The sequence below is a fragment of the Candidatus Pelagibacter sp. HIMB1505 genome, from assembly GCF_052047915.1.
In the GTDB taxonomy this organism is placed as follows: domain Bacteria; phylum Pseudomonadota; class Alphaproteobacteria; order Pelagibacterales; family Pelagibacteraceae; genus Pelagibacter; species Pelagibacter communis_A.
In genome coordinates, this window is sequence record NZ_JBNAIR010000001.1 from 112,132 (window position 1) to 169,802 (window position 57,671).

51 protein-coding genes, 3 tRNA genes and 1 pseudogene (2 of these 55 only partly in view) are annotated in these 57,671 nt (G+C 28.8%); 20 read left to right on the forward strand and 35 right to left on the reverse strand.

The window, feature by feature from the left end:
- Nucleotides 1-411, forward strand: partial view of an SET domain-containing protein gene (locus ACTTAU_RS00575; RefSeq protein WP_438304562.1) — the 3' portion only. Its footprint begins 81 nt before the window's first position; the window shows 411 of its 492 coding nt (coding positions 82-492); the start codon falls outside the window, past its left edge; the stop codon is at nt 409-411.
- On the opposite strand, the gene truA is transcribed toward ACTTAU_RS00575, so the two are convergent.
- The 5 genes from truA to ACTTAU_RS00600 are packed head-to-tail and all read right to left on the reverse strand — an operon-like array spanning nt 391 to nt 4,530.
- Nucleotides 391-1,131 carry a tRNA pseudouridine(38-40) synthase TruA gene (gene truA, locus ACTTAU_RS00580; RefSeq protein ID WP_438304565.1) on the reverse strand — a complete coding sequence of 247 codons (741 nt, stop codon included), beginning with the start codon at nt 1,129-1,131 and terminating at the stop codon, nt 391-393. The genes ACTTAU_RS00575 and truA overlap by 21 nt on opposite strands.
- The gene (gene fmt / locus ACTTAU_RS00585; protein WP_438304566.1) at nt 1,124-2,056 is read right to left on the reverse strand and encodes a methionyl-tRNA formyltransferase; all 933 of its coding nucleotides are present in this window, start codon (nt 2,054-2,056) and stop codon (nt 1,124-1,126) included. The genes truA and fmt overlap by 8 nt, the downstream gene beginning before the upstream one ends.
- 3 nt (nt 2,057-2,059) lie before the next feature.
- On the reverse strand, nt 2,060-2,578 hold the full coding sequence (gene def / locus ACTTAU_RS00590) for a peptide deformylase (RefSeq protein WP_438304567.1): 519 nt from the start codon (nt 2,576-2,578) through the stop codon (nt 2,060-2,062).
- Between the two features lie 25 nt (nt 2,579-2,603).
- Entirely contained in the window at nt 2,604-4,376 is a 1,773-nt protein-coding gene (locus ACTTAU_RS00595) for a hypothetical protein (protein WP_438304569.1), read from the reverse strand.
- Nucleotides 4,351-4,530 (reverse strand): hypothetical protein, encoded by a 180-nt coding sequence (locus tag ACTTAU_RS00600; RefSeq protein WP_438304570.1) that lies wholly within the window; start codon nt 4,528-4,530, stop codon nt 4,351-4,353. Before ACTTAU_RS00600 ends, ACTTAU_RS00595 begins: the two co-directional genes overlap by 26 nt.
- 57 nt (nt 4,531-4,587) lie before the next feature.
- Here ACTTAU_RS00600 and ACTTAU_RS00605 point away from each other — a divergent pair, with 57 nt between their 5' ends.
- Both ACTTAU_RS00605 and aroB read left to right on the forward strand, forming a co-directional pair.
- On the forward strand, nt 4,588-5,100 hold the full coding sequence (locus ACTTAU_RS00605) for a shikimate kinase (RefSeq protein ID WP_438304572.1): 513 nt from the start codon (nt 4,588-4,590) through the stop codon (nt 5,098-5,100).
- Entirely contained in the window at nt 5,087-6,193 is a 1,107-nt protein-coding gene (aroB, locus tag ACTTAU_RS00610; protein ID WP_438304574.1) for a 3-dehydroquinate synthase, read from the forward strand. The genes ACTTAU_RS00605 and aroB overlap by 14 nt, the downstream gene beginning before the upstream one ends.
- Here the strand turns inward: aroB and ACTTAU_RS00615 are convergent.
- Nucleotides 6,182-6,442, reverse strand: a complete 261-nt coding sequence (locus tag ACTTAU_RS00615; protein ID WP_438304576.1) for a BolA/IbaG family iron-sulfur metabolism protein — start codon at nt 6,440-6,442, stop codon at nt 6,182-6,184. The genes aroB and ACTTAU_RS00615 overlap by 12 nt on opposite strands.
- A gap of 19 nt (nt 6,443-6,461) precedes the next feature.
- Here ACTTAU_RS00615 and ACTTAU_RS00620 point away from each other — a divergent pair, with 19 nt between their 5' ends.
- The 3 genes from ACTTAU_RS00620 to ACTTAU_RS00630 are packed head-to-tail and all read left to right on the forward strand — an operon-like array spanning nt 6,462 to nt 9,755.
- Entirely contained in the window at nt 6,462-6,989 is a 528-nt protein-coding gene (locus ACTTAU_RS00620) for a J domain-containing protein (RefSeq protein ID WP_438304578.1), read from the forward strand.
- Nucleotides 6,979-7,953: a cobaltochelatase subunit CobS gene (gene cobS, locus ACTTAU_RS00625; protein ID WP_085114821.1), complete on the forward strand. Its 975-nt coding sequence runs from the start codon at nt 6,979-6,981 to the stop codon at nt 7,951-7,953. Before ACTTAU_RS00620 ends, cobS begins: the two co-directional genes overlap by 11 nt.
- A complete protein-coding gene (locus tag ACTTAU_RS00630; protein WP_438304581.1) occupies nt 7,953-9,755 on the forward strand; it encodes a cobaltochelatase CobT-related protein in 1,803 nt (600 codons plus the stop codon). The genes cobS and ACTTAU_RS00630 overlap by 1 nt, the downstream gene beginning before the upstream one ends.
- On the opposite strand, the gene ACTTAU_RS00635 is transcribed toward ACTTAU_RS00630, so the two are convergent.
- The 4 genes from ACTTAU_RS00635 to ACTTAU_RS00650 are packed head-to-tail and all read right to left on the reverse strand — an operon-like array spanning nt 9,752 to nt 14,822.
- On the reverse strand, nt 9,752-11,032 hold the full coding sequence (locus ACTTAU_RS00635; protein ID WP_438304582.1) for an ActS/PrrB/RegB family redox-sensitive histidine kinase: 1,281 nt from the start codon (nt 11,030-11,032) through the stop codon (nt 9,752-9,754). The genes ACTTAU_RS00630 and ACTTAU_RS00635 overlap by 4 nt on opposite strands.
- A 1-nt stretch (nt 11,033) precedes the next feature.
- Entirely contained in the window at nt 11,034-13,088 is a 2,055-nt protein-coding gene (locus ACTTAU_RS00640; RefSeq protein ID WP_438304583.1) for a DNA gyrase subunit B, read from the reverse strand.
- 55 nt (nt 13,089-13,143) lie between these two features.
- On the reverse strand, nt 13,144-14,040 hold the full coding sequence (locus tag ACTTAU_RS00645; protein ID WP_438304586.1) for a Gfo/Idh/MocA family oxidoreductase: 897 nt from the start codon (nt 14,038-14,040) through the stop codon (nt 13,144-13,146).
- Nucleotides 14,025-14,822: a glycosyl transferase family 17 gene (locus tag ACTTAU_RS00650; protein WP_438304588.1), complete on the reverse strand. Its 798-nt coding sequence runs from the start codon at nt 14,820-14,822 to the stop codon at nt 14,025-14,027. The genes ACTTAU_RS00645 and ACTTAU_RS00650 overlap by 16 nt, the downstream gene beginning before the upstream one ends.
- A gap of 34 nt (nt 14,823-14,856) precedes the next feature.
- Here ACTTAU_RS00650 and ACTTAU_RS00655 point away from each other — a divergent pair, with 34 nt between their 5' ends.
- Entirely contained in the window at nt 14,857-15,939 is a 1,083-nt protein-coding gene (locus ACTTAU_RS00655; RefSeq protein ID WP_438304590.1) for an FAD-dependent oxidoreductase, read from the forward strand.
- On the opposite strand, the gene ACTTAU_RS00660 is transcribed toward ACTTAU_RS00655, so the two are convergent.
- The 11 genes from ACTTAU_RS00660 to ACTTAU_RS00710 form a co-directional block, all read right to left on the reverse strand.
- Nucleotides 15,940-16,029 (reverse strand) — tRNA-Ser (locus tag ACTTAU_RS00660).
- A 4-nt stretch (nt 16,030-16,033) separates the two neighbouring features.
- A complete protein-coding gene (locus ACTTAU_RS00665) occupies nt 16,034-16,753 on the reverse strand; it encodes a sugar nucleotide-binding protein (RefSeq protein ID WP_438304593.1) in 720 nt (239 codons plus the stop codon).
- 2 nt (nt 16,754-16,755) lie between these two features.
- A complete protein-coding gene (gene rfbC / locus ACTTAU_RS00670) occupies nt 16,756-17,271 on the reverse strand; it encodes a dTDP-4-dehydrorhamnose 3,5-epimerase (protein WP_438304595.1) in 516 nt (171 codons plus the stop codon).
- A gap of 4 nt (nt 17,272-17,275) precedes the next feature.
- Nucleotides 17,276-19,084 carry a translation elongation factor 4 gene (gene lepA, locus ACTTAU_RS00675; RefSeq protein WP_438306238.1) on the reverse strand — a complete coding sequence of 603 codons (1,809 nt, stop codon included), beginning with the start codon at nt 19,082-19,084 and terminating at the stop codon, nt 17,276-17,278.
- A 4-nt stretch (nt 19,085-19,088) separates the two neighbouring features.
- Nucleotides 19,089-21,497: a phenylalanine--tRNA ligase subunit beta gene (gene pheT / locus ACTTAU_RS00680; RefSeq protein ID WP_438304597.1), complete on the reverse strand. Its 2,409-nt coding sequence runs from the start codon at nt 21,495-21,497 to the stop codon at nt 19,089-19,091.
- A complete protein-coding gene (gene pheS / locus ACTTAU_RS00685; protein WP_438304598.1) occupies nt 21,494-22,561 on the reverse strand; it encodes a phenylalanine--tRNA ligase subunit alpha in 1,068 nt (355 codons plus the stop codon). The genes pheT and pheS overlap by 4 nt, the downstream gene beginning before the upstream one ends.
- 40 nt (nt 22,562-22,601) lie before the next feature.
- Complete coding sequence (gene rplT / locus ACTTAU_RS00690; protein WP_085114831.1) at nt 22,602-22,958, reverse strand: 50S ribosomal protein L20; 357 nt, start codon at nt 22,956-22,958, stop codon at nt 22,602-22,604.
- A 1-nt stretch (nt 22,959) separates the two neighbouring features.
- Nucleotides 22,960-23,166, reverse strand: coding sequence for a 50S ribosomal protein L35 (gene rpmI, locus ACTTAU_RS00695; protein ID WP_438304599.1), 207 nt, complete (start codon nt 23,164-23,166; stop codon nt 22,960-22,962).
- A gap of 53 nt (nt 23,167-23,219) precedes the next feature.
- Complete coding sequence (infC, locus tag ACTTAU_RS00700) at nt 23,220-23,765, reverse strand: translation initiation factor IF-3 (protein ID WP_157101749.1); 546 nt, start codon at nt 23,763-23,765, stop codon at nt 23,220-23,222.
- Nucleotides 23,766-25,682, reverse strand: coding sequence for a threonine--tRNA ligase (gene thrS / locus ACTTAU_RS00705; protein ID WP_438304602.1), 1,917 nt, complete (start codon nt 25,680-25,682; stop codon nt 23,766-23,768).
- Entirely contained in the window at nt 25,683-26,837 is a 1,155-nt protein-coding gene (locus ACTTAU_RS00710; protein ID WP_438304605.1) for a glycosyltransferase family 4 protein, read from the reverse strand.
- A 42-nt stretch (nt 26,838-26,879) separates the two neighbouring features.
- Here ACTTAU_RS00710 and ACTTAU_RS00715 point away from each other — a divergent pair, with 42 nt between their 5' ends.
- Nucleotides 26,880-27,623, forward strand: coding sequence for an alpha/beta hydrolase (locus ACTTAU_RS00715; RefSeq protein ID WP_438304606.1), 744 nt, complete (start codon nt 26,880-26,882; stop codon nt 27,621-27,623).
- On the opposite strand, the gene gltB is transcribed toward ACTTAU_RS00715, so the two are convergent.
- Both gltB and ACTTAU_RS00725 read right to left on the reverse strand, forming a co-directional pair.
- Entirely contained in the window at nt 27,620-32,125 is a 4,506-nt protein-coding gene (gene gltB, locus ACTTAU_RS00720; RefSeq protein ID WP_438304607.1) for a glutamate synthase large subunit, read from the reverse strand. The two genes, ACTTAU_RS00715 and gltB, sit on opposite strands and share 4 nt — an antisense overlap.
- Nucleotides 32,125-33,564 (reverse strand): NAD(P)-dependent oxidoreductase, encoded by a 1,440-nt coding sequence (locus tag ACTTAU_RS00725; protein WP_438304609.1) that lies wholly within the window; start codon nt 33,562-33,564, stop codon nt 32,125-32,127. Before ACTTAU_RS00725 ends, gltB begins: the two co-directional genes overlap by 1 nt.
- Before the next feature lie 131 nt (nt 33,565-33,695).
- On the opposite strand from ACTTAU_RS00725, the gene ACTTAU_RS00730 reads away from it, so the two are divergent.
- Nucleotides 33,696-34,511 carry an undecaprenyl-diphosphate phosphatase gene (locus ACTTAU_RS00730; protein WP_438304610.1) on the forward strand — a complete coding sequence of 272 codons (816 nt, stop codon included), beginning with the start codon at nt 33,696-33,698 and terminating at the stop codon, nt 34,509-34,511.
- On the opposite strand, the gene ACTTAU_RS00735 is transcribed toward ACTTAU_RS00730, so the two are convergent.
- The 4 genes from ACTTAU_RS00735 to ACTTAU_RS00750 form a co-directional block, all read right to left on the reverse strand.
- Nucleotides 34,508-35,389: a DMT family transporter gene (locus tag ACTTAU_RS00735; RefSeq protein ID WP_440632899.1), complete on the reverse strand. Its 882-nt coding sequence runs from the start codon at nt 35,387-35,389 to the stop codon at nt 34,508-34,510. The genes ACTTAU_RS00730 and ACTTAU_RS00735 overlap by 4 nt on opposite strands.
- Before the next feature lie 14 nt (nt 35,390-35,403).
- Complete coding sequence (locus ACTTAU_RS00740) at nt 35,404-36,693, reverse strand: 2-oxo acid dehydrogenase subunit E2 (protein ID WP_438304612.1); 1,290 nt, start codon at nt 36,691-36,693, stop codon at nt 35,404-35,406.
- Nucleotides 36,694-36,700: 7 nt separating this feature from the next.
- Entirely contained in the window at nt 36,701-39,739 is a 3,039-nt protein-coding gene (gene aceE / locus ACTTAU_RS00745; protein WP_438304613.1) for a pyruvate dehydrogenase (acetyl-transferring), homodimeric type, read from the reverse strand.
- 211 nt (nt 39,740-39,950) lie between these two features.
- Nucleotides 39,951-41,126 (reverse strand): acetyl-CoA C-acetyltransferase, encoded by a 1,176-nt coding sequence (locus tag ACTTAU_RS00750; RefSeq protein WP_438304614.1) that lies wholly within the window; start codon nt 41,124-41,126, stop codon nt 39,951-39,953.
- A 74-nt stretch (nt 41,127-41,200) separates the two neighbouring features.
- Here ACTTAU_RS00750 and ACTTAU_RS00755 point away from each other — a divergent pair.
- Both ACTTAU_RS00755 and ACTTAU_RS00760 read left to right on the forward strand, forming a co-directional pair.
- Nucleotides 41,201-41,277, forward strand: a tRNA-Arg gene (locus tag ACTTAU_RS00755).
- Between the two features lie 113 nt (nt 41,278-41,390).
- Nucleotides 41,391-41,816 (forward strand): PaaI family thioesterase, encoded by a 426-nt coding sequence (locus tag ACTTAU_RS00760; RefSeq protein WP_438304616.1) that lies wholly within the window; start codon nt 41,391-41,393, stop codon nt 41,814-41,816.
- On the opposite strand, the gene ACTTAU_RS00765 is transcribed toward ACTTAU_RS00760, so the two are convergent.
- Genes ACTTAU_RS00765 through ACTTAU_RS00775 form a run of 3 tightly spaced genes read right to left on the reverse strand, consistent with a single transcriptional unit; the run spans nt 41,813 to nt 46,899 of the window.
- Nucleotides 41,813-43,822, reverse strand: coding sequence for a TRAP transporter permease (locus ACTTAU_RS00765; protein ID WP_438304617.1), 2,010 nt, complete (start codon nt 43,820-43,822; stop codon nt 41,813-41,815). The genes ACTTAU_RS00760 and ACTTAU_RS00765 overlap by 4 nt on opposite strands.
- A 48-nt stretch (nt 43,823-43,870) precedes the next feature.
- Nucleotides 43,871-44,878, reverse strand: a complete 1,008-nt coding sequence (locus tag ACTTAU_RS00770; RefSeq protein ID WP_438304618.1) for a TAXI family TRAP transporter solute-binding subunit — start codon at nt 44,876-44,878, stop codon at nt 43,871-43,873.
- Between the two features lie 59 nt (nt 44,879-44,937).
- A complete protein-coding gene (locus ACTTAU_RS00775; RefSeq protein ID WP_438304619.1) occupies nt 44,938-46,899 on the reverse strand; it encodes an acetoacetate--CoA ligase in 1,962 nt (653 codons plus the stop codon).
- A gap of 174 nt (nt 46,900-47,073) precedes the next feature.
- On the opposite strand from ACTTAU_RS00775, the gene ACTTAU_RS00780 reads away from it, so the two are divergent.
- Genes ACTTAU_RS00780 through ACTTAU_RS00795 form a run of 4 tightly spaced genes read left to right on the forward strand, consistent with a single transcriptional unit; the run spans nt 47,074 to nt 51,149 of the window.
- Nucleotides 47,074-49,554 (forward strand): helicase-related protein, encoded by a 2,481-nt coding sequence (locus tag ACTTAU_RS00780; protein WP_438304620.1) that lies wholly within the window; start codon nt 47,074-47,076, stop codon nt 49,552-49,554.
- 2 nt (nt 49,555-49,556) lie between these two features.
- A complete protein-coding gene (locus ACTTAU_RS00785) occupies nt 49,557-49,970 on the forward strand; it encodes a TerB family tellurite resistance protein (protein WP_438304621.1) in 414 nt (137 codons plus the stop codon).
- The gene (gene fdxA, locus ACTTAU_RS00790; protein ID WP_085114846.1) at nt 49,970-50,296 is read left to right on the forward strand and encodes a ferredoxin FdxA; all 327 of its coding nucleotides are present in this window, start codon (nt 49,970-49,972) and stop codon (nt 50,294-50,296) included. The genes ACTTAU_RS00785 and fdxA overlap by 1 nt, the downstream gene beginning before the upstream one ends.
- Nucleotides 50,238-51,149 (forward strand): CarD family transcriptional regulator, encoded by a 912-nt coding sequence (locus ACTTAU_RS00795; RefSeq protein WP_438304622.1) that lies wholly within the window; start codon nt 50,238-50,240, stop codon nt 51,147-51,149. Before fdxA ends, ACTTAU_RS00795 begins: the two co-directional genes overlap by 59 nt.
- A gap of 362 nt (nt 51,150-51,511) precedes the next feature.
- Here ACTTAU_RS00795 and ACTTAU_RS00800 read toward each other — a convergent pair.
- A pseudogene (locus ACTTAU_RS00800) lies at nt 51,512-53,205 on the reverse strand (AMP-dependent synthetase/ligase).
- A 6-nt stretch (nt 53,206-53,211) separates the two neighbouring features.
- Nucleotides 53,212-53,296, reverse strand: a tRNA-Leu gene (locus ACTTAU_RS00805).
- Nucleotides 53,297-53,355: 59 nt separating this feature from the next.
- On the opposite strand from ACTTAU_RS00805, the gene ACTTAU_RS00810 reads away from it, so the two are divergent.
- The 3 genes from ACTTAU_RS00810 to ACTTAU_RS00820 are packed head-to-tail and all read left to right on the forward strand — an operon-like array spanning nt 53,356 to nt 54,956.
- A complete protein-coding gene (locus ACTTAU_RS00810) occupies nt 53,356-53,961 on the forward strand; it encodes a YqaA family protein (RefSeq protein WP_438304623.1) in 606 nt (201 codons plus the stop codon).
- On the forward strand, nt 53,954-54,445 hold the full coding sequence (locus ACTTAU_RS00815; protein WP_438304624.1) for a disulfide bond formation protein B: 492 nt from the start codon (nt 53,954-53,956) through the stop codon (nt 54,443-54,445). Before ACTTAU_RS00810 ends, ACTTAU_RS00815 begins: the two co-directional genes overlap by 8 nt.
- The gene (locus ACTTAU_RS00820; RefSeq protein WP_438304625.1) at nt 54,429-54,956 is read left to right on the forward strand and encodes a demethoxyubiquinone hydroxylase family protein; all 528 of its coding nucleotides are present in this window, start codon (nt 54,429-54,431) and stop codon (nt 54,954-54,956) included. Before ACTTAU_RS00815 ends, ACTTAU_RS00820 begins: the two co-directional genes overlap by 17 nt.
- 6 nt (nt 54,957-54,962) lie before the next feature.
- Here the strand turns inward: ACTTAU_RS00820 and ACTTAU_RS00825 are convergent, their stop codons facing one another.
- Both ACTTAU_RS00825 and ACTTAU_RS00830 read right to left on the reverse strand, forming a co-directional pair.
- Nucleotides 54,963-55,532 (reverse strand): HNH endonuclease, encoded by a 570-nt coding sequence (locus ACTTAU_RS00825; protein ID WP_438304627.1) that lies wholly within the window; start codon nt 55,530-55,532, stop codon nt 54,963-54,965.
- Between the two features lie 48 nt (nt 55,533-55,580).
- Nucleotides 55,581-56,231 (reverse strand): alpha/beta hydrolase, encoded by a 651-nt coding sequence (locus ACTTAU_RS00830; protein WP_438304628.1) that lies wholly within the window; start codon nt 56,229-56,231, stop codon nt 55,581-55,583.
- Nucleotides 56,232-56,281: 50 nt separating this feature from the next.
- Here ACTTAU_RS00830 and ACTTAU_RS00835 point away from each other — a divergent pair, with 50 nt between their 5' ends.
- The gene (locus ACTTAU_RS00835; RefSeq protein ID WP_085114854.1) at nt 56,282-56,485 is read left to right on the forward strand and encodes a twin transmembrane helix small protein; all 204 of its coding nucleotides are present in this window, start codon (nt 56,282-56,284) and stop codon (nt 56,483-56,485) included.
- Here ACTTAU_RS00835 and ACTTAU_RS00840 read toward each other — a convergent pair.
- The gene (locus tag ACTTAU_RS00840; RefSeq protein WP_438304630.1) at nt 56,482-56,991 is read right to left on the reverse strand and encodes a TlpA family protein disulfide reductase; all 510 of its coding nucleotides are present in this window, start codon (nt 56,989-56,991) and stop codon (nt 56,482-56,484) included. The two genes, ACTTAU_RS00835 and ACTTAU_RS00840, sit on opposite strands and share 4 nt — an antisense overlap.
- 24 nt (nt 56,992-57,015) lie before the next feature.
- Here ACTTAU_RS00840 and argH point away from each other — a divergent pair, with 24 nt between their 5' ends.
- Nucleotides 57,016-57,671 carry the 5' end (the start) of an argininosuccinate lyase gene (gene argH / locus ACTTAU_RS00845; protein ID WP_438304632.1) on the forward strand. The gene runs 736 nt beyond the window's last position, so 656 of the gene's 1,392 nt are visible here — the first part of the coding sequence; the start codon lies at nt 57,016-57,018; the stop codon falls past the right edge of the window.

Below are 57,671 nucleotides of genomic sequence, written 5' to 3' on the forward strand. Positions count from 1 at the left end.
ACAAAAATTATCGATTATGTTGGAAAGTTAATCACCAAAAAAGAAACAGAAGAGTCAGATAAATATGACAATAGTAAACCAATTTATCTTTTTACGATAAATAAAAAATATGATTTAGATGGAGATTTTCCATGGAACACTGCAGGATTAATCAATCACTCTTGTGATAATAATTGTGATTATGATGGCAAGGGTCTCAAAATTTGGGTTAAAGCAATTAGAGATATTAAAAAGGGTGAAGAATTTACGTGTGATTATGGATTTGGTTTTGATGAAAATTACAAACAATTTCCATGCAAGTGTAAATCTAAAAATTGTTGTGGTTATATTGTAAGAGCTGAATCTAGATGGAGAATTAATAAAAAGTTTGCAATGAGTAATAAAAAAAATCTAATAAAAAACTCTAGATAAAAAAAGGCCTTTAGCAGGTGCTGGTGGCGCACAATTTTCTCTTTTCTTTAATTTTATAATTCTATCAAATTTTTTAAGACTCCATTTCTCTTCGCCCAAATACTTCAAACAACCAACCATTGATCTTACTTGTTGTTGTAAAAAAGATTGGGATCTAAACTCAATAGATATTTTATCATTTTGATTTTTTATTTTTATAGACTTCATTGTTCGTATTGGACTTTTTGCATTACAACTTGAAGCTCTAAAAGTCGAAAAATCTTTAGTTCCTATTAATTTTTTTGCTCCATTTCTCATTTCTTTAAGATTAAGTTTTTTCATTATATGCCAGCCTCTATCATGATAAAGCACAGGAGGGCTAATCCTATTGTAAATAACGTATTCATAAACTCTTTCCTTTGCAGAATATCTAGCGTGAAATTTTTTATTTTTTTTTTTTACATTTAAAACTGAGATCATTTTATTTTTTAAAAAATGATTAATAGATTTCAAAAATTTATCCTTATCTAAAATTAAATTTTTACACTCAAAATGAGCAGATTGAGAAATAGCATGGACACCAGCATCTGTTCTCCCTGAGCCAATAACTGTAACTTTTTCCTTAAGAAGTTTTGAAATCTTATCTTGAAGAACACCTTGAATTGTTTGACCTTTTTTTTGTATTTGCCAGCCCCTATAATTAGTGCCGACATATTCAATTAAGATTTGATATTTATACATTTAATAAACTAGCACCCTTTTTGATTTGAGAGCCAAGAATGAATTCTTCTATCTTTTGAGGTTTTTTTCCTTGTCTTTGTATTTCTAAAATTTTTAGAGAATGATTATCACCGCACGCAACTTCTAAATCATGTGTCAAAACTTCACCTGCATTACCCTGATTTTTGTCTATTTCAGCTTTTAAAATTTTATATCTCTCATTTTTATAAATAAAAAATGCACCTGGAATTGGAAATAGACCATTAACTTTACCAAAAATTTTTTTTGCATCCTCCTTCCAATTTATAAGTCCTTCAGATTTATCTATTTTAGCTGCATAGGTCACTAATTCATGATTCTGTTCAATAAATTTGGCTTTTCCATTCAAAATATTATTAATTTCAATTATTATTTTTTCTGATGCTAATAAAGATAACTTTTTTGAAACCTCAAAGGCATTATCACTTGGATTTAATTCAATTTTATAAATTGCACAGACAGGACCAGAGTCTAACTTTTCTTTTATCTTCATAATACTTATTCCTGTTTCTTTATCTAAGTTCATTATAGCTCGTTGAATAGGTGCAGCACCACGCCATTTTGGAAGGATAGACCCATGTATATTGATAAAACCTAATTTACATATTTCTAAAAATTCCTTTGGAATTATTTGGCCGTATGCCACCACAATCACAATATCTGGATTAATTTTTTTTATAAATTCTAATTCTTCATAATTTTTTTTTAAACTAACTGGAGTTCTACAATTAATACCTAGACTATCTGCTAATTGATTGATGGGTGACTTATTTAGTTTTTGTCCTCTTTGTGATTTTTGTGGCGGTTGAGTATAGACAGCCTCAATTGAAAAATTGTTTTCATAAATTGATTTTAAAATAGGGACTGAAAATTCAGGTGTCCCCATAAACACAATTTTTTTTTGCATTAATTAAATAACTATCTGATTGGACTTTAGCTTTGATAGTTTTTTTATAATCATTGATTTTTTTAACTTAGATAAATAATCTATGAACAAAACACCTTCTAAATGATCCATCTCATGCTGAATACATGTAGCTAATAATCCACTTGCATGTAAAGTTTGTCTTTCTCCATTATAGTCCAAATAGTCCACATCACATTGACTTGGTCGATCAATTTCAGCAAATTGATTTGGAACTGATAAACAGCCCTCTTCATAAGTAGCTTTTTCTGGATCTTTATTTCTAATTACAGGATTAACGAAATATCTTGGTTCTTTTTTTTCAAGATCTTTACTTATGTCCATTACAATTATTCTTTTTGGAATTCCAATTTGAATAGCCGCAAGTCCTATACCATTTGCTGCATACATAGTATCAAGCATGTCATCCATTAATTTTTGCTCGTCTTTAGTAACTTTATCAACAGGTTTTGAGACTTGTCTTAGTAGTTTATTAGGTTCTGTTAATATAGGTTTAACGGCCATAATGAATGTATTCTAATTAATTTTTTTAGACTTTTAAAGGTAGAACTTTTAATAAAATTTTATTTCTAATGTAATCAATATCAAGCTGATTTAATGCACTAATTATAAAATACAAAGTATCTTCATCTAAATCTGTAAGATTATCTTGTCCAATTACTTCTATAATTCTTAATACAGTTGATCCAATTTCGTTATTATTAATCATAACCTGAATATCAGTGGGCATTTCAGATTCATTTATTTCGTAAAGGTCTTCATATTTTTTAGAAATTTCAATCCCATCTGACTTAATAGATTCGATCAACATTATATCTTTTTTAGATAAAACATATTTCTTATTTTTTTTGATTTTTTTTAAAAAATTATCGAGATCTTTTTCAATTTTAGATTTTGCAAAATCACCATTAAAATAATTAACTAGTCTTGATTGATGTAAAATATCTTTATTAAACTTAATATCTTTTAATTCAACACTGTCTTCTTGAATATTATCAAAGTAAAATGTCGTAAAATTAGATGGCACATCATCAGGTTCAATTGTCTCTAAAGTTTGTTTAAGCTCAATATCAAATGCATTTGAATATTCATCTTTAATAAATAAATCTTTCAAAAGTTTGAGAAATTCTAATTTTTTTTCAGTATCAGATTCGATTAAAGATCTTTGATAAATTAAAGCTCTCGCTTCTATATTTGATAGTGACTTATAAGACTCAGAGGCATTTAGTAATTGGTTAATATTAAATTGAAACCTTTTATATAAAGCAAATAAGTCTTTCTCAGAATAATTTTTATCATGTGTTGCTTTTTCAATTAAAGAAATTTTTTCTTCTTCAACAATATCGACTTCTTCAATATCAAATAATAAATTTGAAGCTGATAAATATTTCCAAATTTGAGGATCTGTATTTTTTTTTGGTTCAAAAACAAAATCTGGATTAGTTCTATGAGCTAGGTGAAAATCTAATATGGAAGTTTCAGAAATTGATGGATCTGGGTCTTGAGTGTAACCAAATAAATAATTAAGTTTTTTTTCAAAATATTCATCATTGAAACCTAGTTCTTTTTTTAAGTCTAAAATTAACTGTGCCTCCTCAGACCTACCGGCATTTATTAAGCAATATAAATTAAATTTTGAAAGATATTCATCATTTATGACTTCTGAATTTTTTAAAAATAATTCACAAGCTTTTTCAATATTTGCCTCTGATAAATATTGATCTACTAAATATCTACTTAAATCAGGATGTAAGTTTAAAATTTGGTTTTTTACTAAATATTCCTCAATTAACTCCCTATCCTTGTTCTTAATCAGCCAATTAGATCTGATATTTAGAAATTCTTCATTAGTAATATTAATTTCAGGATTATAAGAATTAGTTAATAACACTATATTTAACAAATCTGATGCATCTTTAGAAAGTTGCATTTTATTTATATTTGTAAAAAGATACTTTAATTGGTCACCGTTAGAATTAGACCACATATTAATTTGAAGGTCATAATCTTCTGGATCATAAAGGCCAATTATCTTTATTTCTTGAGAATTTAAATCTGAACTTACTTGAACAGTTTCAATTTCTTTTTCTGATTGGAGATCAAAAATACTTGGTTGAGAAATTGCAGTATTATTAGTTTCTAAATTGTTTTGATTATTACTTATTGAACTTTCCTCAATTTCATTTTCATCAATGTTCCATATGTCAATAGGCTTATCTTCTGCATTAGCATTAAATGTACTTAAAAAAATTAATAATAGAATTGATAAATATTTGTTATTTAACAATTTTAAAATTTTCATTAGGAATAATTTTTTCTATTTCTTTTTTTGGAGCTGGAAAATCTATTTTACTTAGCAAGAAAATTGCCCCAATGAATAAAATTAAAACTAAACCTAGTTTTACAATTAAACCTGTAGCACTCTTGCCTGAACTTGTATTTCTAGTAAATTGCATATAACGTTGGTTAAAATCAAATTAAGACATAATTGTGTTTTTTCAATACAGAAACTTATGAATTCAAAAGAAAATTTAGTTTTTTTAGGCATGATGGGTTCAGGAAAATCATCAATTGGTTCATTAGTATCAAAAAAACTAAATTTAGAATTTATTGATATAGATATTCATATTGAAAAAAAATTAGATTTAAAAATTTCTGAAATATTTGAAAAAAAAGGTGAAAAATATTTCAGACAAATTGAAGAGGTGGAAACTTTAAGAGTTCTTAAAAATAAACAAACTGTAATTTCTCTTGGTGGTGGTGCATTTCTAAATAATAAAATTAAAAAAGAGGTTTTAGAAAATCATATTTCTTTTTGGTTAAATTGGGATGTGAAAACATTGATCAATAGAATTAAAGATAGCAAAAAAAGACCTATTGCACATAAATCATCTAAAAAAGAAATTGAGGAGTTAATTCAAAAACGATCTATTATTTATTCAAAAGCAATGTATAAAATTGATTGTGAGAACCTCACAAAGAATGAAATTGTAAAAAAAATAACTAAAATCTATGAAGCCAATTAAATTAAATGTAAAAACAAATTCAGACAATTATCCAATTATAATTGGTTCTAATTTAATCAAAAATATAGGCTCACATCTAAGTAAAAATTCTATTATTTTTAATCAATGCCTTTTAGTTATCGATAAGAATGTTCCAAAAAAATTGATCAATAAAATTTCACAAGGTTTAAAAAAGAAAAAAATATTCAAGTTCAATTTTAATGCCAATGAAAAAAATAAAAATATTAAAATTGTAAATGAAATTTTGAAAATTTTACTTAACAAAAACTTTTCAAGACAAGATTGTTTGATAACAGTTGGTGGTGGTATTACAGGTGATGTCGGTGGTTTTGCTGCCAGTTTGTATAAAAGAGGTTTAAATTTTATTAATATTCCAACAACATTGTTATCTCAAGTTGACTCGTCTATTGGTGGTAAAACAGGGGTGAATACAAAAGAAGGAAAAAATCTTATTGGAAGTTTTTATCAACCAAAAATGGTTATTAGTGACACTGAATTTTTAAAGTCTCTTCCAAAAAGAGAAATCATTTGTGGTTACGGAGAAATTTTTAAACATTCATTAATACTAAATAAGAATTTTTTTAAATATCTTAATATAAATTGGTCAAAGGTTTTGGATTTAAAAAGTCCTTTTATTGAAAAAGCTATTTATGAAAGTTGCAAAATAAAAAAAACAATTGTTGAAAAAGATGAAAAAGAAAAAAATATTAGAAAAGTTTTGAATTTTGGTCACACTTTTGCTCATGCTTTTGAAGCCTCTCTTGGGTATTCAAAAAAACTTAATCACGGCGAGGCTGTAATTCTTGGAATTGTAACAGCCCTCCAATTCAGTCTAAATGTAAAATTAATAAAACTTAATCAGTGTAAATTTATAATAAACCATATTGTAAAAGCAGGATTACCCTCAAACATTAAAGATTACTTTTCAAAAAAAGATTTAAAAAAAATTTTAAAGTTCATGACGAAAGATAAAAAAAATTCTTCAAAAAAAATAAATTTAATATTATTAAAAAAAATAGGATCATCTGTAATTAATAATGAATACACCAATATTAAAATTCATGATTTTTTAAAAATAAAATTAATTAATTGATATTTGTAAAGAGTGAATATAGTCTTTCATTTCTTGATCTAAAGCTTTGTAAATTTTTTTATTACTCTCAATTTTATTTAAAACTTTTAATTCTTCTGACTCAATTTTAAGTTTTAAATGAAACTTTCCTTCTTGATGACCTGAGTGATTTTTATGTAAGAAAGATTTATCTTCCACTTCAATTTTTTCAATTTTAATTTCATTGATTAGTTTTTTTTTTACGATTGCAATTAGTTCATTTATATTCATAAATATTGTTTACTATACCATGAAAAACATATGTGACTGGAATAATTGTAATGAAACTGGTGAATATAAAGCGCCGGTTGAAAAAGATAATAGCAAAAAATATCGTTTACTTTGCTTAGAGCATGTAAAAGAATTTAATAAAAATTGGAATTATTTTTCGGGTATGAATGATGATCAGGTAATTGATTTTTTAAAATCTGATATGATCTGGCATAAGCCAACTCAAAGCTTCAGCTCATCTGATAATTTTTTTAAAGTTTTGTGGAATAACACTCTGAGAGATGAACTAGACAAAGATAAATTTAAAGGTGAGTTTAATCATATGAGTAAATTTAAATTTGATCACAAAGATATTAAAGCTTTTGGGATTTTAGGAGTATCAGTTGGTTTAAAATGGCAAAAAATTCAGGAAAAATTTAAAATCCTTGTCAAAAAATTTCATCCCGATATAAATGCTGGGAACAAAAAATACGAGGAAAAACTTAAACAAATAACCTTAGCTTATACTCAGCTAAAAAATACTTATAGAGAAAAAATTGACACCTAATCTTAATTCAAAACCTGATATCAAAATTTCTGTTAAACAAACATTTGGCATCGACTCTGATATGGAAATAGAAGCTTTTTCTAAAAAAAGTGAATACGTGCCTGAAATTGATAAAACTTATAAATTTGATAGAGACACAACACTTGCAATAATATCTGGGTTTGCATTCAACAAAAGAGTTTTGGTCCAAGGCTATCATGGAACTGGAAAATCAACTCACATAGAACAAATAGCTGCTAGATTAAATTGGCCATGTGTCAGGGTTAATTTAGATAGTCATGTTAGTCGTATTGACCTTATTGGAAAAGATGCAATTGTTTTAAAAGACGGCAAACAAGTAACTCAATTCAACGAAGGTATTTTACCTTGGTCAATTCAAAATCCGGTTGCACTAGTGTTTGATGAATATGATGCAGGAAGACCAGATGTAATGTTTGTAATTCAGAGGGTTTTGGAGGCTGAGGGAAATTTTACACTTCTAGACAAAAATAAAGTTATTAAACAAAATAAATATTTTAGACTTTTTGCAACCTCAAACACTGTTGGTTTGGGTGACACAACTGGACTTTATCATGGGACACAGCAAATTAACCAAGGACAAATGGATAGATGGAATATTGTTACAACTCTTAACTACCTAAGCTTAGAAAGAGAGATGGAAATTATATTAGGTAAAAATAAAAATTTAGATAATCCGAAAGGTAAAGAAAAAATTGCAAATATGATAAAAGTTGCAGCCCTGACAAGAAAAGGGTTCATAGCTGGAGACATATCAACTGTAATGAGTCCAAGAACAGTTCTACATTGGGCTGATAATGCTGAAATCTTCAAAGACACAGGATATGCATTTAGAGTAACTTTTTTAAATAAGTGTGATGAAATGGAAAAAAATACCATCGCCGAATATTATCAAAGATGTTTTGGAGAAGATTTACCTGAGTCTTTGCTTAATATTCAAATTTAATGAGTAGTAAAGAAACAAATCTCAAAGAAAAATTAAGACAGGCTTTAGCATCCACTATCAGAGTTATTTCTGATGATTTAGAAATAAAACAAAAAAATAAAGACAATAAAAGTTCGAATAAATTTGATTTTTTCGAATTAGATAATCTTAATAGTAAAATAGACTTTATAAAAGCAAGAGCTGAGGCAGATTCCTCTGCTTTAAAAAGAAAATTTTCTAACGATGAAATCTATAAGAAAAATCTTCCAAATAACTCAAATTGTAAATCTTTATATGCAATTGCAGAAAAAATTAGATATGAAACTTTAGGTGGCAAAATGCTTAAAGGTATTGAAAAAAACCTCAAAGACAATTACAGCCAAATGATCAGTCTAAAAAGAAAAGATCAGCTCAAAACAAAAGAAGATGTCCCTGTAACTGAAGCTTTCGAACTTTATATGCTAAAAAATTTTTATGATATAAAATTAAATTCTCTTTCATCTAAAATGTTAAATTTTTGGGAACAAGATTTTGATCAATCTATAAGCAAACATATCAATTTTTTGAAAGATAACTTTGAAGATCAGAATGCATATTGCTCTAAATTTTCTAAATTATTACAGGATATGGATATATTTCAAACAGAGGATAATGAAGAAACAAAAGAAAATAATCAGGATGAAGGTCAGGATAATCCATCAAATGACGATCAAGAGAGTGAATCTGAAGATCAAAAAGATGAAAATAAAGAACAAGAAACTGAAGCCAGCTTGGATTCTGACTATGATATTGACGAATACAAATTAGATGAACAGTTAGTTGATACAGACTCTGATAAACAAAGTTCAGAGCAAGTCATCCAAAAAAAGAATATCAATGATTTAAATCTAGAATATAGAATCTACACGACAAAATTTGATGAGATTATTAAAGCAGAAAACTTAGAAAATGCAGATGAAGCTAATAAGCTTAGAAAAACTTTAGATCAACAACTGATTGGTTTTCAAGATGTAGTAACAAAACTTGCAAATAAATTACAAAGACAATTATTAGCAAAACAAAATAGAGCTTGGGAATTTGATTTGGAGGAGGGTTTGTTGGATAGTTCAAAACTTCCAAGAATTATTATGGATCCCTATAATTCTTTATCTTTTAAAAAAGAAAAAGATCTGGACTTTAAAGATACTATTGTAACTTTATTGATTGATAACTCTGGTTCTATGAGAGGAAGACCAATCACTATTGCAGCTATATGTGCAGACATTTTATCTAGAACTTTAGAAAGATGTTCTGTCAAAGTTGAAATTTTAGGTTTTACAACAAAAAATTGGAAAGGTGGTCAGAGTAGAGAATATTGGAATAAACAAGATAAACCAAAAACTCCTGGAAGACTAAACGATTTAAGACATATTGTTTACAAAGGTGCTGATACCCATTGGAGGCAAGCAAAAAATAATCTTGGATTAATGCTTAAAGAGGGTTTGCTTAAAGAAAATATAGATGGAGAGGCCATTAATTGGGCCTTATCTAGATTAAAAAAAAGAAAAGAAGAAAGAAAGATTTTGATGGTTATCTCAGATGGTGCTCCTGTTGATGATTCAACTCTATCAGTAAATTCAGGAGATTTTTTAGAAAAACATCTTAAAAAAATGGTAAAATTTATTGAAGATAAAACTGAGATAGAAGTTTTAGCGATAGGAATAGGTCATGATGTTTCGAGATATTATAATCGAGCAATTAAGATAACAGATGTGAATGAGTTAGGTGATGTTATGATTTCTCAATTAAGCTCATTATTTGATAGTAAAAAAAAGCTCCATTAAATATTAAATAAATCTTTATTAATCCATTTAATCACAACTTCAGCACCACTTCGAGTTTTAGAATTTCTACAATTAACATTTGCAAAATTTTTTTCTAAAAGAGTTTTTCCAATAAAAATACCTAGCCCAAGACCAGCTCTTGATTTCTGATCAGTGTTAAAAGTTTTTAAATATGGTTCACCAATTTTTGGCAATATATCACTTGGATAACCTGGTCCATCATCCTCAACTGTAATTTCAGTGAACTCACTATCACTTTTTAAAGTTATAAAAATATTTTTTTTTGCAAATTTATTGGCATTCCCTATAAAGTTTCTTAAACCATATATGATTTCAATAGACTTTATAATTTTTTGGTGATTTGAATTTTGATCAAAATTAAATACAAAATTTTTGTCACTTATATTCTCAAATGAAGTTATGATTTCATCTAAATAATCTTTTATTGTTAAATCTTCATCAATAAAATCATCTTCATCGTTGGTATTTAAGCTTAATCTTTTTAAAATTTCATTACATCGATCAACTTGACTGGTCAGTAGTTCAATATCTTTTTCTATATCTTTTTGATCTTCAAATTGTTTCTTTAATTCTTGTGCAACTAATTTAATTGTAGATAAGGGAGTTCCAAGAGAATGGGCTGCAGCAGCTGCCTGCCCACCCAAAGACAAAAGCTCATGCTCTTTTGCCATTACTTCATCCATTCTACTCAAAGCTTCTTTTCTTAATCGGGTTTGATCTTCAAAAGCCAAGGCAAAATAATTCATAAAAATTAATGCAGAGATAAGTGCCAAGGGAATAGAATAATAAACGTAATTATTAATTGAAGTAGTTAAATTTAAAGGACTTGGAAGTGGTTGATAAAAAAAAGTTAATGATAAAATACATATAGAGGTGATTATCACAATAAATATATTAATTCTAAAGCCTAAGTTAAAAGATGAAAAAATACTTGGTATTATCAAAAAAATTATAAAAGGATTAGCTACACCGCCTGTTAAATACAAAAGAAATGTTAACTGTAATATATCTATAATTAAAAATATAAATGCTGATCTTTCTGAAAGCTGAGTTTTTTTGTAAATATATATTAGGAATAAATTGCTTAATACTCCTACTAAAACAATAAAATTTGCTAATAAAAAATTAAACTCAAATCCTAAGAAAGTATAGACAATAAAAATTGCTAAAAGCTGTCCAAAAAAACCAATCCATCTTAACGTTATATAAGTAGATTTTTTTAGAGAAAAATATTTTGAAGTTTCAAAAAACTTCATCTTATATATCTAGATTTTGTACATTTATAGAGTTTGAAATTATAAAATCTTTTCTTAAAGCAACATCATTACCCATAAGTGTATGAATTAAGCTTTGATCCTTTTTTGAGTCTTTAGAATATTGGACTTGAAGTAAGTTCCTTGTCTCTGGATCAAGTGTGGTGCTCCAAAGCTCTTCTGGGTTCATCTCACCTAAGCCTTTAAATCTTTGAATATTCATTTTGGATTTCTCTTCATCAACTCGAGCAATAAATTCTTTTGATCCCTGTTTAAACTTTTTTAGGTCTTTATTATTGTTAATTATATACTCCTCCAATTCCTTTTCATCCTTGATGTATATTCCTTTAGAACCTTTGTTAATTTTAAACAAAGGAGGTTGTGCCAGATATACATGACCATACTCAATTAACTTGTTGAATGGCTTGTTATTAAAAAAAGTAAGCAATAAGGCTCTAATGTGTGATCCATCAACATCAGCATCTGTCATAATTATAATTTTACCATATCTTAAATCTTTAAGATCAATTTCTTCAGCTTTTGGATCAAGTCCTAATGCATTTATTAAAGTAACAATTTCATTAGATGAAATCATTTTTGATAGAGCTTTAGTTTTTTGATCTGAGTTATCTCTATTGCCATTTTTTTTTAATTGAATATCTTCAACATACGTATTCAATATTTTTCCTCTCAAAGGTAAAACTGCCTGATTAGATCTATTTCTCCCTTGCTTGGCAGAGCCTCCAGCTGAGTCCCCCTCAACTATAAATAATTCTGTTCCCTCCTGTTTTCCAATCTGACAATCAGCTAATTTACCAGGTAAACCGCTTAATTCTAAAGCGCCTTTTCTTCTAACATTTTCTCGAGCTTTTCTTGCAACATCTCTCGCCATGGCAGCTTGAATAATTTTTGCAAGTATAATTTTTGCAACTGAAGGATTCTGATCAAACCATATAGATAATTTTTCATTCACGATTGTTTCAACAATCATTCTTACTTCTGATGAAACTAATTTATCTTTAGTTTGTGATGAAAATTTTGGATCAGGAATTTTGGTTGATAAAACACAAGTTAGCCCCTCTTTTATATCATCGCCAGAAATGGCTAGTTTATTTTTTTTTAATAAATTATGTTCATTTGCATATTTATTAATTATTCTAGTCAAAGCACTTCTAAATCCTAAAACATGTGTGCCTCCATCTTTTTGAAAAATATTATTAGTATAAGGAAGAACGTCCTCTGAGTAACCACCATTCCATTTCAATGAACACTCTATTTCGATGTTATCTTTTTTACCTTCAATATAAATAGGTCTTTTAAATAAATCGTTACCATTTTTATTTTGCAGTTTTTCTCTTTTTTCATCTAAAAATTCTACAAACTCTAAAACTCCTCCATCAAATTTAAACTCTGTAACTTTCTCTTTTTTTAAACTTGCATCCGTAAAAATAATCTTAATCCCTTTATTTAAGAAAGCTAATTCTCTCATTCTTTTGATAAGAATATTTGCACTAAATTTAACAGATGAAAAAATCTCTTTAGATGGCAAGAAAGTTATTTGTGTTCCTGACTCTTTTGACTTACCAATTTCTTTAAGTGGTTTTTTTGCTTCACCATCTTTAAATTCTATATAATATTTTTTACCATCTCTATGAATTTCTAATTCTAGTTTCTCAGATAAAGCATTTACTACTGATACACCAACACCATGTAAGCCACCTGAAACTTTATAAGAGTCATGATCAAATTTTCCACCAGCATGAAGTTGAGTCATAATTACCTCAGCTGCAGATTTTTTTTCTCCTTTATGCATATCAACTGGTATACCTCTACCGTCATCTCTAACAGTTATCGTTCCATCATTATTAATTTTTACAAAAATATTTTTACAATAACCCGCTAAAGCCTCATCAATAGAATTATCTACAACTTCATAAACCATATGATGTAAACCAGTACCATCATCGGTATCGCCAATATACATACCTGGTCTTTTTCTAACTGCTTCAAGACCTTTTAAAACTTTAATCGAGTCTGCTTGATAATTATTTTTATTCATTTATGTAAGAATTAAGTATTTTAATTATATCAGTTTTTTTTTTAAAAAAAAATTTTTAAAACCTGATTTTACTATTAATTGCCTCAATTTTTAGAGCTAATGGAAGGTCAGAAATAAATCTTTTTGTAGATACAGTTTTATATAATCTTGTCAAAATATTTTCCATTGGTGTTATTTTGCTGTTTATTTTAATTTTTTTTCTTTTTAGATTGATAAAATTATTACTTGCATTGTAACCATCATAATTAATAAATCCATTTCTGCCATAAACAACTAATTGCCTCTGTTTTTTTTTTAAAGTATTCCAAATTGTTACTTCACAATTAATTTGCTCATCAAAATTTAATTTTATATGGCTAAATTGAAAAATTTTACTACTTTTTTTCTTAACACTATTTACGACACTCTTTATTTTGAATTTTTTAATATTGTTAAGCAAAGTGATAACTAATGACAATGGATGAGGTATCCAATCGTTAAAAGGGCTTTTATCTTTACTGTAATTATTGTTATATTTTCCAAAATGACATTTGATGAAATTAATTTGACCAATAAGTCTCTTTTTTTTAAGAATTAATTCAAAATTTTTATTATGTAAATCTGAGTGATTTACAATTACTGAAGATTTTTTTTTTTGAGCAAGTTTTAAGAGTTTTTTAATGTTATTGAAATTTGTTGAAGCAGGTTTTTCTAAGATAATTGGTATCTTATTTTCAATAAATATCTTAGATAGCCTGTAATGTGTGTTAACTGGAGTGCAAATTATTGCTGCTTGAATGTTATTTTTTTTTATTTCTTTTAATGAAAATTTTTTATTTGTTTTATCAAAATTTTTTATTTGTTTTCTAAAAATAACTTTTAATTCAAATCTATTATCTTCTAAGATATTTTTATAATATTTTTTTCCAAATTTTCCAAAGCCTACAAGTGCTAAATTTATTTTAGTATCCAATTTTTATATTTTTCTATATTTTTGATTAAATATTCTGGGAAATTATCATCTATTTTTCTTTTATTAAACTTGAAGCCTCTATTAAACAAGTCTTCCCCATTTTCAATTTTTTTTATAATTGTTGATTTATCTTTGTATTCATCTTTGTCAAATTCTGTATGTTGAAATGAACTAATTTTTTTTATGATACCATCAACATCATATAAAAATGAAAAATGCCAGCCACCATCTTTTATAATCTTAATATTTCTTGGTTTGTCAAATCTCCACCAAGGGTATTGTTTAATTTTTTTTTCCCTTAATTTGTTTGGTGTCTTTAAATATTTTTTTCTAGTTATTTTACTTCCATACCATTCAGACTGTGTCTCATTAATTAAATTTAATTTGTAATAAAAAAAATTCTGTTCAAATACACCTTCACTATATTTATCATCAATAAAGAGATGAATTTTGTTAGGATTTGGAATTTCATCCACATCTGAAATGATTATAATTGTATCATCATCATATTTTTTTATTTCATTTAGGGAATAATTTCTTTGATACTCTAACATGGACCATGGATTTTCTAAATTTGGAAATTTGGTTACGGGCAGATATATAATTTTATCTTTAAATTCGCTGAATTTATTTATATCAAAATTCAATTCTCTTTTGTTTCCTCGGTGATCAAATGCTCCCTCTGTAATTATGAATTTTGTAACATGCTTGTTGAGAATGTTGAGCCTTAAATCTAAAACAATGTCTTCATCAAAATAAGTTACGCAATCCAAAATATTCATATACAAATATTCTTTAAATGATTACTAAGTCAAAATGAATAAAAAAATTGCAATTATTGGCGGTGGTTTATTTGGAGTCACTTCTTACATAAAACTTAAAAATAAGGGTTATGACTGTGTACTTTTTGAAAAAAAAAAGGACATTTTGCTTGGTGCATCAACGAATAACTTAAATCGTATTCATTTTGGATATCACTATCCACGCGACGATCAAACAGCTCAACAATCATATAAAGGGTATAAAAAATTTTATAAATTTTTTAAAAAATCTGTAGTAAAAAATTTTGAGAATTATTATGCTATAGCCAAAGAAAGTAAAATAGATTTTCAAACTTATCTAAAATTTTGTAAAAAAAATTCATTAAAATATAAAAATGTTAATCTTAAAAAATTTAAGATTAGATTTAAGAATATCACTGGATGTATAAGGGTCAAAGAACCAATATATGATTGGAACTTGATAACAAAAGAAGTAAAAGAAAAAATTTTGAAATTGAGTGCCAATAAGATAAAAAAAAATGAAACAGTAAAAAAAATTATCAAAAAAAATAAATATTTTTTAATTACAAACAAACAAAAATACGTTTTTGATGTCATAGTAGATGCTAGTTATGATCAATCCAATAGATTAATAAAAAAAATTTTTATTCCTAAAAAAAGAAAGTATCAGTTAGTTGCTGTATTTGAGTTTTACTTAAAAAATTTTGAAAAAATGGGACTAGCAATAATGGATGGTAATTTTTTTTCTTTTTTACCTAAAGGAAATGGAAACAAGCACTTAATATATCATGTTAAACATTCTATAATTAAACAACAAATTTCCAAATATATGCCAGACCGATGGATAAAGTTTAGTAAAAAATCTAAAGAAATATTAGAAATCAAAAAAAAAATTGAATTAGATTTAAATAAATATTGTACAAATTTAAAAATTAAATTTTCAAAAAATGTTTTTATAAACCCTAGAGTTATAGAAAAAGGTGTGGAGAAAACTGATAGAAGAATTTCAACAATTAATGAAATTAATAAAAGTTACTTTCAAATATTTTCTGCAAAAATTGATCATTCAATTGATATTGCAGATAACATCGTAAAGAGAGTCTCAAAAAAATTCTAATGGCGGAGAGAATGGGATTCGAACCCATGAAAGAGTTTCCCCTTTACACGCTTTCCAAGCGTGCGCCTTCAACCACTCGGCCACCTCTCCATAATTATTTTTTTTTTATAATTTTTTTCAGTTTAGAAATATTTAGTGATGAATTTATCGGGATTTTAGAATTACTATTTTTTCTCAAATAAATTTTTTTAACTGACTTTTTATCATTTTTAACAAAATCATAAATAAATCTTTTTTTTCCTCCTACATTTAAAATGCCTTTTTCATTTAATAAACTCTCTAAAATTTCAGCTACTTTTTCATGATACAAAAAACTTGTTTTTACATTTGCATAAGCTGCGTCATGAACGAAAGGCTTTTCAGTCATGCATAATCGAAGTATTAATGAATTTTTATACATTTGAACTGAAGCTTCCCCGCCTAACTTAGACCAAGCATAATTATTAACTGGTAACAAAGGGTCTGTTTCTTTGTAATTACCTTTGGTGCCTGGATAAACATAATGTGTTGAAAAATAAATTAACTTAATATTTTTTTCCTCACAAGCTTTTGTGACATTGGCGGTTCCAATGATATTTAAATCGATACTTCTTTTTATATCATCTTCATGAATCTTCATTGGCCTGGACAGCCCAGCCAAATGAATTAATATCTTTGGTTTTAACTTTGAAAGATAACTTCTTATTTTTTTATAATCTAAAATATTAAATTCGTTTTTATTGGGGAATAATAATGTATGTCCAATTTTATGTTTTTTTAAAACTGATGCAAATCTACTTGTTCCACCAGTTATAACAATTCTATTTTTTTTCATTTTTATTTAAAAAAATCAATTGAGTAACCTTTTTTATCTTTATCTGAAATAATTGGATTTTTACTCGGCCATTTAATACCCAATTTTTTATCATTCCATTTCAAAGTCATTTCACTATTTTTATCTCTATATTGTGAACATTTGTAATTAACCGTGCATGTTTCAGATAAACACAAAAATCCATGGGCAAAACCTTCTGGCACAAACAAAGAAAAATCTGACTCCTCTGATATTTCTATTGAAAAATACTTTCCAAATGTTTTAGATTTTTTTCTTAAATCTACTACAACATCTAATATTTTGCCATTTGTAACCGTTATATATTTTGCCTGAGGTTTTTTTGTTTGAATATGTAATCCCCTTAAAACATTTTTTTTTGAAACAGACATAATATCAAAAACAAGTTTATACTTTAATAATTTTTGATTGTATGTTTCTTTTAAAAAACCTCTTTTATCCTTATAGATGTTAGTCTTAATCAAAACTAAGTCTTGAAATTTTGTTTTTATTATTTTCATAACCTTATGCTTCTTTTTTAATTTTTAAAACTCCAATAAATGCTTCTTGTGGGATTTCCACTTTTCCAAATTGTTTAGATCGGGCTTTACCTTTTTTTTGTTTTTCTAAAAGTTTTCTTTTTCTATCTGTTGCACCTCCACCGTGAATTTTTGTTAAAACATCTTTTTTAAATCCCTTGATCGTTTCTCTTGCTATAATTTTTCCACCTATTGCGGCTTGAACTGGTATCATAAAATTGTGTCTTGGAATTAAATCTTTTAATTTTTCACAAACTTCTCTACCAGTTCTTTGTGCAAAATCTTTATGGATCATCATTGCCAATGCATCAACAGGTTCTCCATTAACCAAAATACCTAGTTTAACTAAATCGCCTTCTCTATAATCCGCAATTTCATAATCAAAACTTGCATATCCACTAGTCATTGATTTTATTTTATCATTAAAATCAAAAACAATTTCATTTAGGGGCAATTCATAACTCAGAACAGCTCTATTCCCTGAATAAGTTAAGTTAGTTTGGATGCCTCTTTTATCCTGACAAAGTTTGATTATTGATCCTAAATATTGATCTGGTGTTATAATCGTTGCTTTAATCCAAGGCTCCTCAATAGTTTTTATCAATGTTGAGTCTGGTAAACTTGAAGGATTTTGTAAATTTATTGTTTTACCGCTATTTAGGTTTACTTTATAAACAACCCCTGGTGTTGTAGTTAATAAATTAACATCAAATTCTCTTTCGAGTCTTTCAGTTATAATTTCAAGGTGCAGTAATCCTAGAAACCCACATCTAAATCCAAGACCTAAAGCTGATGATGACTCTGCCTCAAAAGAAAAGCTTGCATCATTTAACTTTAATTTAGCTAAGCCATCTTTTAATTTTTGATACTCAGAGCTATCTACTGGAAATAGTCCACAAAATACAACTGGTTTACTTGGTTTAAAACCTGGTAAAGCCTGAACTTTAGGTTTAGTTGCATCACAAATTGTGTCACCAACTTTTGTTTCTGACAAAATTTTAATCCCAGTGGTTATAAAACCAATTTCACCTGAATTTAATTCATCCATATCTTTAGGTTTGGGGGTAAAAACTCCTACTTTTTCAACAATATAATCTTGGTTTGTTGAGAGCATTTTTATTTTCATATTCTTAGTTAATTTTCCATTTATAACTCTTACTAAAATTACAACTCCAAGATAAGTGTCATACCAGCTATCAACTAACAAACATTTTAGATCATCTGAAATATTTCCTTTGGGGGCTGGTAATAAAGAAATAATTTTTTCTAATATATCATCAATTCCTTCACCTGTTTTTCCTGAACAAGGAACTGCATTTTCGGTTTCAATTCCAATTACATCTTCAATTTGTTTTTTTGTTCGGTCTATGTCTGAAGCTGGTAAATCAGTTTTATTTAAAACTGGTATAATTTCATGATTAATATCTAAAGCTTGATAAACATTAGCCAATGTTTGAGCTTCGACACCTTGAGTGCTATCTACAATTAAAATAGATCCTTCACATGCATATAAAGATCGAGACACTTCATAACTAAAATCAACATGACCAGGCGTATCAATTATATTTAAAATATAATTTTTACCGTCTTTTGATTTGTAATTTAACTTTACAGTTTGTGCCTTAATCGTAATACCACGCTCACGCTCAATATCCATTGAGTCTAAAACTTGAGCTTTCATTTCTCTTTCTGTCAATCCGCCACATTTATGTATTATTCGATCTGCTATAGTTGATTTTCCGTGATCAATATGAGCAATGATTGCAAAATTTCTAATATGATCAATTGTGCCCATTGTTCTATGATCTAATTTTAGCACCAGTTTTTTTTTCTACTACTTCAATTAAGGTCTTATTTAATATGTCTAAATCTTGCTCTTTAAGCGTCTTTTCATTTGATTGAATTGTAACATTTAAAGCAATGGATTTTTTATCAGCAGGTACATTTTCTCCTTGATAAACATCAAAAATCTTAACATCTTTAATTAAATTTTTATCTACATTATAGATCACATCAAATAAGTCTTGAGAGATAAAATTTTTATCAACTATAAATGCAAAATCTCTCTCAGATTTTTGATAATCTGACACTTCAAATTTAGATTTTTGATCTTTTAAACTTTTTTTAGTAATTTTTAAATTATCCATAAAAATTTCAAAACCAATCAAAGCTTCAGTTTTGATATCTAATTTTTTCAAAATACTTGGGTGCAACTCACCAAAATAAGCTACCAGATCTTCTTTACCTTTGTTCAAAAAAACTCTTCCTGATTTTCCAGGATGAAAATAATTCGGTGTGATGTTATCAATAAAAAGCTTATTTGGATTAAAACCAGTTTCTTCCAAAGTTTGAATCACTACTTGTTTTGCATCAAAAACATCAACATTTCTTTCATCTTGAAGCCAAGATAATCTTGATTTTTTACCTGAGTTTAAGCCTCCAATTACTGTTTCTTGTTGACCTGGCTCAGATCCAAAAAAAACAGGACCTATTTCAAATAAAGAAATATCTTTAAAGCCACGATCAAGATTTTTTCTTAAGTAAAAAATTAAATTTGAAAAAATTGAGTTTCTTAAAACATTTAAATCTGAACTTATTGGGTTAACAATTTTTATTGATTTTTTTTGTTCTTTAAACAAATCGTTAATTTTAGAGTCAGTAAAAGACCAAGTAATAGCTTCTGAATATCCTTTTGATGCAAGAGATCTTTGTAAAAAATGAAACTGTCTCTGAGTTTTTGTTAATGTAGGCTTGGTTCTTGTTTTTTCTGGATTTATAATTTTTATTTTTTCATATCCATTTATTCTTACTAATTCTTCCACAATATCGATTGGCTGAGTAATATCTGGCCTCCATGAAGGAACTTGGAGCTTTAAATTATTCTTTCCAGATTTTATTTCAAAACCTAAGTTTTTTAATATCTGCATCATTATTTTAGTAGATATTTTAAATCCAGAAATTTTTTCAAATAAATCTATATCAAATTCTATTTTCGTTTTTTCAAATTTTTCAATTTTTTGAATATCAATTTTACTTACTTCTCCACCACAAATTTCTTTGATCAATTCTGCAGCTCTATTAATTCCTTGTTCAATCGATAAAGGATCAATCCCTCTTTCAAATCTAAATTTAGCATCTGTATCAATATTTAATAATTTTGAAGTTTTTCTAATTGATCTTGGATTAAAATATGCTGATTCAATTAATACATTTTTTGTACCTATTTCAGTTCCAGATCTTGTGCCCCCAATAATTCCTCCTAAACCCAGAACACCTGTGTTATCTGAAATTACACACATATTTTCTTCAAGTGTGTAATCTTTGTTGTCTAAGGCTGTAAATTTTTCACCTTTCTGTGAATTTCTTACAATAATACCTTTGTCGATTTTGTCTGCATCATATGCATGAAGTGGTCTATTCAAATCTAGCATCACATAATTTGTTATGTCTACTACTGCTGATATTGGCTTTTGACCAATAGAAATTAATTTGTCTTTTAACCATTTAGGACTTTCACAATTTTTTATGTTTGTTATTAGACAACTTCCAAATGAAGTGCAGCCCTGGTTTTTTTCTTTATTGATCTTAACTTTAATTTTTTGATTTAATTTAGACTTTATTTTATTTTCTTTTCTTTCAACAAACTTTCCAAAGCCAGTTGATGCAAGATCTCGTGCTATTCCCTTAACACCTAGGCAATCTGGTCTATTTGGGGTAATTGATAAATCAATTAAATTTGATTGATTTTTAGAAAAGTATTTTTTTCCAATTTTCTTATTATATTTAGATTGATCTAATTCTATTATTCCATCACTTTCCTCAGATAGATTTAGTTCTGATTCTGAACAAAGCATTCCATAAGAAGTTACACCTCTTATTTTACTTATGGATAACTTCATTTTATTTTTTGGTATGATAGCTCCTGGTGGTGCATAAATAGTAAATAATCCTTCTCTTGCATTCGGAGCACCGCAAACAACTTTTAGTAAATCTTTTTCTCCAACATCAACATCACAAACTTTTAGTCTGTCTGCATCTGGATGCTTTGCTGTTTTAATTATCTTAGCTATTTTAAAAAAATCTAAATCTGAGGATGGTGTCTCTACACTCTCTACTTCCAGTCCTATATCCGTCAATTTTTCAATTAATTGAGCTTCAGTAGATTTAGTTTTAAGGTGATCTTTTAACCAATCATAAGTAATTTTCATCTACTTAGGCCTCTATAGTTACTGGGAACATCTAATGGATCAAAACCAAAATGATTAAGCCATCTATAATCACATTCAAAAAATGCTCTTAAATCATTAATTCCGTATTTAAGCATTGCAAGTCTATCAATACCTATGCCAAATGCATAACCTTGATAAACCTTACTATCTACATTTACATTATTTAAAACATTAGGGTGCACCATTCCACAGCCTAATATTTCTAACCACTTATCACCCTCACCGATTATTATTTTTCCATCTTTTATTTCATATCCAATATCAACTTCTGCAGAAGGTTCAGTAAATGGGAAATGACTTGGTCTAAATCTCATCTTTATTTTATCAACTTCAAAAAACTCTTTTATAAAATAATTTAGACATCCTTTTAAATGTCCCATGTTTATATTTTTATCAATATGCAATCCTTCAACTTGATGAAACATAGGGGCGTGTGTTTGATCACTATCAGACCTGTAAGTTCTTCCTGGTGCAATAATCTTAAAAGGAGGTTTGTCTTTTAACATTGTTCTAATTTGAACTGGTGAAGTGTGAGTTCTTAAAAGTTTTTGCTTATTGTCATCAAGATAAAAAGTGTCATGCATATCTCTTGCTGGGTGATTATCTGGTGTATTTAATGCAGTAAAATTGTTATATTCATTTTCTACATCAGGTCCTTCTTCAACACTAAAACCAATTTCTGAAAAAATAGATGATATTTCATCTATAGTTTGTGATACCGGATGAATTTTTCCTTTTAAATATGGTCTTGAAGGAAGTGTTACATCTACTTTTTCTTTATTAAGCTTTTCATTTATCTCAAGCTCTTCAATTTTATTAATCTTAAAATCAATTTGATTCTGTAAAATATTTTTTATCTCATTTAAATCAGATGCAAATTTTTTTCTTTCACTCTCTTGTATCTGGCCAATTTTTTTAAACTCGAGTGAAATAATCCCATTTTTACCAAACAAATCTGATTTAATTTGATTAACTTCAGATAAACTTAAATCATCCTGCAATTTATTAAGAAATTCTTCTTTAATTTTTTTAATATCAGACATGAATACAGATTATTTCTTAAAGAAATAAAAACAATAGGGATTAATTTAAAGCAGATTGAGCTTTTTGAACAATTGTTTTAAATGCCTCTGGACTATCGTAAGCAATTTCTGCAAGAATTTTTCTATCAATAGTAATTCCACACTTAGTTAATCCATTAATAAATTTAGAGTATGTTAAACCTTCAGCTCTAACACCGGCATTAATTCTTTGTATCCATAGGGACTTAAAATCTCTCTTTTTATTTCTTCTATCTCGGTATGCATATTGCATAGCTTTCTCCATAGCCTGCTTTGCAACTCTAATAGTATTTTTTCTTCTGCCCCATTGACCTTTAACAGCTTTTAAAACTTTTTTATGTTTAGCTCGGCTGGTTACACCTCTTTTAACTCTTGCCATTTTATCCTCTTAAACTGTAAGGCATGTACGATTTTACAATTTTTCCATCTTGTTTTGACATCGCAGTTGTGCCTCTTAATTTTCTAATTTGTGAATTTGTTCTTTTAATCATACCATGTCTTTTACCAGCTTGAGCGGTCATTACTTTACCCTTTGCAGATATTTTAAATCTTTTTTTTGCTGAGCTTTTTGTTTTAAGTTTTGGCATAATTCTGCGAGGTTATACAAAGAATGATTTAAATTTACAACCTAAATTAAGGCTTATAAAGGCTGAATTACCATAATCATTTGCTTGCCATCAAATTTTGGATGCAATTCGACTTTTCCGACTTCCTTCATATCTTCTTTGATCTTAGTCATCAATTCATTTCCAAGGTGTGAGTGCTGTAATTCTCTTCCTTTAAATCTGATTGTAAATTTTACTTTATCACCTTTTGATATAAATTTTTTTGCGTTCTTTACTTTAAATTCATAATCATGAGTTTCAGTAACTGGACGCATTTTTATTTCCTTGAGTAAAACTATTTTTTGTTTCTTCTTTGCAAGGTTAGCTTTTTTTTGTGCATCGTATTTAAATTTACCCATGTCCATAATTTTACAGACTGGTGGGTTAGCATTAGGTGCAATTTCAATTAAATCTAATCCCTGATTTTTTGCCATTGATATAGCTTCATTGGTGCTTATAACCCCTAAGTTTTCTCCATCGCTTGCTATAACTTGAACCTCAGGTGATGAAATTCTATTATTAGATCTTGGACCACGATCTTTAGTTCTTCGCTGAAAATAGTTTTGTTTAAAATCTGCCACTTAGTTTGAAGATGCTTTGTTTAAAGCAGAGAATGTTTTTAAGAATAAGTCTAAATCCATATTTTCTTGTTTATTAGAGTTTAATCTTCTAATCGTTACTGAGTTACTGTCAACTTCTTTTTTACCACAAATTAATAATAAAGGTATTTTTGCAAGTGAGTGATCTCTAATTTTATAATTTAGATTATGTTTTTTTAAATCAACATAAGAACTCATACCAGCTTGTTTAATCTTTTTTGAAACCTGAATAGCATAATCATCAAACTCTTCTGTAATTGGAATTACAACAGTTTGAAGCGGAGAAATCCAAAAAGGAAATTTGCCTGCATAGTGTTCAATTAAAATTCCTATAAACCTTTCAAGAGATCCAAATAAAGCTCTATGTAACATCACTGGAACTTTTTTTGTTCCATCTTTATCTACATATGAAGCATCAAGTCTTCCTGGTAAATTTAAATCCACTTGCAGCGTTCCACATTGCCAATCCCTACCAATTGCATCTCTTAAAACAAATTCTATCTTTGGGCCATAGAAAGCACCTTCACCTTTATTAATACTATATTCCAGTTTTGAAGCTTTTACTGCTTCAAGTAGAGATGCTTCTGCTTTATCCCAAACTTCATCATCTCCAACTCTAACTTCTGGCCTATCTGCATATTTTAAAATTACGTTTTCAAAACCCAGATCTTTATAAATGTCTAGAATTAGATTGGTTACATTTAAACACTCACTTGTTATTTGATCCTCTGAACAAAATATGTGTGCATCATCTTGAGTAAATGCTCTAACTCTTAACAAGCCATGCAAAGCCCCAGAAGGCTCATATCGATGGACTTTACCAAACTCAGTTATTCTTAAAGGAAGATCTCTATAACTTTTTAAACCTTGGTTAAAAACTTGAATATGACCAGGACAATTCATCGGTTTGATTGCAAAAACTTTTTCATCAGGCGTTTCAGAGGTATACATATTTTCTCCATATTTTTCCCAATGACCTGACTTTTCCCACAACAAACGATCTAAAACTTCTGGTGTATTTACTTCCTTGTAACCTGCAGCATCTTGACGAGCTCTCATATAATTAATTAACTTTTGAAATAGAGCCCATCCCTTTTCATGCCAAAATACAGATCCTGGGCTTTCTTCTCTAAAATGAAATAAATCCATTTCTCTGCCTAGTTTCCTATGGTCTCTTTTTTCAGCTTCCTCAAGTCTTTTTAAATATGCATCTAGATCTTTTTGAGAGGCCCAACTTGTTCCATAAATTCTTTGAAGCATCTCGTTATTTGAGTCACCTCTCCAATAAGCGCCTGAAACTTTCATTAATTTAAAATATTTTCCAATTTTACCAGTAGAAGATAAATGCGGTCCTCGACATAGATCGTGCCAATCTCCATGAAAATATATTGAAACTTCCTCTCCTTGAGGAATGCTCTCAATTAATTCAGCTTTGTAGATTTCACCTTTTTTTTTAAAATGCTCGATTGCCTTTTCTCTTGACCAAACCTCTCTTTTTGTAACAACATCTCTATCAACAATCTCTTTCATTTTTTCTTCAATTTTTTTTAGATCATCTTCGGTAAAGGGTTCTTTTCTTGCAAAATCATAATAAAAACCATTTTCAATTACTGGCCCTATTGTAACTTGTGTGCCAGGAAATAATTCTTGTACAGCCATTGCTAATATATGAGCAGTGTCATGTCTTATAGTCTCTAAACCTTCTTCATTTTTTGAAGTAAATATTTTTACAGAACAATCTTTATCAATTATAAAATCTAAATCTTTCAACTGTCCATCGACAGCCACAATCATCGCTTGCTTGGCTAATGACTTGCTAATTTTTTCAGCAACTTCTAATCCTGTTATCTTATTTGGAAACTCTAAATTGTTCCCGTCTGGTAATGTTATAGTAGGCATTTAATTTATTAGTTTTTTGTATTCTGAATAAGTAGAAAAGCACATTTTTTCAACATTAAATTTGCTTACAATATTTTTTCTTCCTTCAATACCAATTGTATTTATCGTTGTTTCATCTAAATTTAACACTTTTAGAATTTTATCAGATAATGATTTTGCATTTCCAGATTCAAATAGATAACCAGTTTTTTCATTAATTACCGTTTCATTAGAACCACCAATATCACTTGCAATTATTACTTTTTGCATAGATTGAGCCTCAACCGCTACTCTTCCAAAAGCCTCTGGTTCAATCGATGATGAAACAACAATATCAGAAACTTTGTAAGCTAGTGCCATATCTTTACAGTGATCTATAAACTTTACCTGTTTGGTCATTCTGTATTGTTCGCTCAGTCTAATAAGTTTTTTTTTATATAAGTCACGGCCTTGTTCACTTCCAAGAATAACTGCATAAAAAGCCTCATAACCAAGTTGAATATTCACCATATTTATAGCTTCTAAAAATAACTCTTGGCCCTTCCATGAGGTTAATCGGCCTGGCAATAAAATTATTTTTTTATTTTCTTCAATCCCCCAATTTTTTAATAGTTTTTTTTCTTCTAATTCTGTTTTTGTTGTGTGATCAAAATAATCTACGTTAATACCTCTAAAAATCACTAGCAGTTTATTTTTAATATCTAAATAATCTGAATAATTATTTTTGATGTGTGAGAAAATAAAATTTGATCCAGCAATGATTAAGTTAGATTTTACCATAACTGAATTATAAAATCTTTTTAATTTACTATTAAAGTTATATGTTCCGTGAAATGTTGTTACAAACTTTCTTCTAGTAATTTTGGTTGCAAATAAGCAGGACCATGCTGGTGCTCTACTTCTTGCATGTACAATAGTGATATTATTAAAAATGATAATAAATATGAGAGCTAGTGTATTTAATAAAATTAATAATGGATTTTTACTGTGTACTGGTAATTTAATTAGCTTAACCTTTTCTTTGTTTATAAATTTTGTTAAGTCACCCCCACTTGTGACTATAAAAGATTTGCAACCATTCTCTGGCAAATAATGTGCGATATCATAACAGCCTGTTTCTGCGCCTCCGTATCCTAATTTTGGAATAACTTGCAAAACTTTTAAATTAGATGTCATTTGATATGATTATATATTAATAGAATTAACTATGAAACTTTAATGATAAAATACAGATATCATAACTTATCAAAATCGAAAAAAATTCGCTATTTAAAACATGATAAAAAAAATAGACCTTATATTGTATTCTTGCATGGTTTTATGTCAGATCTTGAAGGAAAAAAACCTAAGCATTTTTTAAAATTTGCGATTAAAAAAAATTATGGATTTTTAGCTTTAGAATATTCAGGTCATGGAAAATCTTCAGGAAAATTTACAAGTGGAAATATAAGTAAATGGACTAATGAAACCTCTTTACTCATAAAAAAAATCATAAAGAAAAATAATTTTATATTGATTGGATCAAGTATGGGAGCCTGGATTTCTCTCAATCAGTTCAAAATTTTTAAAAATCAAATTAGAGGTTTTCTTGGAATAGGATCAGCTCCTGAATTTTTAGAAAATTTAATGTGGAAAAAATTTACTAAAAATATGAAAAAAGAAATTACTAGAAAAGGAATAATAAATTTAAAACATGGAAAATATGAATATCCGATCACATTACAATTAATAAAAGACGGTCGAAAAAATAAAATTTTAAAAAAAATTATTAATCAAAAGTTAAATGTTACTATGGTTCATGGTGAAAAAGATGAGTCGGTGCCAGTCACATACTCAAGAAAAGTTTTAAAACTATTTAAAAAAGCTGAAAAAAAATTAGTTATCGTTAAAAATGGAGATCACAGTTTATCTTCAAAGAAATGGTTAAAGATATTAACTAATGAATTAAATTTAATTCTCTAACTTACTTCTTTAATAGTTTTTTTAAAAGTAATAGGATTACTTAGTTTATCCAGCATTTCTTTAGGGCATACTTGAATAAAGTTTTCAATTTCATTTTCAAAATTACTAATTATTTTTTTTGATAACTCAGAATTAGTCTCTGATGCATGTTCAGATACGAGTTTTTTTAAACGGTTTGACCAAAATTCTGTTTCTATTTTTTGCCATACAACAGAATCTGGATTAACTTTTTTTTCAAAATCGTTTGAAATGTCATATACAAATGCCATTCCCCCTGTCATTCCTGCTGCAAAATTATCTCCAACATTTCCTAATATTACTACTGTACCTCCTGTCATATACTCACAACCATTTGAATCGCATCCTTCGATAACTGTTGTTGCTCCTGAATTTCTTACTGCAAATCTCTCTCCTGCCTGACCTGCTGCAAACAATCTTCCTGAAGTTGCTCCATATAAAACTGTATTCCCAATTATTGTATTTTCATTTGAAATTAAATTGCTCTCTTCTGAAAGTTTAATGGAAATAATCCCGCCTGAAAGTCCTTTTCCAACATAATCATTGGCATCTCCTTCCAAAATTAACTTCAAACCTTTTACAGCAAATGCTCCAAATGATTGACCAGCTGAACCTTTAAAGTTTAGTAGTAAAAAACCATCCTCTAATTTCTCATAACCAAATTTTCTATACAAATGATGACTTATTCTAGTTCCAACAGCTCTATTTGTGTTTTTTATAATATATTTTTTATCAATTGTTTTTGACTGGTCTAATGCATTTTCAATCTCTGGCCATATCTCTTGATCAAGAGTATCTGGTACAGAGTTTATCTCAGAGTTTTCACAATATCTTTTATTATCTCCTGCATCCGCTTGAACGAATAAAGGGTTTAAATCTAAATCATCTAGGTTTGCTGATGCTTTGCTAACCTGCATTAATAAATCTGTTCGTCCAATGATTTCATTTAAAGATTTAAATCCAAGTTTAGCTAAAATCTCTCTTACTTCTGAAGCTATGAAAGTGAATAAATTTACAACTTTATCAGGTGTACCAGTAAATTTTTCTCTTAATTTTTCATCTTGGGTACACACTCCTACCGGACAAGTATTTGAGTGACATTGTCTAACCATAATACATCCCATGGCAACTAAAGCTGTTGTTGCAACACCATATTCTTCTGCTCCCATCATTGCAGCAATTACAACATCTCTTCCAGTTTTAATTCCACCATCAGTTCTTAAGGTAACTTTATGTCTTAAATTATTTAACGTCAGAACTTGATTAGCTTCTGTTAGTCCCATCTCCCATGGGATACCAACATATTTTACACTTGTTTGTGGTGTGGCTCCTGTGCCTCCATTATGTCCTGAAATTAAAATTATATCAGCTTTTGCTTTAGCTACACCGGCTGCAATTGTGCCTACTCCAGATGATGCAACTAATTTTACACCAATTCTTGCTTTAGGATTAATTTGTTTTAGATCATAAATTAATTGGGCCAAATCTTCGATTGAATAAATATCGTGATGAGGTGGAGGTGAAATCAAAGTAACCCCAGGTGTAGAGTGTCTTAACCTTGCAATTTCTTCTGTAACTTTAAATCCTGGTAACTGACCACCTTCTCCAGGTTTCGCACCTTGAGCAATTTTTATTTCTATCTCATTACAATTATTTAAATAATTTATTGTCACCCCAAATCTTGCTGAAGCAATTTGCTTTACTCTTGAATTTGCACTATCGCCACTTTCTAAAACTTTAAATCTCTTTTCATCTTCACCACCTTCACCACTACATGATGCACCTTTAATTCTATTCATCCCCATCGCTAAAGTCTCGTGTGCTTCTTTTGATAAAGCTCCATGAGACATACTTCCACTACCAAATCTTTTTAAAATATTCTCAATTGGTTCAACTTCAGAAATATCAATTGAGGGTCCTAATTTTCTTTTTCTAAAATCAATTAAATCTCTTAGATTAATTGGCGGTAAGTTATAAATTCCCTTAGCATATTTTTTATATGCATCATATGAATTAGATCCTACTGCACTTTGTAAGAGGTGTATCAATTTTCCTTGATATTGGTGTGTTTCACCATTTTTTCTGTAACGGTAAATTCCGCCTATAGGTAAAACTGTGTCTGAACTTTCATAGGCCTCTTTATGAATGGCTCTTATTTTTTTTTCAATCCCAAGTAAACCTATTCCAGAAATTTTTGAAACTACGCCTGGAAAATAATCAGCAACAATTGTTCTACTTAAGCCTACTGTCTCAAAATTGCATCCACCTCTATATGAACTTAAAACAGAAATCCCCATCTTGGACATAATTTTCAAAAGACCAGCGTTAACAGATTTAATATATCTCTCAACACACTCATCAAAACTAAATTGACCAAATAATTTTTTTTCAAATCTCTGGTACAAACTATCAAAGGCTAAATAAGGATTTACCGTTGTTGCACCAACCCCTATTAAAGTTGCAAATGAATGGGTGTCTAATGCTTCTCCAGATTGAACATTTATTGATACATATCCTCTTAATTTTTTCTGAATTAAAAATGAATTTATTGCCCCAACACATAACAACATTGGCATCGGCAGATTGTTAGATGATAAATTTTTATCACTTAAAATTATTTGAGTAACTCCTTGTCTTACTGAAATTTCAGCTTCTTTTTGAATTCTATCAATGGCGGATGATAAAGTTTCCTCACTTAAGAAAGTACAATCGATGACTGCAGAATTTTTTCCAAAGAAATTTATAAATTTATCAAATTGTGAATTAGACAAGATTGGGCTGTTAAGCACATAAATATTTTCTTTAGTTAAAGTATCAAAATCTAAAATATTTCCTAAATTTCCAAATCTAGTCTTTAAACTCATGACTTTATTTTCTCTCAACGAGTCAATTGGTGGGTTTGTAACTTGACTAAAATTTTGCCTGAAAAAATGATATAAAGGTCTATATTTATCAGATAAAACAGCTAGGGGAGTATCGTCTCCCATTGAACCGGTCGCTTCTTTTGCATCTTCAGCCATTGGATGCAATATAAGTTCTAAGTCTTCTAAACTTATTCCAAAAGTATGCTGTTTTCTTCTTAGCTCTTCTCCAGAAAATGTATTTTTTTCATTCGAGATTACTAACTTGTCGTCTAAGTCTATAATTTGAGAATTAAAATGTTTGTATTCTTTTGCCAAAAAATCCTTAATTTTTTCATTTGTAAATACTTTTCCTTTTTCTATTCTTACCCCAATTATCTCTCCAGGCCCCAATCTTCCCTTAGACAGAATCTTTTTCTCATTTAACTCAATCATACCTGTCTCAGAACCTGCAAATAAGAGTTTGTCTTTAGTGATTGCATATCTAAGAGGTCTCAAACCATTTCTATCATTAGCAGCTATAACCCATTCATTGTCTGTTGCTGCTATTGCTGCTGGACCATCCCATGGCTCCATTGTGCTGTTTAAAAAGTTAAATAATTGTTGATGATCTTTAGGTAAGGTTTTACTTTTTTTTGACCAAGCATCTGGCACCAACATTAATTTTGCAAGTGGAGCAGGTTGGCCAGAGATATTTAATAATTCAAAAACATTATCTAAAGCAGCAGAGTCAGATGCCCCCTTTTGAATTACTGGTTTCAAGTTATTTACATCGTCAAAAAGAGGACTATTCATTTCCTCTTCATGTACTCTCATCCAGTTTTTATTGCCCCTATATGTATTAATTTCTCCATTATGAGCTATTGCTCTAAAAGGTTGAGCTAAATTCCAGCTTGGTGCAGTGTTAGTTGAAAATCGTTGATGAAATATTGCATATCTTGAAATAAATCTTTCATCTTTTAAATCCAAATAAAAATCAGAAATTCCCTCAGCTAGGAACATTCCTTTATAAATTATTGACTTCGAACTCATTGAGCAAATATAAAAATTATTCAAGGATGAGCTAAAAGCACTATTTTCAATTTTTCTTCTCGTCTCGTAAATTTTTCTCTCTAAATTTTTATTTGATAAATCTTTGTCATTTGATTTAAATAAAACTTGAATAATTTCTGGCATTGTTTGAAATGCTTTTTCCCCAAGAACTTTTGGATTTACTGGCACTTGTCTCCAACCATAAATATTAAAATTATTTTTGGTTAATTCACTTTCTACGATCGTTTTACAATTTTCTTGAGAAGCATAATCATTTCTTGGTAGAAAAATCATTCCTACACAAATTTCTGCGTTATCATACTTGTGCCCGGTAACTTCAATCTTTTCTATGAAAAAATCTTTGGGTATTTCCAAGTGAATACCTGCTCCATCGCCAGTTTTTCCATCTGCATCAACAGCTCCTCTATGCCAAACCGCTTTTAATGCCTCAATGCCATATTCAACAATTTGACGTGATTTTTTTCCCTCTGTTGAAGCAATCAAACCAACACCACAAGCGTCGTGTTCCATTTCCTGCGAATAAACGTGATTTCTTTTTAATAATTCAACGTTTTTTTTATAATTGTTCATTACGCGACTTTGGATTGTTTGATTTCTTTGTTTTCTAAATATTTCTTTATTGAAGTTGCAGCATCTCTACCATCTTTAATTGCCCAAACCACTAATGAAGCTCCTCTAACAATATCTCCTGCTGCAAAAACACCTTTTAAGTTTGTTTCCATGGTATCAAAATCAGTTTTAATAGTTCCCCATTTTGAAACTGAAAGTTCTGGTGCATCAAATAATGTTGGTAAATTTTCTGGATCAAAACCTAATGCTTTTATTACCATATCTGCCTTGATCTCAAATTCAGATCCAATTTTAATTTCAGGTCTTCTTCTTCCTGAATCATCAGGCTCTCCTAATTGAATTTGATCAACTATAACTTTTTCAATTTTACTCAAACCTTTAAATTCTTTAGGGCTTGATAACCAAACAAATTCCACACCTTCTTCTTCAGCATTAGCTACTTCTCTTGCTGAACCTGGCATATTTTGTTTATCTCTTCTATATAAACATTTAACTGATTTTGCATTTTGTCTAATTGATGTCCTTACACAGTCCATTGCAGTATCACCACCTCCTATGACTACAACATCTTTGCCTTCAGCATTTAAAACTCCCTTATCAAATAAATCTACCTTATCACCTAAACCCTTTCTATTTGATGCAGTTAAAAATTCCATTGCAGGAAAAATATTATTTAAATCGTTTCCTGGTAAATCTATCTCTCTTGCTTTGTAAACGCCTGTTGCAATAAGCAACGCATCATGTTTCTTTCTTAACTGGTCTAATGTTGAATCTTTCCCAACTTCAAAGTTCTGAACAAATTTAATTCCACTCTCTTTCAGTAAATTAGTTCTTCTCTCAACAACAAATTTTTCTAATTTAAAATTAGGGATTCCATAAATCAATAGTCCGCCAGGTCGATCATATCTATCGTATACAGTGATTTTATATCCTTGTTTTCTTAATTGTTCGGCAGCTGCAAGTCCTGCTGGACCTGCTCCAATTATTCCAATGCTTTGATTTTTTTCACTTTGGATTTTAATAGGTTTTACCCAGCCTTGTTCCCACGCTGTATCTGTAATATATTTTTCCATAGAGCCAATTGTTACAGTTCCATGACCTGATTGTTCTATGACACAATTACCTTCACATAATCTATCTTGAGGACAAATACGTCCACATACCTCCGGCATATTATTAGTACTTTGTGATAACTCATATGCTTCTTTAACTCTTCCTTCTGCGGTCAATTTTAGCCAGTCTGGAATATTATTACTAAGAGGGCAGTGTACTTGACAAAACGGAACTCCACATTGTGAACATCTGCTTGCTTGCTCCTTTGCTTTTTCGGTTATAAATTCATCATAAATCTCATTAAAGTCAGACTTTCTTTTTTCCACCTCTCTTTTAGGTGGGTTTTGTTGACCTATTTCAGTGAATTTTAGCATTTTATCAGTCATAAAATTTTTTGATTTTCAGCAAATTATACATAGTTTTTAATAGTTAAAGCTTAAAAAGAGACAGTAATATTGACCTATAATTTTAATATAATAGCAATTTTAATGGCTAATACCGCTATTGCATATCTAATATGCTTAAATCGAATTGTTTAAAAAAAAAATTTATAAGTTACGACGTTCATATGTTTCAAAATATTATAGAAATTTTTATTCTTGCTTTAATACAAGGTGTGTCTGAGTTTTTGCCTATAAGCTCTTCAGCTCATTTAATTATTGTTTCAACTTTATATGAATTTCATTCTAGTTCGCTATTAATTGATACAAGTCTTCATTTAGGATCTCTCTTAGCAATAATATTTTTTTTTAAGCGAGAATTATTTGACCTTAAAAATAATCAGAGAATTTTGTTATTAATATTTTTTGGATCATTTCCATTAATTATCGTGGGTTATTTCATATTCAAAACAGGATTAATTGATTTATTGAGAAATATAGAAGTTATAGCTTGGACAACTTTTATTTTTGCTATTATTCTTTTTTTTGCTGATAGGAGTAGATTTGATAATAAAATTTCAAACAATTTAAATCTAAAAACAATATTGATAATTGGATTATTTCAAATATTGTCATTAATACCTGGGGTAAGTAGAGCTGGTATCACAATTACTGCAGCAAGGATTTTAAAATTTAATAGAGTAGACTCTAGTAAAATTTCATTTTTACTTTCAATTCCAGCTTTAGCTGGTGCTAGTTTTCTTAGTTTAAGTGATCTAACTTTGGAACAAATTAATTTTAACCTTCAAGTGTTAGTGGCTATAGTTTTATCTTTTATTTTTTCTTATATTACAGTTAAGTACTTTCTAATTTATATTAACAAATTTTCTATGAATGCATTTGTAATTTATAGGATCTTAATTTCATTTTTTTTGTTCTATCTAATATACTAAAGTTTTTTATTCTTAACTAATGGTAAAAGTTGAGATAGCAGAACTCCGCTCAAGATAAAGATGCATCCTAAAACATTATTAATATCTAAAATTTGATTTAACAAAAACCATGCAGCTATAGTTGCAAACACGCCTTCCAAAGAAAATATAATTGCAGCTGGAGCTGGAGTGATGTTTTTTTGTGCATAAATCTGTAGAACAAAAGCTAAACCTCCTGACAAAACACCTGCGTACAAAATTTCAATTTTTTCTTTTAAAATATTTTCTAAAATTAATTCTTCAAACATTAATGCTATAATTAAAGATAGTATTGCCACTATAAATGTCTGGATTGCTCCAATTGTAAGAGGATAATTATATTTTTTTATGATCATCCCAGTAAAAATTATATGAGTGCTCCAAAAAAAGGCTCCTAAAATAACTAGGCCATCACCAATTCTCACCGTTGTATCGTAAAAATTTGTGAGTAAATAACCACCAATTACACATAAAATTACTGAAGGCCAAACGCTCCAATGTATTTCTCTCTTATGAAGAAAAAAAACTATAATTGGAACCATTGGCACATAAAAAATAGTAAAAAAAGCAGCATTTGCTACATCAGTATAAATTAAAGCCACTTGTTGTAATGCAGAACCTAAAAATAAAGATAAACCAATTAATGTCACAAGATATAAGAAAAGTTTTTTATTTACCTGAAAAGAGGATCTAAAGTTTTTATACTCAAAAATATAAGCAAGTGGAACTATAGCAAAACATCCCACAAAAAAGCGTATTGAGTTAAAAGTAAATGGACCTATTTCATCCATTCCAGTTTCTTGAGCTATAAAGGTAGTTCCCCAAATGAAAGTGCATAGCAAAGCACTTAATAAGGACATAGTCTTAGACATTATTAGACTGCTAGTTTATATGCAAAATTTTTACCAAGATTGTCTTTTAAATCATTATTAAATCTTGCAGCTTCCGCTCCATCTATAATTCGATGATCATATGATAAAGAAATTGGTAACATGGTGCGTGTTACAAATTTATTATTCATAAAAATTTGTTTTTTTTGACTTTTACCAACACCAAGAATAGCAACTTCAGGATAATTGATTATTGGAGTAAAAAATGATCCACCAATGCCTCCTAGACTTGTTATTGTCATTGAGCCACCAAATAATTCTTTTTTATCAATTTTAAGATTTCGACATAACTCGCTTACTTGTTTTAAATCTTTACTAATTACAGAAATACTTTTGTTATTTGCATCTCTAATTTTTGGAACCATTAGTCCATGAGGAGTGTCTACCGCAATTCCAATGTGATAATATTTTTTCAAGGTCATTTTTCCATCCTCAATTTCGTCTATCGAAGAATTAAAGCTTGGAAATTTTTTTAATGATGCAACCAAAGCTTTAATAATGAATGCTAAAGGAGTAATTTTTTTTTTCTCCCCTGTATAAATATCTGTAAGTGAATTTCTAAAATCTTCTAGTTCTGTAATATCAATTTCATCGTGATTAGTAACATGCGGAATATTTGACCAAGAATTCATCAAATATGTTGAAGCTAATTTCTTTACTCTCGGCATATCTTTTGTTTCAACTTCACCAAATTCCGAATGGGAGTATTCTAAATTAATTTTTTTTGGTGATTTTTCCTCTTGAGAATTAACAGGCACATTTTGCTTATTTGAAATATAATTTTTTATATCTGCTTCTGTCACTCTGCCCCGTCTTTCACTTCCGTATAAGGCGTTAATGTTTACACCTAATTCTCTTGCAAATTTTCTTACTTTAGGCGATGCAAGAGCAAGTGAACTATTGTTAGATCTTATGGTGCTAACATTTTGACTTGGAACAACTTGATTTGGAGTATCTTCTATTTTGACATCTATTTCAGATAATGATTGTTCTTGATTTTTGATAGTTTCATTTGATTTAACTGCATTACTTGATTTACTTACTTCAATCTCTAAAATCTTTGATCCCTCTGAAATCTTATCTCCCACCTTTACTATAACATTTGTAACTTTGCCCTCTTCAGTACTGGGGATTTCAACACTAGATTTGTCACTTTCTATAGTAATTAATGGATCATTTTTTTTTATAGATTGTCCTTCTGAAACAAGAACTTCAATTACTTCCACATCTTTAAATTCCCCAATATTTGGTACTTTTAAATCAATAAGAGACATGCTTTGTTTATAACTTGGTAGGCATTGGCTTGTTTGGATCAATTTTGAATTTCTTCATCGCTTCTGTGGCGTATTTTGAGGCGATTAGTTGTTCTTTAGATAAAATACTTAAACCATAAGCAACGATGTGTTCTTTATCAACTTCAAAAAAATTTCTTAAACTTTTTCTAGTATCACTTCTCCCAAATCCATCTGTACCTAAAGAGTAAAAACTTTTTTCAACATATGGTCTAATTTGATCAGAGTTAATTCTCATATAATCAGAGGCAGCCATGATTGGCCCCTCTGTTTTTCCCAAACATTCCTCAACATAAGATTTTTTTTGTTCTTTGTTTGGATTTAGAAGATTGTATCGCTCGACTTCCATTCCATTTTTTCTTAATTCATTAAAACTTGTCACACTCCAAACTTCACTATCAATTTGATATTCATTTTGTAAAATCTCTGCACCTTTAATCATTTCTCTTAAAATAGTTCCAGATCCAAGAAATTGAATTTTTGTTTTTTTATTTTTATTAAAGTCTCTTATTTTGTACATCCCTTTTAAAATACCTTCTTCACACTTTTTATCTTTCGGCATTTCAGGATGAGAGTAATTTTCATTCATTGTAGTAATGTAATAAAAAATATTTTCTCTTTTTTCATGCATTCTTCTTAATCCTTCTCTAAAGATTACAGCTAATTCATAATGAAATGTTGGATCATAACTTATGCAGTTTGGAATAGTTGAAGCCAATACATGACTATGTCCATCTTGATGCTGTAAACCTTCTCCCGCAAGTGTAGTTCTTCCCGCTGTTGCACCAATTAGAAAACCTCTAGATTGACTGTCTGCGCCGGCCCAAGCCAAATCTCCAATTCTTTGAAAACCAAACATTGAATAAAATAGATAAATTGGGATCATTTCAATATCATGATTTGTGTATGATGTTCCTGCCGCAATCCAAGATGACATTGCACCAGCTTCGTTAATACCTTCCTCTAAAACTTGTCCTTTCTTATCTTCTCTATATGAACTTAATTGAGCAGAATCTTCTGGTTCATATTTTTGCCCTTCATGAGCATAAATGCCTATCTTTTGAAAAAATCCTTCCATACCAAAAGTTCTAGCCTCATCTGGTATTATTGGAACTAGTCGTGGGGCAACATTTTTATCTCTTAATAAATTTGTTAACATTCTTACCAAGACCATTGTTGTCGACATTTCTTTTTCACCTGTAGAAACTTTCATATTGTCAAATATATCTTTTGGAGGGGCTTTAATAGGCTTAGCAAATGTACTTCTTTCAGGAATAAATCCACCTAACTTAAGTCTTCTTTCTTTTAAGTATTTTATTTCAACAGAATTTTCATCTGGCTTATAATATTCAATATTTTTTACTTGCTCATCAGTTAAAGGTACATCAAATCGATCTCGATAATACATAAGATCATCAATATCTAATTTTTTAGTTTGATGAGTAGTATTCACACTTTCACCGGTTTTACCCATCCCATATCCTTTAATAGTTTTAGCGATTACAACCGTTGGGCTTCCTATATTTTTTGTTGCTCTATCATAAGCAGCAAACACTTTGTGGGGATCATGACCTCCTCTATTTAATCTCCAAATATCTTTATCTGATAAACTCGATACTAGTTCTCTTGTTTCTGGGAATTTACCAAAAAATTTTTCTCTAACATAAGCTCCATCTCTTGCTTTCATTGCTTGATATTCACCATCTACTGTTTCATTCATTGCTTTTACTAAGTGTCCAGTCTTATCATTTGCTAACAATGGATCCCAATATGAACCCCAAATCACTTTGATTACATTCCAACCTGCTCCTCTAAAACTTCCTTCAAGTTCTTGAATAATTTTTCCATTACCTCGAACAGGTCCATCTAGTCTTTGTAAATTGCAGTTAACTACAAAAATTAAATTATCTAATTTTTCTCTTGCTGCTAAACCAATTGCACCTAAAGACTCTGGTTCATCCATTTCACCATCACCTAAAAATGCCCAAACTTTTCTACCTTCGTCTTTAATTAAACCTCTATTGATTAAATATTTCATGTATCTTGCTTGATAGATTGCAAGCATTGGCCCAAGACCCATAGAAACAGTTGGGAATTGCCAAAAGTTAGGCATCAACCATGGATGAGGATATGATGATAAGCCTCCAGGCTTAACTTCTTGTCTAAAATTGTCTAATTGTTTTTCGTTTAATCTTCCTTCTAAATACGCTCTCGCATACATTCCAGGAGCACTATGACCTTGAAAATAAACTAAGTCTCCACCGAATTTATTATTTTTTGCCCTGAAAAAATGATTAATTCCCACATCGTATAAAGTTGCCGCTGATGCAAATGTTCCTATATGTCCACCTAATTCTGGAAATTTTTTATTAGCCCTAACAACCATTGCTGCTGCATTCCATCTAATAAATGATCGAATTCTTCTTTCGATATTCTGGTCCCCGGTAGATTTTTTTTCCTCATCAGCTGGAATGGTATTTATATAAGGGGTATTTTGAGTGTAGGGAATATTCACTCCATGCATATATGCCTTATTTATAAGTTCCTTAATTAGATAATGAGCTCTGTGATTTCCATCTTTATCAATTACTGCAGATAAAGACTCTAACCATTCTTGGGTTTCTAAAGGATCTATATCACCTTGATTTACAACTTGAATAATTTCAGGTTTTTCTGGGGTAACAATTTTATTAGTTTGAACAACATTTTCTTTTTCTTTTAATGCTTGTTCTGCTTCTCTAATTAAATTTTCAGTATCTTTAGGAATTATTTTTTCATCTTTGCTAGACGTATTTTCAGAAGCAACTGTTAAAATTAAATCATCTTTTGAGACTTTATCTCCAACTTTAATATTTAGGCTCTCGATTTTTCCCTCTAATGTAGAAGGAATCTCTACACTTGATTTATCACTTTCAATAGTAATTACAGGATCATTAAGCTTAATTTCATCGCCCTCTTTAACTAAAACTTCTATCACTTCAACTTTTTCGAAATCGCCTATGTCTGGAACTAATAATTTAGAGCTCATTTTTTTAAGAACTTATACACTAAAAAATAGATAATTATTCTTAATTTTAGACACATTTTGTGCAAATTTTTAACAATCTTAGATGAAAAATTTTAAATATGATAAAAAAATTAATATTTAAAATTTTAAAAAACAGGAATTTTAATCCACTTGATAGTCAAATTTGGATTCAAAAAATTATTTTAGAAGAAAAATTTAATAAAACTAATTTTTAGATTTTTTCTATACAAATTGCTATACCCATTCCACCCCCAATACAAAGTGTAGCACAACCTTTGGCTTTGTTTTGCCTTAACATCTCATAAATTAATGTCACTAAAATTCTTGTTCCAGACGCACCAATTGGGTGTCCTAATGCTATTGCGCCTCCATTAACATTAACTTTATTTGTATCAATATTTAGCTCTCTGATAACTGCAATACTTTGAGCAGCAAAAGCTTCATTAATTTCAAATAAATCAACATCATCTATTTTCCAATTAGCTTTTTTTAAAGCCATTCTAACCGCTTCTATTGGACCTAAACCCATTAATGATGGATCAACACCGACAGATGCCCAAGATGTAATTTTTATAAGTGGCTTTAAATATTTCTGTTTAGCCTCTTCTAAAGTTGTAAGAACAACTGCTGCTGCACCATCGTTAATTCCAGATGAATTACCAGGTGTAACTGTTCCATTTTCTTTAAAAACTGTTTTTAATTTATTTAAATCTTCGATCTTTAAGTCTTTTCTGGGATGTTCATCATTTTCTAATAAAATATTCTCTAAGTCCACTTTGACGATTTCATCGCTAAATTTATTTTGCTCTAAACTTTTCTGAGCCTTAATTTGTGATTTTAAAGCAAAATCATCTTGTTCTTCTCTTGAAATCTTATACTTCTCTGCAATATTTTCAGCTGTTACGCCCATATGGTAATTATTAAATGCATCAATTAAACCGTCAAAAACCATAGTATCTTTTAATCTGTCTTCAGATAATATCTTCTCATTTCTGTAAGATAGTGAGTGGGGTGCTAATGACATATTCTCTTGACCTCCAGAAATTACATATTTTGCTTCATTAAGCTTTAAGGATTGAAAGCCAGATATTACAGACCTTAAACCAGAACCACAAACTTGATTGACTAAATAAGCAGGTATTGATTTTGATATTCCTGCATTAATTGCAGCTTGTCTTGCAGGATTTTGCCCTGCACCAGCAGTTAAAACCTGACCCATAATTACTTCATTCACTTCATCTTTATCAATACCAGATCGATTAATAACTTCTTTAATAACTAAAGAACCTAATTGATCAGCTTTAATATCTCTTAACGAACCCTTATATGCACCAATAGGAGTTCTTGCTGCAGCTACTATTACCACTTCATTTAGTTTATTACTCATTTTTAGAATATGTTTTTTAACAAATTACATTAAAAAAGTGATAATACTATATTAATTAAAACTATTAACAATCAGCACCTCTAGCTCAATTGGATAGAGCGGCTGACTACGGATCAGCAGGTTGAGGGTTCGACTCCTTCGAGGTGCGCCATAAAATTAAAATGATAAAAAAACTTTTAAAATCCTCATTACAAAACTCAGTTGTTATTTTTTTTGCTTTTATTTTATTTATTTTATTAATTCTAACATTTGTTCTTTAGGCTTATGGAAAATAAATTTGAACAAATAAGTTTAAAACCAGGGTTCATGAAACATAATGGCGGTTTATTTTTTAGAAATATATCGGAAACTGAATATGAATTTAAGTCAACAATTAATGAAAATCATCTTAATGCAGCAGGTATAACTCATGGTGGTTATATTGCTGCTCTAATTGATGCTGGTGCTGGAACATCTGCTCATCGATCTGCAAATGGTGCTCCGTGTGTAACAATTTCTTTAGATTTAAAATTTATAGGTGCTTCAAAAACTAATGATGAAATCATTGGTAGAACAAAAATACTAAAAAAAACAAACACTTTAATATTTTTATTTTGTGAACTTTTTTGTAATGAAAAAATTATAGCTTCTGCATCAGGAATATGGAAAATTTTAAAAGTAAAACAGTCTAATTTTGGGCCAGGTGGCTAAACTTTTTTAAAAAACTGAAAATAAATTGTAGGCGATATTGCGATTAAACCAACAATCATTGAATTTAAACCTGGTGCAACAAATAATAAAGCTGCCAAACCTAAAAACCACTGTTCAAAAGATTTCAAAGGTTTTATCCAATATCCAGTAAAGGCAATCCCAATTAAACCAATACCCATTAGAGTACCCAGAACCGTTATAGTGAGTTTAATCAAATCAAAATCATTAGTGATTAAAAGCAATGATGGAGAATAAACAAAAACAAAAGGAACTAATGCCTTAGCAATTCCCAATCTAAAGGCAGTATTACCAGTTTTAAATGGGTTTGATTTTGCAATTCCAGATGCTGCATATGCTGCAAGCGCAACTGGAGGGGTAATATCAGCCAATACACCATAATAAAAAACAAAAAAATGTGCAACTAGTGGTTCAATATTTAATTGAGCAAGAGCAGGTGCTGCAACTGCAACTAAAATGATATACGTTGCAGTTGTTGGTATTCCAGCTCCCATAACTATGCAAGAGATTGCTATTAAAACTAGTGAAAAAAATAATTTTAATTGATCAAAACTAAAATATGAAATTGGCCATATATTAGAAAAAAAATTTCCTATATCTCCTGCTGTTTGTAAAACAACAAATCCCAACCTAAAACCAACACCAGTTAAAGTAACTACTCCGACAATTATTCCAACACATGTTGCGGCTGCACCAACTGCAAGAGTATTTTTAGCACCTGAAGCTAAACAGTTCCAAAGATCAATAAAGTTAAGTTTATTTTTTGGTTTTAATATTCCAACAACTACACAAGATATAATACCATATATTGCTGCAAAATCAGGAGTTCTTCCTGCTAAAATAAAATAAACTAATATTATTAATGGTAGCAATGATAACCAGTTATCTTTCATGATTTCAAAAAACTTGGGAAGTTCTTTCTGATTTAAACCCCTTAAGCCAAGTTTTTTTGCCTCCAAATGAACCATTATAAAAATTCCAAAATAATGAAATAAAGCTGGCAATAAAGCTGCTGCTAAAATATCTTTTAATGGTAATCCCAAATACTCAACCATAATGAATGCTGCTGCACCAAGTATTGGTGGTGTAATTTGTCCACCAGTAGAAGAGGCTGCCTCAACAGCTCCTGAAAAATGTGATGGATATCCAATTTTTTTCATTGCAGGAATGGTTAGTGAACCAGTGGTCACAGTATTTGCAATTGATGAACCTGAAATTGTACCCATAAATGCTGAGGAGAAAATTGCAACTTTAGCTGGCCCACCAGAATACCTACCCGCAAGCAACATTGCTAAATCAATGAATAATTTACCAAGACCCACCCTTGTTGCTAACACTCCAAATAATATAAATAAAAATACATACTGCGCCATAACTCCAACAGCTATTCCATAAACACCCTGGTTAGTAATATAGATATGATTTACGAAGCCTAACCAGCTCGTACCTCCATGCTTCAATGCTCCTGGTGCATACGGTCCAAATATTGCAAATAAAATAAATATAATACTAATAATTGGAAGTGTTGGACCAACAGATCTTCGAGCAGCCTCTAAAGTTAGCAAAATTAATACAGATCCCATAGCAACATCGATTGACTCTGGATTTCCAACTCTTGCAGCTAAAATTTCTGAAGGTAACAAAGGAAGGTATAGAGCAGATGTAACTGTTAAAATTGCAAATATATAATCTAGGAGAGAAACATTTTGAAAAGAAAACAAAGTTTTATTTGTTTCATTCTCAGTATTTTTTTTCCAACTAAAAACAATAAAAACTAATCCGATAACATAAGCAATATGAATGCCTCTATGTAAAACTTCTCGAACTAAACCAAAACCAGATGCCCAAAAATGATAAAGCGACATTGAAACTAAAATGGTAGTGACAATAATTGATAATTTTGGTCCTAATTTTCTAAATGATAACTGAGGATCATATTTTTCCTCAAATTTTTTTAAATCTTCAATTGATGTTGAATTTTTTTCCATAAAAAAACCCTGGATTAATTAGAAATCCAGGGTTTGTTTTTATCTTAGTTATTTTATTAAGCCAGCCTCTTTATAAAAACGCTCTGCTCCAGGATGCAAAGGAACCCCAACTCCAGATAATGCAGTATCTGGTGTAATAGTTTTTCCTTTTGCATGACCTACATCCATAAGTTTTCTTGATTCCTTATTCCATAATGCTTTAGTAATATTATAGATTAAGTCATCATCTTCTTTTGCAGATGTAAACCACTGTGCACCAACTGCTACCGTGTTTGTAGTTCCAACATTTTCATATGTTCCACTAGGAATAGCACTTTGTGAGAAGAAGCCATACTTGTCAGTTAATTTTTTAGCACCTGCTCCATCAATTGGAACAAGTTTAATATCAACTGCTGATGCTAATTCAACGATAGCACCTGTTGGATAACCAGCAACAACAAATATTGCATCAACTTTACCATTTCTTAAAGCATCTGTTGCAGCATTTCCTTTTAGAGCTTCCGCTTTCACATCTTTTTCTGAAAGTCCATTAGCCTCTAAAATTAATAATGCATCAACATATGTACCAGAACCTGGTTCATCTAGAGATACTCTTTTACCTTTAAGATCTTTAACAGAATTAATCTTATTTTTTTTAAGAGTTACTAGGTGAATATGTTCTTCAAATAAAGCTGCAATTGTTCTTAAATCTTTTGCAGGTTCTTTACCTTCCATTGTTCCAGTACCTGTGTAAGCCCAATAAGCAACATCTGACTGAGCAAAACCTGAATTTCTTAGACCTGATAAGATTGCATTAACATTATCAACAGATCCTCTTGATGAAACTGCAGAAGCAATCAACCCTTCAACTCCACAACTTCCACCTTTACCACACTCTCTTGATCCTGGTGGTTTTGATATAGCATTAGCTATCATACCTCCAACCGGATAATACGTATATGCCGTTCCACCAGTTCCAATTGTAAAAAAAGTTAATTCATTTGCTATTGATTTAGCTGAAAAACTTCCAATTAAAAAAAGAGTGATAACTAATTTACTAAATATTTTTTTAAACATCTAAACTCCTTTATAGTTATTGTTTCTTAGAAATTAACTTACATCAGTTAAGAAATTTTCTAAACTAAATCTTTGATGTTTTTAAATTGTTCCAAAGCTCTGGGATTTGCTAATGCTTCTTTATTTTTTATAGGATTATTATCTATAATATTTTTTACAGCTAATTCCACAATTTTACCACTTTTTGTCCTTGGAATGTCATTTACAACTATTATTTTACTAGGAACATGTCTTGGAGATGCATTTTTTCGGATGTCTATTTTAATTTTGTTTATAAGATTGTCAGTTAATTTGTATTTTTGATTCATCACTACAAATAAAATAATTCTTACATCGTTGTTCCATGCTTGACCCACTACAATAGATTCTTTTATTTCTTTGAATTTTTCAACTTCAAAATAAATTTCAGCAGTGCCAAGTCTAACTCCACCTGGATTTAAAGTAGTGTCAGATCTTCCATAAATAACAAAACCATTATTTTTTTTCTTTTCAGAATAATCTCCATGATGCCAAGTATGTTTGTATTTATTAAAATAAGCTTCTTTAAACTTTAAATTATTTTTGTCATTCCAGAATTTTATAGGCATTGACGGAAAAGGTTTTTTACATACCAATTCACCTTTTTTGTTAAATATTGACCTCCCTTTTTCATCAAACACATCAACATCCATACCTAGACCCTTATTTTGAATTTCACCACAATTCACAGGTTGGTACAAATTTCCCAAAACAAAACACGAAACAATATCTGTACCTCCAGAAATAGAAGCTAAATGAACATTCTTTTTAATATTATTATAAATATATTTAAAACCATCATTTGATAAAGGAGAGCCTGTAGAGCAAATTGTTTTTAATTTCTTTAATTTATATTTAAATCTAAGTTTTGGTTTTGCTTTTTTTAATGCATCAATATATTTTGCACTAATACCAAAGAGGGTTACTTTTTCTTTATTTGCAATTTTTAATAGTAATTCTTCACTTTGATACATTGGAGATCCATCAAAAAGCACTATTGAAGCTTTAACTGACAGCACACTTACAAGCCAATTCCACATCATCCACCCACAAGTTGTAAAATAAAAAACATTATCACCTTCTTTTATATCACAGTGAAGTTGGTGCTCTTTTTTATGCTGAATTAAAACCCCTCCAGCTTTGTGACAAATACATTTTGGCTTACCCGTAGTTCCACTTGAATACAAAATTGCCAATTCATGTTCAAAGTCAAATTTTTTAAATTTATTTATAATTAAGCTTTTTTTATTTTTTATCTTTTTTAAAAAATTTATTTTTACCTTTTTAAATTTATTTTTATTAGTTAAATTTTTTTGACCAGGGTAATTAACGATAATTACTTGACTTATGGATGGAATTTTTTTTAAAATCTCAGTAAGACGATTTATTATATTTATTTCTTTTCCATTATAAAAATATTTATCAGTTATAAATAATATTTTTGGTTTAATTTGAGAAAATCTCTCTACAACACCTTTTGCTCCAAAATCTGGAGAACAGGATGACCATATAGCACCAATGGCTGAAGTAGCTAAAAATGCCTCAACTGTTTCAATTATATTTGGCATATAAGCACATACTCTGTCACCTTTTTTTATACTAACACTAATTAAAAAGCTGATAATTTTATTTATATTTAAATTAAGATCTTTCCAGCTTCTCTCTTCTCTAAAACCGTTTTCACTTATAAAAGTTGCAGCTTTGTCATTATTGTTTTTCGATAATAAATTTTCTGCAAAATTTAACTTTGATTTTGGTAAAAACAAATTTTTAAAAAATGTTTTAGATTTTTTAATCTTATTTTTTCCTTTCGTTCCTTTTATTTTAGAAAAATCCCAGAACAAGTCCCAAAAATCTTCAGAATTTTTTACAGACCAGTCATGAATTTCATTATAATTTTTTCTAAATTTTTTGTTTAATTTTTTTGAAATATATTTTTCAAATCGAAAAATTTCAGAATTTAAAATGGTTTTTTTATTTGCTTTCCAAAGTCTATTAGTCATTTAATTAATAAGAGTAAAAAATATTGAATTTATCACTACTATTTTAAAAATTTTAATTATTATACTTAAAATGAGAACATTTAACCTGTCGATTCGGCCTTGTTTTAGTCTATTTTTGTTCTTTAACGGTAACAATATCTAGTATTAGAAAAAAAAGATATACCAATCATAGATATGACAAAAAATAAAATCACAGCAGTTCTTGGACCAACCAACACTGGCAAAACACACTTAGCAATAGACACTATGCTTTCATTTGATAGTGGAATGATTGGTTTTCCATTAAGACTTTTAGCACGAGAAGTTTATGACAAGGTAATTAAAAAAATAAGCCTAGATAAAGTTGCTTTGATAACAGGTGAAGAGAAAATAATTCCATCTAACGCAAAGTATTTCTTATGCACTGTTGAATCAATGCCAATTGATAAAGATTTAGAGTTTGTTGGTGTTGATGAAATTCAAATGTGTGCTGATCATGAACGTGGGCATATCTTTACTGATCGATTGTTAAACATGAGAGGCACCAAATTAACAATGTTAATGGGATCAAGCACAATAAAAAAAATTATTTCTAAATTAAATGATGATGTTGAATTTATAAATCGCGAACGATTATCAAAGCTTACTTATGCAGGTCATAAAAAGATTTCAAGAATAAATAGAAAAACCGCAATAATAGCTTTTTCAGCTGAGGAAGTTTATGCAATAGCAGAATTAATTAGAAGGCAGAAGGGTGGTGCTGCAATTGTTATGGGATCCCTTAGTCCAAAAACTAGAAATGCCCAAGTTGAATTATATCAATCAGGAGATGTAGATTTTTTAGTTGCAACCGATGCCATAGGAATGGGTATCAACATGGATTTAGATTATGTATATTTTTCAAATTTAAAGAAGTTTGACGGAAAAAAACTTAGAAAACTTAACTTATCTGAAATAGGACAAATTGCAGGTAGAGCTGGCAGATATCTTAATGATGGAAGCTTTGGAATTACAGGAGATTGTAAGGAAATAAATGCAGAAGAAGTAGATTTATTAGAAAACCATAAATTCGAAGAGATAAGAACTTTATTTTGGAGAAATGCAAATCTGAATTTTAACAATCCTCGTAGTTTAATAAAATCTTTAGAAGAAAAACCTCAAAGAGAATGGTTAAGAAAAATTCATGAATGTGAAGATGAAAAGGCTTTAAAATTTTTTCTAAGAGATAAAAATCTTGAAAATATAGATTTCGATAGCAAAAAACTCAGTCTTCTTTGGGAATGTTGTCAGATACCAGATTTTGTTAAAAAAACATACGGAAATCATTATGAGGTAATTGAAAATGTTTTTAAATTTTTATCTAGTGAAAAAGGCAAAATAACTGATGAATTTATGAGATTGCAGCTTATGAAGTTGGATAAATTAGAGGGAAATGTAGATTCTTTATCAAATAGAATTGCAAATGTGAGAACTTGGTCTTATGTTTCAAATAAAAATAATTGGATCGAAAATCAAGAATATTGGATAGAAAAAACAAAACTCTTAGAAGATAGACTTTCAGATAGACTTCATGAAGAACTTACAAAAACTTTTATTGATAAAAGAGCAAGTATTCTTGCAAGAGGTTTAAAACAAGATATGGAATTTAAAACTGAGATATTAGAAAATAATGATGTCAAAATAGACAATCAATTCATTGGCAAAATTAATGGATTAAAACTTGAGCTTGATCTCAAAAAAGGTGCTCTTGAAACTGATATAAAGTCTCTAAAAAAAGCAGCAAGACAATCTATAGGACCAGAGTTAGAAAAAAGAATTCAAAACATAATTGATACTGGGTTAATTGAGCTTAAAGATGATTTCAAAATCTATTGGAATAATTTTGTAATAGCTAAACTTACATCTGGTCATGATTATTTAAGCCCAAATATTGATTTAGTTGTTGATGATATTCTTGAACAAGACCAAAAACAAAAACTAAATTTGTTTATTAAAAAATGGTTAAAAAATAAAATCGATACAGTTTTACAAAGTTTAGTAGATTTAAAAAATCTTAAAGAAAAAAAATCTTCAATAAAAGCACTAGCTTATCAATTGTATGAAAATAATGGTGTATTAAAAAGAGAGAATGTATCTGATTATTTAAAAAATTTAGAACAAGTTGATAGAAAAATTTTAAGAGATTTAGGTGTCAAATTTGGAAGATATCATATTTTTTTATATAAATTGATTAAACCTGAGCCTGTAACTATTCGAACTTTGTTATGGAAAAATTATCATCAAAAATATTTTAAGCTTAAACCTCCAACCTTTGGATTAAATTTCATTGATGACAATGATAATAAAAATAAAAATTTTATGCTATTATGTGGTTTTGAAAAGTTTGATAACTTTTTTGTAAGAATTGATATTTTAGAGAGATTATTTATGCAAATAATTAATTCTGGATCTGAGGAGAATAAAGAAATTAAATTAGTACCAGAAATGCTAAATCTTCTAGGATGTAGTAAAGATAATTTCAAAAAATTAATCATAAAAATGAACTATAAAGTTACAGAAAAAGAAGGTGAAATATTTTTTAGATATTTGCCTAAGAAAAAATTTAAAAAAACAAAAAATCAAAAAATAAAAACAGAAAATCCATTCGGGGTGCTTAAAAATTTAAATTTAAATTAGAAATGTTTTTTAACAAAAAAGATAAACAAGAAAATTCTACTAATTTAATAAAGGTCGGTGCGCTACTTATCCATACTGCTAAAATAGATGAAAATTATTCTGCTGAAGAAGAGGAAATCATCAAGAAAACACTTCTTGAACTTGGAGCAGAAAGTAATGATTTAAATGAATTAATAACTAAAGCAAAACAATATGAAGAGAACTCTAATCAAATATTAGACTTTACAAGAGAGATAAAAAATCTTGAAGAGACTGATAAAATTAAGATTATAAAATCACTTTGGAAGATCATTTACTCAAATAAAGACGCTGATATTTATGAAACAAATTTAATGAGAAGACTTGCAGGGTTGCTTTACATTGATAGTAAAGTAATGGGGGATATTAAAGAAGAAATTAAAAAAGAAAATTTGTAATGACTTATATCGTAAACGACAAATGCATAAAATGTAAATTAATGGATTGTGTTGAAGTCTGTCCAGTTGATTGCTTTTACGAAGGTAAAAATATGCTTGTAATTAAACCGGATGAGTGTATAGATTGTGGCGTTTGCGAGCCTGAATGCCCAGTTGATGCCATCACTGCTGATACTGAACCTGGCAGTGAAAAATGGTTAGAGATCAATAAACAATACTCTGAAATCTGGCCTAACATAAGTGAAAAAAAAGATCCACCATCGGATCATGAAAAATTTAAAAATGAGCAAAATAAGTTTGAAAAATATTTTAAAGAAAACCTTTAAAAAAGACTCTCCTAAAAAAAAAACTAAAAAAGTAACAAAAAAAGTCGCTAAAAAAGTTGCGAAAGCAAAAAAAGTTTTACCTAGGAAAACTGCAAACAAAACTACTAAAAAAAAAACTATATCTAAAACAAAAAAAGTTGAGAGTAAAAAAGTAGCTAATAATGTTACCCAGACTGCAGAGGTTAAAACAGATAATTTAAGAATTTCAAAAAGTAATGAAGTAAAACCTGAAATCAAAAAAGTTAAAAAGCAAGAGACTGAAAAAAAAGAATATAAAGTTAAAGATTACGTTGTTTATCCAAAGCATGGAGTTGGTCAAATTACTGAATTTAAAAAGATTAATATTGGTGGGATTGACGTCGAAACTTATGTGATAAAATTTGAAAAAGATAAAGCTAATGGAATGGTTCCTGTGAATAAACAATCACATCTTAGACCTCTAGCCACAATCAACCAGGTTAATAAATGTATTTCGATTTTAAAAAGTAAACCAAAAATCAAAAGATCAATGTGGAGTAGAAGAGCTCAAGAATATGAAGCAAAAATTTCCTCAGGAAAAATATATGAATTAGCTGAAGTAGTAAGAGATCTAAACAAAGGTGATGATCTTATGGTTGATCAATCTTACAGTGAAAGACAATTATTTGAAAAAGCTTATGAAAGAATTTTATCAGAATTTCAAATTGTTCTTGGAGTTTCTTTAGAAGATACACAAAAAAAATTGGATAAAGCTCTTAAAAGAAATTTAGGCGGTACACCACAACCTGCTCCTGTAGCACCAAAGACGACTACAGAATTGCCAACAGAAGAGCCAATTGGTGACACTGACGAAACTGATCCTATAGACGAATAAAAAAAAACGCCTCTCACACAAAAAGTTATGAGAAGCGTTTTTTGTAAAGATAACTAAGTGACTATCTTCTTCTTTTTTTAGCCTTCTTTTTAGCTTTTTTCTTAGCTTTTTTCTTAGTTTTCTTTGCCGCTTTTTTTCTTTTCTTAGGCATCTTTAGCTCCCTTATTTAGTTAAACGAATCAAGTTGATTCGTTGTTAACTTATTTTTATTTTTTTAAACAAGTTATGTCAAATCATTAATTAAAAACAAAAATTTACAAAAATAAAAATAAAAATTTAAAAAAAAATTAAATTTAACTTAATTCTCTTTGTTAAAAAAAGTTAATGTTTATGCGTTAAATAACTAATTATATTTTATTTTATTAATAAAGATTTTCTAATTCTTTTTTATATTCTTTAATAATTTTAAATCTTTTTAATTTTAATGTGGGCGTCATATATCCATTTTCAATTGAAAATTGATTATCAATAATAAAAAATTTTTTTATTTTTTCTATTTTACTTAGTTGTTTATTTATTTTTTCTATTTCTGCTTCAATAATTTTATTATCTATATCTTTAAAATTGTTATTGATTACTATTAGAGCAACTAAAAAAGGTTTGTTGTCACCATAAACTAATGCTTGTTCTATAAATTCTATTTTTGTTAATTCACTCTCTATTTTAACAGGCGAAATATTATCTCCACCAGGGGTAATCAAAATATCTTTCTTTCTATCTGTAATTTTGAGAAATCCATCTTCCAATATCCCAATATCACCAGTGTGTAACCATCCATTTTTAATAACATTGTTTGTCTCTAAAGTATTATTCCAGTAGCCCAACATTACATTTTCACCCTTAACCAATATCTCACCATCGTCTGCAATTTTTACATCATTTCCCTCAAATGGAGGGCCAACAGTATCTATTCTAATATCATTAATAGGATTGCAACTCACAACAGGTGATGTTTCTGTTAAACCATAACCTTGTAAAGTTGGTAATCCAATTGAATTTAAAAATACACCAACATTATAATCTAGAGCACCTCCTCCAGATATAAATGCTTTTAAATTTCCACCAAATTGAGATTTTATTTTTTTTCTTACCAATTTATCACAAACTAAATTTATAAATTTTTCATAGTTTGATAAATTTTCTTTTAAAAAATTTTTTCTTCCAATTTGTAAAGTTGAATTTATCAAAAACTTTTTTACACCTGTTGCTTTTTTAAAAGTTGAAGATATTTTTTGATATAAATTTTGATAAAATCTTGGCACTGCTGTCATTATATCTGGATTACAATCATTCATATTCTTGACAAGTTTATCTATACTTTCAGCATAAAAAATTCTTGCACCTACTGCTATTTGAACAAATTGTACTGTGTGTTCATATGAATGAGATAATGGCAGCCATGTAAGAAACTTGGGTTTGGTAGTTATAATTTCTCGGAGTAGTTTTGATGAACCTTCACAATTATTAAGAATACCTCCATGACTTAGCATCACGCCTTTGGGTTTCCTTGTGTACCAGATGTATAAATTATACATGAAATATCTTTTCTACTTATATCAATCTCTTTTAAATTCTTTTCTTTCTTATAGGTTCTTCTAAAAATTTCTTCTATATAAGTAACATTTTTATCTTCTATATTTTCAAAACTAATAACTTTTTTAATGAAAGAATATTTATTTATTAAATTATTAATTTTTTTAAATTGAATAGCATCAGAGACAATAACCACTGAAGGTTTACAATCTTCAATTAAAAATTCATAATCTCTTTCAACATAAGTTGTATAAGCAGGTACAGTTATTCCTTTTGATAACATTATGGCCAAGTCTGAAATCAACCACTCTGGTCTATTTTCTGAAATTAATAAACACCTATCATTATGACTAATATATTGATCAAGAAAAAATGAAAAATTTTGAATAGCATCATACGTTTGTTTCCAAGTAAAATTTAAAGTTTGGTTTTTTAGTGATTGTAAAAAAATTTCATTTTTATTTTCTAATTGATATCGATCAAAAAATAACTCTAAAAGGTTGTTATAATTCTCTAATTTCATAATTTTTGGTGGGCGAAGAGAGAATCGAACTCTCACTTCTTGCGAAACACGATTTTGAGTCGTGCGCGTCTACCAGTTCCGCCATTCGCCCTTATATAAAAATATAATTTAAATAGTATAAGAACTATAATTATATTAAAAAACAAAAAAATGTTTACACAACTTTATAATAAATGTCTTAAGTTAGCTGCTCATAAGAACTCTAACTATTTTTTAGGTATTATTTCTTTTTTAGAAAGTTCTTTTTTTCCAATCCCGCCAGATGTGATGATTGCACCCATGGCGATTGCAAAAAAGAAAGATTTTTTAAGAATTTTTTTAATAGCAACAATTTTTTCAGTTTTAGGTGGGATTTTTGGTTATGTACTTGGTGCCTTTTTTTTTGATTTCGCAATGACTATTGTTGAGTTTTATAATTACCAAGAAAAAGTGAATAACATAAAAAATGCTTTAGCTGAGGGAAGTGGATTTTATACATGGTTAGCTATTTTATTTTTAGCAGGATTTACTCCGCTACCTTATAAAGTTTTTACTATCACAAGTGGTTTGATCGGCTTTAATTTAATAGTTTTTATTTCTATAAGTCTTATTTCACGAGGACTTAGATTTTTTATAGTTTCCTACTTATCAGCAAAATTTGGGGATGCTTTTACGGACTATATGAACAAACATGGACAAAAATGGTTTACTATAACTGGCATCATTATAGTAATTATTGGAGCAATAATTTATTTGTTAAAAAAATTTCATGTTTAGTTTAACAAAACAACATTATTTACAAATTTTATTTACATTAAGCTGTTTGATTTTATTGTCGGCCTTAATTGTTGAATATGTTCTTGGCTATCAACCCTGCAATTTATGTATAATTGAAAGAATTCCATATGGACTTGCTATAATCATTTTAATTTTAAATAATTTTTTTAAGAAAGATCAATTATTTCATAATATTCTATTAATATTAGTGTTTTCATTTTCAATCATCATTTCAATATACCATTTTGGTATAGAGCAAGGTTTTATAGAAGAATCCACTGTATGCGCATCACAAAATATTGATTTGATGACTAGAGAACAAATTTTAAATTCATTAAAAGAATTAAATATTAGCTGCAAAAATGTAGCATTTAGGATTTTTGGTTTATCACTTACAACGTATAATTTATTTGCTAGCGTATTAATGTTAATAATGTCACTTAAAATTTTATTACTTACTAATAATCATGATATCAAAAAATAAAATTGAAGAATTTATTCGTGTAGATCACGCTGGTGAGAGGGGAGCTGTCAAAATATATGAAGGTCAACTTCTTGCTTTAAATACCTTAGTTAAAGACGAAAAATTAAAAAAGATAATTGAGGAAATGAAAGTTCACGAAAAAGAACATTGTGAATTTTTTGAAAAAGAGATTAAAAAAAGAAATATAAGACCAACCAAATTTTTACCTTTATGGGATTTGCTAGGTGTTACTCTAGGTTTTGGTTCCACACTTCTTGGAAAAAAAGCTGCAATGCTTTGCACTGCTTCAGTTGAAGAAGTAATTGATAAACATTATCAAAGTCAAATAAATCAATTAGACAAAACAGAAAAAGAATTAAAAAAAAATATAACTAAATTTAGAGAGGACGAACTGCACCACAAAGATATAGCATATGAAAAAGGTGCAACTAAAAAAGGTTGTTATTCAATCCTCGATAAAGTTATTAAAACTGGATCTAAAATTGCAATTAATATTTCTGAAAAAATCTAAACTTTTTTAATTTTCTAGCTCAACATCCCAATATAAATAATCCATCCAACTTTTGTGCAAATAATTTGGAGGAAAATGTTTTCCGTTTTTATGCAAATCTTCCGTGGATGGTTGAAATGGATGTTGATTTAATTTCATTCCAGAAAACTTAAGAAGTTTTCCACCTTTTTTCACATTACAAGTAGAACAGGCTGTTACAACATTATCCCAATTTGTTTCCCCACCTTTAGATCTAGGTAACAGATGATCAAACGTTAACTCTTCTCCACTTCCGCAGTATTGGCATGAAAAACGATCTCTTAAAAATACATTAAATCTCGTAAAGCTTGGTTTAGTTTGAGGAACTATATAACTTTTCAATGCTATGACACTTGGAAGCTTCATTTCAAAAGATGGACTTCTAATTTGTCTATCATAGTTACTAACAATAACTACACGATCTAAAAAAACAGATTTGACCGCATCCTGCCAAGACCAAAGAGAAAGTGGATAGTAACTTAAAGGTCTATAATCTGCATTCAATACAAGTGCAGGACATTTTTCAAGTGAAACACTTTGCTCAACAAAATCATTCATTAAAAAATCTTATAACAATTAAAAGCTGATATCAATGTTACTAATGTGTTAAATATTTTTTAAAATATAATTCAAAGCTATGCTAGATGCTTCAATTGGAATGTGATGTGCACAATTTTTAATAAGATGAGTTTCAACATTAACTTTCTCTCTCAGTAGAAAATCTTTTGCTTCCAATAAATGAGTGGGTGAAACAATATCATCTTGATCGCCATGAAGCAAAAGAACATTTGTATTATTTTTTTTTCTTAGTTTGAGATCTTCAGAATTAATTATCTTTCCTGAAAATCCGACAATACTACTAAAAGACTTCTCGGCTGTGAGACCTACATTTATTGACATCATACATCCTTGACTAAATCCAGATAAACAAATTTGATTATTTTCAAGTTTATATTCTTCTTTAATTTCATCTAAAAATTTATTAATTTTTTTTTCCGCTTTTAAAGACTCATCCAAAATATATTTTGGATCATCTTTTGTTAAATCAAACCATTGGTAACCAGATGGATTTATTGAACATTGTTCATGACCATTTGGACAAATGAAAACTGTATTTGGTAAATGTCTTTTCCAATTTAGTGTAAGCATGCTTATGTCTTTACCGTCACCACCATATCCATGAAATAAAACAACAATATTATTAATTTTATTGTTTTTTTCTGGTTTTATAATTGTGCTTTCAAGACAAAATGTCATAAATAAATTTAATATGTTTTTTATTTTAATAAACACTCTACAATAAAATTATGTTTACAGGAATATTTGTTAAAATTTTATCAATTGTTCTTTTGCTTGCAGTCGGCATAGTTCTCATTCTTGGAATTGGCACATTGTTTAAAGGCGGGAGTACAAGTAAAAAATACTCCAATAAATTAATGCAGCTTAGAGTGCTATTACAATTTATTGCAATAATTCTTCTAATAGTTTTTGCTTATTTTTTTAAAAATTAATTATAATTTTTAATCCATCTTATAAATTCTTTATCTAAAAAATCTATCGAACCGATGACTCTTGCAAATTCCTTACCTTCTTTATTAAATAAAATTGTTGTTGGTACTCCCCGTAGACCTAAATCTTTGGCCAATGTTTTTGGATTATCAAAATAAATATTTAAATTTTTAATATCTAAATCTTTAAAAAATTGGTCAGATTTTTTGAAACTATCTTTTCCTATATTAATTGGAAATATTTCAATATTACTCAGCTCTGGTGTCAATTTTAATCCATCAAGTGAAGGCATTTCTTCTTTGCAAGGTGCGCACCAAGTAGCCCAAAAATTCAATAATACTAATTTTCCTCTTAATTCAGATAAATTTATAATTTTTTCATTAGCATCAAGGAAAGTAATATTTTCATACGTTTTTAATTCTTTATTGATGATAAGATTTTTGATTTTTGGAAAATCATCAGCTATTGCATGAGAAATAAAGAAAATAAAAATTACTAAAAATCTCATATTTAATAGGTATAAGTAATTATCATGGCTAAAAATAAAAACAACCAAGCAATTTGGAATACTAGAATAAAGAAAAAAGCCTCTACACTTTTTGCTAAAGTTGGTAGCTCAATTGATATTGATAAAAGATTATACAAGGAAGATATCCGTGGCTCAATTGTCCATGTTGAAATGCTTTTCAAACAAAAAATAATATCTTTTAAGGTTAAAAATAAAATTATTTATGGATTGCAAAAAATAGAAAAGCAAATTTCAAAAAATAATTTTGAATTTAATAAAAAATATGAAGATATTCACATGAATATTGAGAAACAACTTTTTCAAATGATAGGAGAAGAGGCTGGCTATATTCATACTGCAAGATCAAGAAATGATCAGGTAATTACTGATTTTAAATTATGGATAAAGTCAGCTACCAAAGAAATTAATACAAATATCGAAAAAATTATTAAATCAACTCTAAAACTATCAGAAAAAAATATTGAAACTATAATGCCTGGTTTTACTCATCTGAAAAATGCTCAACCAATTTCATTGGCACATTACTTCATGGCTTATGTGGAAATTTTTAAAAGAGATAAGAAAAGATTTACCAATAACCTAGACAATTTAAATGAATGTCCACTCGGTGTAGCAGCACTTTCAGGAACTTCATTTAATATTGATAGGCATTATTCTTC

Bases quoted from the DNA above. Each gene is read 5' to 3' on its own strand.
- truA (WP_438304565.1), bottom strand. From the start codon at position 1,131: ATGTATAAATATCAAATCTTAATTGAATATGTCGGCACTAATTATAGG.
- fmt (WP_438304566.1), bottom strand. From the start codon at position 2,056: ATGCAAAAAAAAATTGTGTTTATGGGGACACCTGAATTTTCAGTCCCT.
- def (WP_438304567.1), bottom strand. From the start codon at position 2,578: ATGGCCGTTAAACCTATATTAACAGAACCTAATAAACTACTAAGACAA.
- ACTTAU_RS00595 (WP_438304569.1), bottom strand. From the start codon at position 4,376: ATGAAAATTTTAAAATTGTTAAATAACAAATATTTATCAATTCTATTA.
- ACTTAU_RS00600 (WP_438304570.1), bottom strand. From the start codon at position 4,530: ATGCAATTTACTAGAAATACAAGTTCAGGCAAGAGTGCTACAGGTTTA.
- ACTTAU_RS00605 (WP_438304572.1), top strand. From the start codon at position 4,588: ATGAATTCAAAAGAAAATTTAGTTTTTTTAGGCATGATGGGTTCAGGA.
- aroB (WP_438304574.1), top strand. From the start codon at position 5,087: ATGAAGCCAATTAAATTAAATGTAAAAACAAATTCAGACAATTATCCA.
- ACTTAU_RS00615 (WP_438304576.1), bottom strand. From the start codon at position 6,442: ATGAATATAAATGAACTAATTGCAATCGTAAAAAAAAAACTAATCAAT.
- ACTTAU_RS00620 (WP_438304578.1), top strand. From the start codon at position 6,462: ATGAAAAACATATGTGACTGGAATAATTGTAATGAAACTGGTGAATAT.
- ACTTAU_RS00630 (WP_438304581.1), top strand. From the start codon at position 7,953: ATGAGTAGTAAAGAAACAAATCTCAAAGAAAAATTAAGACAGGCTTTA.
- ACTTAU_RS00635 (WP_438304582.1), bottom strand. From the start codon at position 11,032: ATGAAGTTTTTTGAAACTTCAAAATATTTTTCTCTAAAAAAATCTACT.
- ACTTAU_RS00640 (WP_438304583.1), bottom strand. From the start codon at position 13,088: ATGAATAAAAATAATTATCAAGCAGACTCGATTAAAGTTTTAAAAGGT.
- ACTTAU_RS00650 (WP_438304588.1), bottom strand. From the start codon at position 14,822: ATGAATATTTTGGATTGCGTAACTTATTTTGATGAAGACATTGTTTTA.
- ACTTAU_RS00655 (WP_438304590.1), top strand. From the start codon at position 14,857: ATGAATAAAAAAATTGCAATTATTGGCGGTGGTTTATTTGGAGTCACT.
- ACTTAU_RS00665 (WP_438304593.1), bottom strand. From the start codon at position 16,753: ATGAAAAAAAATAGAATTGTTATAACTGGTGGAACAAGTAGATTTGCA.
- rfbC (WP_438304595.1), bottom strand. From the start codon at position 17,271: ATGAAAATAATAAAAACAAAATTTCAAGACTTAGTTTTGATTAAGACT.
- lepA (WP_438306238.1), bottom strand. From the start codon at position 19,084: ATGGGCACAATTGATCATATTAGAAATTTTGCAATCATTGCTCATATT.
- pheT (WP_438304597.1), bottom strand. From the start codon at position 21,497: ATGAAAATTACTTATGATTGGTTAAAAGATCACCTTAAAACTAAATCT.
- pheS (WP_438304598.1), bottom strand. From the start codon at position 22,561: ATGTCTGATATTAAAAAAATTAAAGAAGAATTTCTTAATAAATTGCAG.
- rplT (WP_085114831.1), bottom strand. From the start codon at position 22,958: ATGGCAAGAGTTAAAAGAGGTGTAACCAGCCGAGCTAAACATAAAAAA.
- rpmI (WP_438304599.1), bottom strand. From the start codon at position 23,166: ATGCCAAAACTTAAAACAAAAAGCTCAGCAAAAAAAAGATTTAAAATA.
- thrS (WP_438304602.1), bottom strand. From the start codon at position 25,682: ATGCCTACTATAACATTACCAGACGGGAACAATTTAGAGTTTCCAAAT.
- ACTTAU_RS00710 (WP_438304605.1), bottom strand. From the start codon at position 26,837: ATGACATCTAATTTAAAAGTTTTGCAAGTTATTCCAAAATTAGGATAC.
- ACTTAU_RS00715 (WP_438304606.1), top strand. From the start codon at position 26,880: ATGATAAAATACAGATATCATAACTTATCAAAATCGAAAAAAATTCGC.
- gltB (WP_438304607.1), bottom strand. From the start codon at position 32,125: ATGAACAATTATAAAAAAAACGTTGAATTATTAAAAAGAAATCACGTT.
- ACTTAU_RS00725 (WP_438304609.1), bottom strand. From the start codon at position 33,564: ATGACTGATAAAATGCTAAAATTCACTGAAATAGGTCAACAAAACCCA.
- ACTTAU_RS00730 (WP_438304610.1), top strand. From the start codon at position 33,696: ATGCTTAAATCGAATTGTTTAAAAAAAAAATTTATAAGTTACGACGTT.
- ACTTAU_RS00735 (WP_440632899.1), bottom strand. From the start codon at position 35,389: ATGTCCTTATTAAGTGCTTTGCTATGCACTTTCATTTGGGGAACTACC.
- ACTTAU_RS00740 (WP_438304612.1), bottom strand. From the start codon at position 36,693: ATGTCTCTTATTGATTTAAAAGTACCAAATATTGGGGAATTTAAAGAT.
- aceE (WP_438304613.1), bottom strand. From the start codon at position 39,739: ATGAGCTCTAAATTATTAGTTCCAGACATAGGCGATTTCGAAAAAGTT.
- ACTTAU_RS00750 (WP_438304614.1), bottom strand. From the start codon at position 41,126: ATGAGTAATAAACTAAATGAAGTGGTAATAGTAGCTGCAGCAAGAACT.
- ACTTAU_RS00760 (WP_438304616.1), top strand. From the start codon at position 41,391: ATGGAAAATAAATTTGAACAAATAAGTTTAAAACCAGGGTTCATGAAA.
- ACTTAU_RS00765 (WP_438304617.1), bottom strand. From the start codon at position 43,822: ATGGAAAAAAATTCAACATCAATTGAAGATTTAAAAAAATTTGAGGAA.
- ACTTAU_RS00770 (WP_438304618.1), bottom strand. From the start codon at position 44,878: ATGTTTAAAAAAATATTTAGTAAATTAGTTATCACTCTTTTTTTAATT.
- ACTTAU_RS00775 (WP_438304619.1), bottom strand. From the start codon at position 46,899: ATGACTAATAGACTTTGGAAAGCAAATAAAAAAACCATTTTAAATTCT.
- ACTTAU_RS00780 (WP_438304620.1), top strand. From the start codon at position 47,074: ATGACAAAAAATAAAATCACAGCAGTTCTTGGACCAACCAACACTGGC.
- ACTTAU_RS00785 (WP_438304621.1), top strand. From the start codon at position 49,557: ATGTTTTTTAACAAAAAAGATAAACAAGAAAATTCTACTAATTTAATA.
- fdxA (WP_085114846.1), top strand. From the start codon at position 49,970: ATGACTTATATCGTAAACGACAAATGCATAAAATGTAAATTAATGGAT.
- ACTTAU_RS00795 (WP_438304622.1), top strand. From the start codon at position 50,238: ATGAAAAATTTAAAAATGAGCAAAATAAGTTTGAAAAATATTTTAAAG.
- ACTTAU_RS00810 (WP_438304623.1), top strand. From the start codon at position 53,356: ATGTTTACACAACTTTATAATAAATGTCTTAAGTTAGCTGCTCATAAG.
- ACTTAU_RS00815 (WP_438304624.1), top strand. From the start codon at position 53,954: ATGTTTAGTTTAACAAAACAACATTATTTACAAATTTTATTTACATTA.
- ACTTAU_RS00820 (WP_438304625.1), top strand. From the start codon at position 54,429: ATGATATCAAAAAATAAAATTGAAGAATTTATTCGTGTAGATCACGCT.
- ACTTAU_RS00825 (WP_438304627.1), bottom strand. From the start codon at position 55,532: ATGAATGATTTTGTTGAGCAAAGTGTTTCACTTGAAAAATGTCCTGCA.
- ACTTAU_RS00830 (WP_438304628.1), bottom strand. From the start codon at position 56,231: ATGACATTTTGTCTTGAAAGCACAATTATAAAACCAGAAAAAAACAAT.
- ACTTAU_RS00835 (WP_085114854.1), top strand. From the start codon at position 56,282: ATGTTTACAGGAATATTTGTTAAAATTTTATCAATTGTTCTTTTGCTT.
- ACTTAU_RS00840 (WP_438304630.1), bottom strand. From the start codon at position 56,991: ATGAGATTTTTAGTAATTTTTATTTTCTTTATTTCTCATGCAATAGCT.